Genomic DNA, 44,416 nt, shown 5'->3' on the forward strand with positions numbered 1-44,416 from the left:
CGGCACCGGCCGGGGCGCCCGCGCCGCGCGCCCGCCTCGCCGCGGGCGCCGCCCCGGTCGCCTCCTCGGCGAACGCGCGCCGCCCCGTCGTCACCCGGCAGGCCCCCGCGCCGCACCCGGTCAGCGCCGTGATCATCGGCTCGTCGACCGGCGGCCCGGAGGCGCTGTCGAAGGTCATCGGCGCCCTGTCCGCCCCGCCGTCGGTGCCGGTGCTCGTCGTGCAGCACATGCCGCCGGTGTTCACCCGGCAGCTCGCCGCCCGGCTCGACCGGCTCGGCCCGGCCACGGTCGTGGAGGCCGCCGACGGCGACCTGCTGCAGCCCGGCACCGTCTACATCGCCCCCGGCGACCACCACCTCGAGCTCAACCGGTCCGCGGGCCAGCTGCGCGTGAAGCTGACCGACGGCCCGCCGGTGAACTTCTGCCGCCCGGCCGTCGACGTGCTGTTCCGGTCCGCGGTCCGCGAGCTCGGCGGCCAGCTGCTCGCCCTCGTGCTCACCGGCATGGGCGCGGACGGCCGCACCGGGTGCGAGGACGTGGTCGGCGCCGGCGGCACCGTCGTGGTGCAGGACGAGCCCACCAGCGTCGTCTGGGGCATGCCGGGTGCGGTCGCGACCGCCGGGTTCGCCCACCGCGTGCTCCCCCTGGGCGAGGTCGCCCCCACCCTCGAGTCCGTGCTGGCCCGCGCCGGCTCCGGACGCCCCGCAGCAGCCCCGATCGGAGGTCGGCCGTGAGCCTGACCCAGGACACCTTCGCCTTCGTCGCCGACGTCGTGCGGCGGCGCAGCGCCATCCAGCTGGAGGCCGGCAAGGAGTACCTCGTGGAGAGCCGGCTGCTGCCGCTCGCCCGCGACGGGGGCCACGCCGGCGTCGACGCCTACGTCCGCGAGGTGCGCGCCGCGCGCCGCGAGTCCGACCTGGCCGACATCGTCGAGGCGCTCACCACCAACGAGACCTCGTGGTTCCGGGACAACACCCCGTTCTCCGCGCTCCGGACGCACATCGTGCCGGGCCTGCGCGCCGACCGCCCGGTGCTGGACGGCCTGCGGGTGTGGTCGGCGGCCTGCTCCACCGGGCAGGAGCCGTACTCCATCGCGATGACCCTGACCGACGTGCTCGGCCCGGGTGCGCGGTTCGACATCACGGCCACCGACCTGTCCGAGCAGGTGCTCGCGCAGGCCCGGTCCGGCCGGTACTCGCAGCTCGAGGTCAACCGCGGCCTGCCCGCGCCGATGATGGTCCGCTGGTTCCAGCGCAACGGCCACGACTGGCAGATCGCCGACGACCTGCGCCGCTCGATCACGTTCACCAAGCACAACCTGCTCGACCCGGCGCCCCCCGGCCCGTTCGACATCGTGTTCCTGCGCAACGTGCTCATCTACTTCGACCTCGAGACCAAGCGCTCGATCCTCGGCCGGGTGCACCGCGCGCTCCGCCCCGGCGGGTACCTGGTGCTCGGCGCCGCCGAGACCACCATCGGCGTCGACGGCGACTGGGAGCGGGTGCCCGTCGAGCGCGGGTCCGTGTACCGCCCGGTCCAGGCCGGCGCCGTGCCCGCCCCGCGGCCGGCCCCCGGCACCCTCACCGGCGCCACCCCCGCGGTCCCGGCGACGGCGCCCCGCGTGCCCGTCGCCGCGGCCCCCACGACCACCTGGCCGGTCCAGCCCCGACCTGCCACCACCCTGCCCACCGCGCCGAGGCGCCCTGCCGGACCGGCATTCGAACAAGGAGTGACGCGATGAGAGCACTGGTCATCGACGACTCGCGGACGATGCGACGCATCGTCGCGGGCGCCCTGGAGGACCTGGGGTTCAGCACCGTCCAGGCCGGGGACGGGCAGCAGGCGCTGGACCTGCTCGAGTCCGGGGAGGAGGTCGACCTCGCCTGCATCGACTGGAACATGCCGGTGATGGACGGCCTGACGTTCGTCACGAAGGTCCGGGCCAACCCGGCCTGGCGCAACATCACGCTGATGATGGTCACCACCGAGAGCGAGCACGGCCAGATCGTGCGTGCGCTCGCGGCGGGCGCCCACGAGTACCTGATCAAGCCGTTCACCACCGATGCCATCCGCGACAAGCTCGACCTGCTCGGGCTCGTCCCCGCCGAGGAGCCCGTATGACCGCCGCCGCCGTGGAGCAGGACCAGGTGTTCGCGATCGCGGAGGAGGTGTTCGCGGCGATGATCGACGGGGAGCCCGGCTACCTCCGCCCCTGGGAGGGCGAGGTGCCCGCCCCCGCGGAGCCCCTGGCCGCCTGGGTGGACGTGCACGGCGAGCTCGCCGGGCGCGCCGCCGTCACCACCGACGTCCCCACCGCGCACGAGCTGACCCGTGCCCTGCTGGGCATGGGCGCCGACGAGCCCGTCGGCCCCGAGGACCTGCAGGACGCGTTCGGCGAGGTCGCCAACGTCGTCGGCGGGAACATCAAGGCGCTGCTCCCGAGCCAGGGCACCCTCGGGCTGCCCCAGGTCGAGTCGGCGCTCCCCGCGGCCCCCGCCGGGTCGCTCACGCACGAGCTGCGCCTCGACTGGCGCGGCCGCCCGATCGTCGTCGTGGTCTCGCTGTTCCAGTGAGCCCCGGCGCCACCCAGACCCCCGCGACCACCGTCGCGGGACCCGCCACCGAAGGGAAGTGACGAGCATGATCCGCGTGCTCATCGCCGACGACAGCCGGGTGATGCGGCAGATCGTGATCCGCACGCTGCGCCAGGCCGGCTACGACTGGGACGTCCGCGAGGCGTCCGACGGCCAGGAGGCCCTCGAGGCCGTGCGGGCCGACGAGCCCGACGTCATCCTGTCCGACTGGAACATGCCGAACCTGACGGGCATCGACCTGCTGCGCGCGCTGCGCGCCGAGGGGTTCGGCACCCCGCTCGGGTTCGTGACCTCCGAGGGCTCCGAGGAGATGCGCACCACCGCCGAGGAGGCCGGCGCGCTGTTCCTCATCGCCAAGCCGTTCACCGCGGACACCTTCCGCGAGGCGATCGACCCGGTGCTGGCATGAGCGACGCCACGCCGCTGCCCGCGGCCATGGAGGTGCGCGAGCACTGGGAGGGCCTGGTCGGACGGGACATCACCGTCACGACCGGCGGCCCGATGGTCGACCCGGTGCTCAACGGCGGGGCGCTCGTCGGCGTCTACGTCGACAAGCTCATGAAGCTGTCCGCGCTCGTGCTGTTCGACCTGCCGCTCGCCGCCCACCTGGGCGCGTCGATCGCGCTGGTCCCCGCCCGCACCGCGCAGACCGCCGTCGAGGAGGAGCAGCTGCCCTCGGCCCTGGCCGAGAACGCCGGCGAGATCCTCAACGTCACCGCCGCGCTGTTCAACGTCGGCGACGCCCCGCACCTCAAGCTGGACAAGTGGTACGCCCCGCGCGAGCCGCTGCCGGCCGACGTGGCGCAGTGGGTCCTGGCGTACGTGCGCCGGCTCGACCTCGAGGTCGAGGTGTCCGGGTACGGCTCGGGCACGGCGTCGGTGCTGGTGATCTGAGGCGTCCCGCCGCGACGCGGCCCGGGTCCGTCGACGGGCCCGGGCCGCCGCGTGTTTCGGGCCGGTGAACGCTTCCCGGACACCCGCGACCGGGCCGTCACCCTTCTGCCACACTTCCCCCCATGTCCACCACCTCCCCGCGGGCGACCGCTCCGGCGTCCGCCGCGCCGAAGAACGCGGTCGACCGGTTCTTCAAGATCTCCGAGCGCGGGTCGACCATCGGCACCGAGATCCGCGGCGGTCTCGTCACCTTCTTCACGATGAGCTACATCATCGTGCTGAACCCGCTCATCCTCGGGACCGTCCAGGACGGCTCCGGGAACTTCCTGGGCGGCGGCTCCGAGCCGAACATCCCGATGATCGCCGCGACCACCGCCCTGGTCGCCGGCGTCATGTCGATCCTCATGGGCGTCGTGGCCAACTTCCCGCTGGCGCTCGCCGCGGGCCTCGGCCTCAACGCCGTCGTCGCGTACTCGATCGCCTCGCTGCCCGACATGACCTGGGCCGACGCGATGGGCATCGTGGTGCTCGAGGGCCTGATCATCCTCGTGCTGGTGCTCACCGGGTTCCGGGAGGCCGTGTTCCGCGCGGTCCCGATGGAGCTGAAGACCGCGATCAGCGTCGGCATCGGTCTGTTCATCGCGTTCATCGGCCTGTTCGACGCGGGCTTCGTGCGCATCCCGTTCAGCCAGGCCACGCCGGTCGAGCTCGGCATCGGCGGCTCGCTGGGCTCCTGGCCGCTGCTGGTGTTCGTCGTCGGCCTGTTCCTCGCGATCATCCTCATGGCCCGCAAGGTGCACGGCGCGATCCTCATCGCCATCGCCACCTCGACGGTGCTGGCGATCGTCGTGGAGGCGGTCGGCAACCTCGGCGAGCGCTCCGCCGACAACCCCGACGGCTGGTCGCTGGCCGTGCCGGCCGTGCCGGACTCCGTCGTCGCCGCGCCGGACTTCTCGCTGCTCGGCCAGTTCTCGCTGTTCGGCTCGATCGAGAAGATCGGGGTCGTCGCGGTGATCCTGCTGGTGTTCTCGGTGATGATCGCCGACTTCTTCGACACGATGGGCACGATGGTCGCCGTCGGCGGCGAGGCGGGCCTGCTCGACAAGGAGGGCAACCCGCCCCGCACCCGGTCGATCCTGGTCGTCGACTCGATCGCCGCGGCCGCCGGCGGTGCCGCCTCGGTGTCGTCGAACACCTCGTACGTGGAGTCCGCGGCGGGCGTCGGCGACGGCGCGCGCACCGGCCTCGCGTCCGTCACGACCGGCGTCGCCTTCCTGCTCGCGACCTTCCTCGCGCCGCTGGTCGGCATGGTGCCGTTCGAGGCGGCCACCCCGGCGCTGGTCGTCGTCGGCTTCCTCATGGTCATGCAGGTGTCCGGCATCGACTGGAAGAACTTCGAGGTCGCCGTCCCGGCGTTCCTGACGATCGTCCTGATGCCGTTCTCGTACTCGATCACGGTCGGCATCGGCGCGGGCGTCATCTCGTTCGTCGTGCTGAAGCTGGCGCTCGGCAAGGTCCGCAAGGTGCACCCCCTCATGTGGGTGGCCGCGGCGCTGTTCGTCGTGTACTTCCTCATCGGCCCGATCAAGTCCTGGCTGGGCGTCTGACCAGCCGCGTCGCAGCCTGACCGCGCCCGCCCGGACCCCGCGTCCGGGCGGGCGTCGTCGTCGGTGGGGGGTGGGGCGGTGCTCCGGCGGTAGGTGGCGGGCCGCGATAGGTTCGCAGACGTCCTCCGCGATCTGACAAAGGGTTCCCCATGCGTGTCTCCGTCATCGGCTGCGGCTACCTCGGCGCGGTGCACGCCGCGAGCATGGCCAAGCTCGGGCACACCGTGGTCGGGGTCGACGTGGACGCCGCCAAGGTCGAGCTGCTCGCCTCGGGCACCGCGCCGTTCTACGAGCCCGGCTTGCCGGAGCTGCTGGCCGAGGTCGGCGGCGACGGTCGGCTGACGTTCGGCACCGACATGGCGGACGCCGCAGGGGCGGCGGTGCACTTCCTGTGCGTCGGCACCCCGCAGAAGCACGGCGAGTTCCGGGCGGACCTCACCTACGTCGAGGACGCGTTCGCGGCGCTGCTGCCGCACCTGCACCCGGGAGACCTCGTGGTCGGGAAGTCGACCGTGCCCGTCGGGACCGCGGAGGCGCTCGCCGCGCGGCTCGAGGGCACGGGGGCGACGCTCGTGTGGAACCCGGAGTTCCTGCGCGAGGGCCTGGCCGTCCAGGACACGCTGCACCCGGACCGGCTCGTCTACGGCCTGCCCACCGACGACGACGGGGTGCCCACGGCGGAGGGCGACCGGGCCCGCGGGCTCCTCGACGAGGTGTACGCCGCGCCGCTCGCCGACGGCACCCCGCTCGTCGTCACCGACTACGCGACGGCCCAGCTGGTGAAGGTCGCGGCCAACAGCTTCCTCGCGACCAAGATCTCGTTCATCAACGCCATGGCCGAGCTGTGCGAGGCTACCGGCGCGGACGTCACCCGGCTCGCGGACGCCATCGGGTACGACGACCGGATCGGGCGGCGGTTCCTCAACGCGGGGCTCGGGTTCGGCGGCGGCTGCCTGCCCAAGGACATCCGGGCGTTCATGGCCCGCGCGGGCGAGCTCGGCGTCGACCAGGCGCTGTCCTTCCTCCGGGAGGTCGACGCGATCAACATGCGCCGCCGGGTGCGGATGGTGGACCTGGCCCGTGAGGTGTGCGGCGGGTCGATCGTCGGCCGGCGGATCGCGGTGCTGGGCGCGGCGTTCAAGCCGGACTCGGACGACATCCGGGACTCGCCCGCGCTGTCGGTCGCCGCGCAGATGCAGCTGCAGGGCGCGCAGGTCGTGGTGACGGACCCGCAGGCGGTGGAGAACGCGCGCCGGGCGTGGCCGGGCCTGACGTTCGCGGCGACCGCGGAGGAGGCGGTCGCGGACGCGGACGTGGTGCTGCTGGCGACCGAGTGGGCGGAGTACCGCGCGCTGGACCCGGCGCGCGTCGGGGAGCTGGTCGCCCGCCGGGCGGTCCTCGACGGCCGCAACGTCCTCGACCCGCGCGCGTGGCGCGCCGCGGGCTGGACGTACCGCGCCCTGGGCCGCCCGTAACCCGCGCGCCCTTCCGCGCGCACCTCTGCTTGCCGCCCCACGTCCGCCGAGATGGCAACTCTCGGCTCTGTGAGGACCCCCGGGTGCAGCCGAGAGTTGCCATCTCGGCGCGGGGTCATCGGCGGAGGGCGCGGCGGACCCACGTGACGGGTCGGTCGGGATGGCGGAGCACGTCGTCGGCGGTGCAGCTGATCACGCGCCAGCCGAGCGACTCCAGCGCGGCGCGGCGCGTCCCGTCGCGGAGCCACGTACGGCGGTCCGTCCGGTGGACGTCCCCGTCGTACTCGATCGCGACGCGCTCCTCCTCGTACGACAGGTCGGGCATCGCGACGACCTGTCCGTCGGCGTCCCGGACGAGGGCGTTGACGGAGGGGGCAGGAAGGCCGCCGTCCGTCAGGGTCCAGCGCAGCCGCGTCTCCATGCACGAGTCCGTGCCGGCGCGTGCGTGGACGAGCGCGTTCCGCAGTCGGCGGACGCCGCGGGCGCCAGCCGGCAGGGCCGAGACGGCGCGCTCCAGGTGCTCGGTTCGGCACAGCGGGGCCTGGCGGCGCATGAGGGCGTCCGCGGCGACCACGAGCTCGCGCGGAGGGACCGCGGTCGCGAGCTGAGTCCACGCGGCCTCGGGAAGCGTGACACGCACGCCGAGGGGCAACCGGATGAAGGGGACATCCGTCGACGAGCGACGATGGCCGACCAGACCCCGCCGACGCGGCAGCGATCGGCCTGGGCCCACCTCGACGTGGAGGTCGCCCGTCGCGTCGACGTCGAACGGGAGGTCGACGCCGAGGAGGGCGAACGCGGTGCTGTGGCAGAACACCGCGTCCGGAGGGAGCACCGGCGCGAACTCCTGGCACCGCGCCAGGACGTCGCTCGCAGCGGGTGCGGGACCAGCAGCACGCACGGAGGGAGTGGGGACGCGAAGGCCGGCGCGGCGCAGCGCGTCCTCGGGGGTGCCGACGGCGAGGCCGTCCGTGACGGTGAACGGCCCGCGGCGCAGGACGGCCGGGAGCGTGCGCGGGGGACGGGGCATGGCAGCCACGTTGCCCTCTCGCGGACTGCTGCGGCACCCCTCGCCTGGCCGCCTGTGGACAGACGCCCGCCCCGCGCGTCCGACCCTTCGCCGAGATGGCAACTCTCGGCTGTGTCTGCGACCAGTCGCGCAGCCGAGAGTTGCCATCTCGGCGGGGACGGCGCGGGCGAGGGGGAGGAAGGGTTTTGTTAGCGAAGGTAATGACGTAAGGTAACTGTTATGACCAGCGACAGTCCCGGGGAGCTCGCGGGGGAGCTGCGGGTCGCGCTCGCCAAGTCGACGCGGCGGATCCGCTCGCGGCGCGGCGGCGCCGACCTGCCCGACCCGCAGTTCAACGTGCTCGCGATCCTGCTGCGCGAGGGCCCGCTCAGCCCCGGCGCGCTCGCCGACGCCGAGCACGTGCAGCCGCCCTCCATGACCCGCACCGTGAACGCGCTGGTGGAGCTGGGCTTCGTGCGGAAGTCCGAGCACCCGACCGACGGGCGCCAGGTCGTCGTGAGCCTGACCGCGCCGGGGGAGGCCGAGGTCCGCGAGACCCGCCGCCGCCGCGACGCGTGGCTCGCCGCCCAGCTCGACACCCTGACCGACGACGAACGCCGGACCCTCGCGCAGGCCGCCGTGCTGCTGCGCCGGATCGCGGCAGGATGAGGCCGCCCGCATGAACTCGACGTTCGCGTCGCTCCGCTACTTCAACTACCGGCTGTGGTTCGCCGGCGCGCTCGTCGCGAACGTCGGCACCTGGATGCAGCGCGTCGCCCAGGACTGGCTCGTCCTCACCGACCTGTCCGACGACTCCGGCCTCGCGGTCGGGATCACGACGGCCCTGCAGTTCGCCCCGACCCTCCTGCTGTCCGCGTGGGCCGGCGTGCTCGCCGACCGGGTGAACCGCCGCAAGCTGCTGATGATCACGCAGGGCGCCCAGGGCGTGCTCGCGTTCGGGCTGGGTGCGCTGGTGCTGTCCGGGCACGCGCAGCTGTGGCACGTCTACCTGTTCGCGCTGGCGCTCGGCGCGGTCGCGGCGCTCGACCAGCCGGTGCGGCAGACGTTCGTGGCGGAGCTGGTGCCCGCGAACCGGCTGTCGAACGCCGTCGGCCTCAACAGCACGTCCTTCAACGCGGCCCGCCTGATCGGCCCGGGCGTCGCGGGCCTGGCGATCGCGGCGGTCGGCACCGGCTGGGTGTTCGTCATCAACGGGGTGTCGTTCGCGGCGACGATCCTGGCGCTGATGCTGATGCGGACCGGCGAGCTGCACACCATGCCGGTCGCCCCCCGCGCGAAGGGGCAGATCCGCGAGGGCGTGCGGTACGTCCGGGGGCGCAGCGACATCCTCGTGATCATGGCGGTCATCGGCGTCGTCTCGACGTTCGGCCTGAACTTCCAGATGACCAGCGCGCTCATGGCCCGGGCGGAGTTCGGCAAGGGCGCGGGGGAGTACGGGATCCTCGGCTCGGTGCTGGCGATCGGCTCGCTGGCCGGCGCGCTGCTGGCGGCCCGGCGCGAGCGACCCCGCGTGCGGCTGGTGATCGGTGCGGCGTTCGCGTTCGGGGTGGCGACGGGCGTCCAGGCGCTCATGCCGACCTACGTGTCCTACGCGGTGGCGTGCATCCCGGTCGGCCTGGCCTCGCTGACGATGATGACGGCCGCGAACACGACCATCCAGATGTCGACCGACCCGGTGGTGCGCGGCCGGGTGATGTCGCTCTACATGATCGTCATGCTCGGGGCGACGCCCATCGGGTCGCCGATCGTCGGCTGGATCGGGGAGCACTTCGGCCCGCGGTGGTCGATCGGCATCGGCTCCATCACGGCGCTGCTGGTGTCGGTCGCGGCGGCGCTGTGGGCGCGGAAGCGCTGGCAGGTGCAGGTGCGGTACCGGCTGCTCAGCCGCCCGCACCTCGAGGTGCTGCACCCGGAGGTCCCGGCCCCGCGGCGCGGGGTCGACCAGGTCGCGGCGCGCGAGGCGGCGGACGCGGCGCTGTAGCGGCCCGCCGCTCCACCCCGTCCCGAGCGGGTGAACCCGCGCCCGAACCCTTGCCCGATTTGTCCGATATGTGACGATCGACGGATGGCAGTCCGACGACGGGTGCTCCTCGCGGTGGCGACGCTGCTCGCGGGCGCGCTCCTGCTCGGCGGCTGGCTGGCGTTCCGGGTCTACCAGGCGGGCACGGCCCTGCGGGACCTGCAGGCCTCGGCGGACGGCGCCCGCGGGGAGGCCGACGCGCTCGACGTCCCGGCGCTCGAGGCCCGGCTGCCGGGGGCGCAGGACGCCGCCGCCCGCGCGGCCGACGCGGTGGACGACCCGGTGTGGCGGCTCGCCGAGCACCTCCCGCTCCTCGGCGACGACCTCCGGGCCGTGGCCGTCGTCGCGACCGCCGCCGACCGACTGGCCCACGACGCCGCGCCCGACCTGCTGACCGCCCTCGGCGCGGTGGTCGACGCGGGCGCGCAGCCCGCGGAGGCCGTGCCCGCGGGCTGGGTCGACCTGGCCCCGGTCGCCACCGCCGCCCCCGCCGCCGCGCGGGCCGCGACGGTGGTCGACACGCTGCGCGCGGAGCTCGCGACGCTCGACCCCGACCGGCTCGTCGGCCCCGTCGCGGGCCCGGTCACGCAGCTGCGGACCGCGCTCGACGGGGCGGCCGGGTCGTTGCAGGCCGTCGGCGAGGTCGCCGCCGTGCTGCCCGACCTGCTCGGCGCGGACGGCCCGCGCACCTACCTGCTGCTCTCGCTCAACCCGGCGGAGCTGCGGGCGCAGGGCGGCATCGTCGGCGCGGTGGCCGTGCTCCAGGTCGCGGACGGCGCGGTCGGGCTGGTGGGCCAGCGCAGCACCGTCGACCTGCCGGAGCTCGCCGCGCCCGCGCTGCCGCTGTCCGACGCCGAGGCCACGCTGTACGGCGACCGGCCGGGGCGCTGGGTGCAGGACTCCGTGCTCGTCCCCGACTTCCCGCGGGCCGCGGCGCTCGCGGCGGCGTTCTGGGAGCAGTCGACGGGCCAGGTGGTCGACGGCGTCATCGCGACCGACCCGGTGGTAGTGGCCGACCTGCTGTCCGCGACCGGGCGCACGGTGCAGGCCGACGGCGAGGAGCTGGGCGGGGACACCCTGCTGCAGGCCCTGCTGCGCGACGCGTACCTGGCGTACGGCGACCCGCGGTGGGGCGACGCGTTCTACGCGCAGGTGGCGACGGCGGCGTTCGCGGTGCTGCGCGACGCGACCGCCGACCCGGCGACCGCGCGCGTGGCCGGTCAGACCCTGCTCGACGCGGTGGACGAGCGCCGGGTGGCGCTGTGGACCGCCGACCCCGCGGACCAGGCCGTCCTCGCGCGCACTCCGCTCGGCGGCGCGTTCCTCACCGGCGACGCCGCGACCCCCACGGGGCGGGTCGGCGGGGCGCTCGGGCTCTTCCTCGACGACGCCACCGCCGGCAAGCTCGACTACGACCTCACGACGACGGTCACGGTGACGATGGCGGGCTGCGGCACCGCCGAGCCGACGGCCCGGGTGGACCTCGCGCTCGACTACCGGCCGCCGGCCGACGTGGCGGGCTACCCGGCGCAGGTGCTGGGTGACGGCCGCTCGGGCGTGCCCGCGGGCTGGCTGGCGACCAACGTGTCGTTCTGGTCGCCGCGCGACGGCCGGGTGGGGCCGGTGTCCCGCGACGGGGTGGTGGTCGGTGGGCAGCAGGCGTCCACCGCGCGGCGGGACGTGGCGGTGCTGACGTCGCGGCTCGCGCCCGGGTCCGCGGAGACGTACAGCGTGCGCGTCCCCGCGCCCGGCGGGGCGCTGACCGTGTGGACCACCCCGACGCTCACCGGGCCGGGCGTCGTGACGGGGGAGTGCCCGGCCGGCTGACGCGCTCGGGCACCCGAGGGGGCGCGCGTCGTGCCCCGGAACGGCCTGCCATCGGTCCGCGGTGCGCGCGGTGCCGCGCCGTGCCTGCGGCGTGACAGCGCCGTGCCCGCGCCGGGCCCGTCCCGCGCTGTCGCCCGACGGCGTGATTTCACCCGCCGCTCCGGCGCCGCCCCGGCGGCCCCCGCTGGACGGGCGCCCCGGCCCCCGCGCAGGTCAGGCCACCCGCCTTTGCGTCGAGCCACCTCTGACCCGGCGACATCCGCGTGATGACGCGGAACTTCCACCCCCGGCGGCCGCGCGCGTCTGCCGATCGCGTGCCTACCATGACCGAAATGTCCGATTTGTACGAATCGGACCCGAGTCCGGCAACGACGCCGGGCGCCCGGTCCTTGGGGGAGCACATGGCACACCGGCGACGCATCCTGATCGGCCTGGTCGCGGCGGCCGCCGCCGTCCTCGGCCCGGTCGCCCCGGCGCTCGCGGCGCCCACGGTCCCCGCCGTCGCGGCCCCGGTGACCCCGGCCCCCGCGGTGACGATCGGCGACTGCGAGAACCCGACCGACGTCCCCGCCGACGGCTACGCCCCGCCCACCCGGTGCGAGCTCGGCATCGCCCGCGCGGAGGCGGTGTGCCTCGCGTCGGCGCCCGCGCTGTCCTACGCGGTCGAGCCCGTCGGCACGTCCAGCTCGACCGTGACGATCACCTGGCACAACCCCGGCGGCGAGGACCTGGTGCAGTCCGGGCTGCCGCTCAGCGGGCAGGTCTACTGGCCGGGGACCGTCGTCGTGGACGGCGTGGTCGTCGACTGGCCGGGCTGGACGCAGCTGCCGGACGGGTCGTGGACCGAGCACGACGCGTACGACTACACCCGGCCGCAGATCGAGGTGACCTTCGAGGTCAACCCGAGCGCCTCGACGGTGGTCTCGTACCCGCCGGCCTCCGCGGTGTGCGCGAACCCGCCGCAGTCGCAGGTCGCGGGCGTGGTCGTCACGTCGGACGTGCTCGCCGCGCCCGAGGACGTGCAGGCGGCCTCGGCGGTGCTCGCGGTCACCGGCGCGAACGCGACGCCGTTGCTGCTCGCGGCTGGCCTGCTCCTGCTGGTCGGCGGGGTGCTGGTCGCGATCCCGGTGCGTCGCCGGCGCCACGAGGGCTGACGGGCGGCGGAGGACGCCGGGGCCGGCCCCGGCGGCCGCCCCCGCGCCCGGGGGCCGCGGGGCGGGGGGCCCCCGGGGGGGGGGGGGGGGGGGGCGGGCCGGGCGGGCCGCCCCCGCGCCCCCCCCCCGCGCCCGGGTCAGACGAGGCGGTCGACCACGTGGTCGAGGCAGGCCGTGAGCGCGAGCACGTCGTCCGGCTCCACCGCCGGGAACATCGCGACCCGGAGCTGGTTCCGCCCGAGCTTCCGGTACGGCTCGACGTCGACGATCCCGTGCGCGCGGAGGATCTTCGCGACGGTCGGCGCCTCGATCTCGGGGGCCAGGTCGATGGTGCCGACGACGGGCGAGCGCTGCTCCGGGTCGGCGACGAACGGCGACGCCCAGTCGCGGGCCTCGGCCCAGCCGTACAGGTGGCCGGCGGAGGTCGCGGTCCGCTCGGCGCACCACGCCAGGCCGCCGTTCGCGAGCATCCAGTCGACCTGCTCGGCCAGCAGCACGAGCGTCGCGATCGCCGGGGTGTTGAGCGTCTGGTCCGCGCGCGAGTTCTGCACGGCCGTCGTGAGCGACAGGAACTCCGGCACCCAGCGGCCCGACGACTCGACGCGGGCGGCGCGCTCGATCGCGGCGGGGGACAGCACCGCGAGCCACAGGCCGCCGTCGGACGCGAACGACTTCTGCGGCGCGAAGTAGTACGCGTCCGTCTGCGACACGTCCACGGCGAGCCCGCCGGCGCCCGAGGTCGCGTCGACGAGCACCAGGGCGCTCTGGTCGGCCGAGCCCGGCACCCGGCGGACCGGGGCCACGGCACCGGTGGACGTCTCGTTGTGCGGCCAGGCGTACGCGTCGACGCCGTCGGCGAGGGCCGGGACCGCCGACGTCCCGGGGGCGACCGACGTCAGCACCGGCTCGTCGAGGAACGGCGCCCGCGCCGCGGCGGCGGCGAACTTCGAGCCGAACTCCCCGAACACCGCGTGCGCCGACCGGCGCTCGACCAGGCAGAGCGTCGCGAGGTCCCAGAAGGCCGTCGACCCGCCGTTGCCGAGCGCGACCTCGTAGCCGTCGGGCAGCGAGAACAGCTCGCCGAGCCCGGCCCGCACCCGGCCCACGAGGTGCTTCACCGGCGGCTGGCGGTGCGACGTGCCGAGCAGGGTGCGCCCGGCGGCGGCCAGCGCGCGCACCTGCGCGTCGCGCACCTTGGCCGGGCCGGAGCCGAACCGCCCGTCGGCGGGCAGCAGGTGGTCCGGGATGGTCACGGCGGGCGGCGTGGTCGCGGTCACGAGCCGCACGATACCCAGGCGCGTCCGCGCGGGGCCGGAGCCGACTAGCCTGTGGACGGACGTCCGCGCACGACAGGAGGGCACCGGCGTGAGTGACCTGATCGACACGACCGAGATGTATTTGAAGACGATCTACGAGCTCACCGAGGAGGGCATCACCCCGCTGCGCGCCCGCATCGCCGAGCGCCTCGGGCACAGCGGCCCCACGGTGTCGCAGACCGTCGCCCGGATGGAGCGCGACGGGCTCCTGGTCGTGTCCGGCGACCGGCACCTCGAGCTGACCGAGACCGGCCAGAGCAAGGCCATGCGCGTGATGCGCAAGCACCGCCTGGCCGAGCGCCTGCTGACCGACGTCATCGGGCTCGACTGGGAGTACGTGCACGAGGAGGCGTGCCGCTGGGAGCACGTCATGAGCGAGCGCGTCGAGCGGCGCCTGGCCGGGCTGCTCGACCACCCGCACTTCGACCCGTACGGCAACCCGATCCCCGGCCTCGACGAGATCGGCGAGGAGCGCACCCCGGTCGGCTTCCTCGACGGCGTGACCCCGGTGGTCACCGTCGCGGTCGAGGCCGGCGGCGCGACCAAGGGCGTCGTGGCGCGGCTGGGCGAGCCGATCCAGACGGACGTCGAGCTGCTCGCGCGGCTGTCCCAGGCCGGCGTGCGGCCCGGGAACGAGATCGCGGTGGAGAAGAACGGCAACACCGTGACGGTCGGCGCCCCGGGCGCGGAGACCGTGCTGGACCTGCCGCAGGAGGTCGCGCGGCACGTCTTCCTCCGCACCTCCTGACCGACGTCCGGAGAGGGCCCCGCGGGCTGTGGCGCACGCCACCCGCGGGGCCCTCGCGCGTCGGTGACCTGCTGGGCGATGTGAGCGCTCTCTCGGGGCCGGGAAACAGTCCGTGACCGGAACGTGACAATCGGCTCGGGGGTCGGGTACCTTCGGTCCTGCTCGTCGGAACCCTCCTCCGCTCGAGCCCTTGGACGGTACGCCGAGCCCTGCCGCCGCCCGAGGTTCCGTACACACTTCGCCGGCAGGGGCGGGGGAACCACATGCGGGCACCGGAGACGGTGTCCTTGGGGTGAAGCCGCGTGACGCGACCGGGTGACCGGGAGCGGATCGCGGCCGGGTATCTCCGACCCGAACCCGACAGCTCACCTCGTAGGCGCCAGGAGAGGCTGTACGTGACCGCTAGTGCTGTGCGCGCTCGACACCGTTCCGCGCGTCGCCCCGTCACCCCCCTGACCGATCTCGCCACCGCCGCCACGGGCACCCTCGCCCTGGCCGGTCGCCGCACCGCCGTCGTCGCGGCCACCACGGGGCTCATGGTCTCCGCGGTCGCCGTCCCGGCCGCCAACGCCGCGACCGCCTCCGGCGACCAGGCCGCGCTGCCGTCGGTCGACACCGCCGCCCTGACGGCCTCGGCGAAGACGGTCCTCGAGACCGCGCCGGTCGTCACGGCCCCCGCGGACGCCGCGTGGTCGTTCGAGACCCCGGCCGTCACGGCCGTCGTCCCGGAGCCCGAGCCCGAGCCGGAGCCGGTGCGCACCACCACCACCTCCCGCTCTGCGCAGCGCGCCGCCACCGCCGAGACCGCCACCGCGACGGCCGAGGTCGCCGCCGCCGCGGTCCCGCAGTCGGTCGCCGGCAACGCCGTGCTCGAGGTCGCCGCCCGCTACGTGGGCGTCCCGTACGTCTCCGGCGGCACCACCCCGGCCGGCTTCGACTGCTCGGGCTTCGTGTCCTACGTCTACGCGCAGCTCGGCATCTCCCTGCCGCGCACGTCGTCCGCGATCAAGGCGGCCGGCACCGTGGTCTCCGCGTCCGAGGCCCAGCCCGGCGACCTGATCTGGAGCCCCGGCCACATCTCGATCTACGCCGGCGGCGACCAGCAGATCGACTCGCCCCGCCCGGGCAAGACGATCCAGTTCCGCAGCATCTGGCAGAGCAACCCGACGTTCATCCGCATCGGCTGACACGCTCCGCAGCATCTCCCGACCCGACCCCCACGGCCCGCGCGGCCGTGGGGGTCGCGTCGTCCCCGGGCCGCGCGTCCGCGCCGGGCGCCGGGCGGGCGACGTGACGTGCGGCACAAACGATGGGGTCACTCCGGCCAGGTGCGCGTACCCTGCTCTTGCTTGCCTCCCCCAGCGGGCCCGCCAGCCAGGCGGGTCCCCGAGGACCCAGGAGTGACGCCGTGCTGCTGCTGCCCGCCCCACCCAGGACGCTGCTCCTGAACGCCAGCCTCGAGCCCCTGTGCGTCGTCGGCCTGCCCCGCGCCGTGACGCTCGTGATGTCCGGCAAGGCCACCGTGCTCGAGTCCGACGGCCGCGTGCTGCACTCCGAGCACGTCGCGGTGCCCCTGCCGGTCGTCCTGTCGCTGACCCGGTACGTGCACGTGCCGATGCGCCGCCCGCTGCCGCCGACCCGCCGGACGGTGCTGCAGCGCGACGACCACCGGTGCGCGTACTGCGGCGCGCACGCCGACACGGTCGACCACGTGCACCCGCGCTCGCGCGGCGGGCGGCACGAGTGGGGCAACGTCGTCGCGGCCTGCCGCCGGTGCAACCACCGCAAGGCCGATCACCTGCTGCATGAGATCGGCTGGGAGCTCGCCTGGACGCCGTCCGCCCCCCGGGGCGCGACGGCGTTCCTGCACGGGGCGGCGGTCGACGAGCCGGCCTGGTCGCCCTACCTGGCCGCCTGACGCGGCGCGCCGCGCGCCCGTCGCCCCAAGCCTCCGTCAAGTCCACGCCACGCCGGACCCCACGGCGAGTGCGGAACGGGCATGATCGGGGGCACACTGGGACGTGCACCGGAGGAGGTCGTGGCGATGAAGCGGGACGCGGAGATCCTGGTCGGCGTGGACGGGTCGGCGGCGAGCATGCACGCCCTCGACTGGGCCGCGGCGGAGGCCCGGACGCGGGGCCGGACGCTGCACGTCGTGTGCTCGTACACGCTGCCGTCGTTCACGGCGGCGTCGCTGGACGGCGGGTACGCCGCCCTGGACGACACCGCCATCCAGCAGGGCGCGCGCGCCGTGCTGTCCGAGGCGCGGCAGCGCGCGGAGGCGCCGGGGCTCGAGGTCGTCACGACCGTCGCGACCGGCGACGCCGCGGCCGTGCTCGTCGAGATGTCCCGGGACGCCTCGCTCGCGGTCGTCGGCACCCGGGGCAAGGGCGGGTTCGCCGACCGGCTGCTCGGCACCGTGTCGTCCACGCTGCCCGCGCACGCCTACTGCCCGACCGTGGTGGTCCCGCTGCGGGACCAGCGCCGCGGCGGCGTCGTCCCGGCGGACGAGTCGACCCCGGTCGTGCGGCCGGTGCGCCGGATGATCGTGGGCGTCGACGGCAGCCCGCAGGCCGACCTCGCCCTGCGGCACGCGATCGACGAGGCGGAGGCGTGGGGCGCCGAGCTCACCGCGGTCGCCGGCGTGCCCGTCGGCAGCGGCTCCGGGGTCATGGCGTGGCTGCCGGCGACGATCGACCAGACCCAGGTGCTGGCCGACGTCACCGAGGGGCTGAACGTCGTCGTGGACCGCGCGCTCGCCGACCGGCCCGGGACGACTGTGAAGCGGGTCGTGCTCGACGGCACCGGCGCCGAGCTGCTCACCGAGTTCTCCACGGCCACCGACCTCATCGTCGTCGGGTCGCGCGGCCGCGGCGGGTTCGCCGGGCTGCTGCTCGGGTCCACCAGCCAGGCGGTGCTGCACCACGCGGCGTGCCCGGTGATGGTCGTGACCAACCGGTGCCAGGAGCGGATGGCCGCGGCGGGCGGCGGGTCGGCGGAGCAGGCCGCGGGCTGAGGCGCGGGACCGGCCGGGTGCGGGGTCGGCCGGACGCGGGGTCGGCCGGGGCGGGCGCCCGGGACCGGGTCCGGTCGGGGCCGGATCAGGCCGGGGGCGGGGGGACGTCCGGGCGGCGGACGAGCGCCGACAGGACGATCGTCGACCGCGTCCGCGCGACGAACGGCTCGGCCGCGAGGCGCTCGACGACCTGCTCCAGGTGCCGCATGTCCCGCGCGCGCACCTGGACCACGAGGTCGACGTCGCCGGTGACCGTGCTCGCCGCGACGACCTCGGGGTAGCGCTCGACGCCCGCCCGCATCGTGGCCGGGCTGGTCGAGCCGTGGCAGAACAGCTCGATGAACGCCTCCGTCTCCCAGCCGAGCGCGGCCGGGTCGAGCAGCACCGTGAACCCCCGCACGACGCCGCGCTCCCGCAGCCGGTCGACCCGGCGCTTCACCGCGGGCGCGGACAGGGCGACCACGTGCCCGATGTCGGCGTAGGACGCACGGGCGTCGACGGCCAGCTCGCGGAGGATCGCCTCGTCGATGGGGTCGAGGTCGCCGGGACGGGTGGGGGGCACGGGCCCATCCTCGCGCACGGGGCGCACCTCGGTGGGCACGCGCCGGCCCGGGTCGCAGGGCCACGTCGCAGGGCCGCGGCGCGGGGCCGGCGAGGGGCGCGGCATCGGAGCCACGGCCGGCGCGGACGGGTCCGGGCGCGGATGAGCCCTGCGGCAGCCGGGTGACCGCCACCCGGGTGGCCGGTTCACCCGTGCGGGGGACGTGGATCGGCTGACCTGCGGGTTCACGGCGAGGCGGGGGTGAACGCCCAGGTCGGGCGTTCAGCGCTTTCCGCGGGGGGTCGATGGGAGCGGGGACAGGGGGCCCAGCGACCGCACCGAGGAAGGACCAGTCATGCCGGTGACCGGCAGACGCCCGGACCCCACGACGCCGAGCACCACGACGACGCCGCCCGCCCGCCCCGCCACGGAGCCGCGCCCGCGCGACGAGGACCCGCGTCGTGAGGCCGCACCCGGGACGATCCCCACGCAGCGCACGCGCGCGGCGTCGACCACGGACGCGACCGCGCGCGCGGCGACCGCGGTGCTCGACGTGCCGGCGGCCGCGGCCGCCGTGCCCGACGCCCCGTCTGCGGCGGCTGCGACCGCCGTGCTCGACGCCCCGCCCGCTGCGGCGGTCCCCGTCCTCGACGCCCCGCCCGCTCCGGCGGTCCCCGTCCTCGACGCCCCGCCCGCCGAGGTCCCTGCCGCGCGTGCGCCGTTCGCGCTCGGCGCGCCCGGCCACGCCGCGACCCGGACGCCCCGCCGTGCCCGCCCCCGCACCGGCCGCGGCCGCGGGGTCGCCGTCACCGCGCTCTGCCTCGCCCTGGTCGGCGGGGTCGCCGCCGGCGTGGTCGTGCAGCTGCGCGCCGACGCCCGTGCCACGGCCTGGGCGCACGCCCGGGAGCGCGTGGCGGCCGAGTACGCGGCGCAGCTCGCGGACGAGGCGTTCTTCGCCGACGCCCGCGCCGCGCAGGCGACCGCCCGGTACGACGCGCTCGTGGCGGACGCGGTACGGGACGCGGGCGCCGTCGTGACCGCCGCGCGCACCGCGGCGGACGCGTCCCCGCACGCCGGCGACGCCGCCCTCGCCGCCCTGCGCACCGCGGCCGACGCCGCGCAGCGGGCCGCCGACGGCACCGGCGCCGGCGTGAGCCCGGCCGACCTCGCCGCGGCCACCGCCTCGGTCGCCGCGCCGCAGAAGGCCGCGGTCGACGCCGAGGCCGCCTGGCAGGCCGCGGAGGCCGCCCGGATCGCCGCCGAGCGCGCCGCCGCCGAGCAGGCGGCCGCGGAGGCCGCCCAGCGCGCCGCCGCCCAGCGGTCCGCGTCCCCGCGCTCCACCACCGCCCGGTCGAACCGTGCCGTCGGACCGGCGGCCTCCGGGGGCGGGTCGGCGGCACCCGCCGCGGCCGCCCCGGCCGCCTCCGCCTGGGCGCCGGGCGTCTCGTCGTACGGGGTCGGCGGGCTCGGTGCCGCGCTGAACGCCGCTCGCGCCGCGAACGGGCTGCCGGCGCTCTCGGTCTCGGGCTCGTCGTCGCTGGCGGACCACGCGGCCGCGATGGCCGCGGCCGGCAGCATCTGGCACTCCGGCAGCGACCACATCGTGGGCTGGGTGCAGCCCGCGAGCGACAGCCAGATGATCGCGGCGTACATGAACTCGCCGAGCCACCGCGCCTGGATCCTCAAGGCGGGCAAGTCCTCGGTGTCGATCGGCGCCGTAACGATCAACGGCCGGCTCTACACCGCGATGCGGTTCTCCTGACCGCGGGCGCGCGCTCCAGCAGCGGGGCGCGCGCCCGCCGCTCCGGTCCACTCCGCCGAGTCTCCGTTCCTCGCCTGCGCCCACCCCTGCGCACGCAGGCACGGAACGGAGACTCGGCGAGATGGCGGTGCGGCGCGCCCGGGTCAGCGCAGCGCCTGCGTCAGGCGGTCGAGCGCCAGGTCCAGGTCGTCGGCCTCGACCACGAGCGGCGGCGCCAGCCGGATCGTGGACCCGTGCGTGTCCTTGGCGAGCACGCCCAGGCCGAGCAGCCGCTCGCAGAGCTCCCGCCCGGTCATCCGGGCCGGGTCGACGTCGAGGCCGGCCCACAGGCCGACGCCCCGGCTGCCGACGAGCAGGCCCGTGTCGACCAGCGTCGCCAGCCGCTCGTGCAGGTGCGCACCGAGCGTGCGGGCGCGCTCCTGGAAGGTGCCGGGCCGCAGCAGGTCCACGACCGCGATCCCGACGGCGCAGGCGAGCGGGTTGCCCCCGAAGGTCGACCCGTGGGTGCCGGCCGTCAGCACGCCCAGCACGTCGGGCCGGCCGACGACCGCGGACACGGGGAGCACCCCGCCGCCGAGCGCCTTGCCCAGCGTCACCAGGTCCGCGCGCACGCCCCAGAGCTCGAGCGCGAACGTCGTGCCGGTGCGGCCGAGGCCCGACTGGATCTCGTCCGCGATCAGCAGCACGTCGGCGTCGTCGCAGATCGCCCGCACGGCGGGCCAGTAGTCCGCGGGCGGCACGACGACGCCCTGCTCGCCCTGGATCGGCTCGAGCAGCACGGCGACCGTCGTCTCGTCGACCGCGTCCCGCAGCGCCTCGGCGTCGCCGAACGGCACCACCCGGAAGCCGGGCGTGTGCGGGGCGAAGCCCTCCCGCGCCTCGGGGTCGGTGGAGAACGACACGATCGTCGTCGTGCGGCCGTGGAAGTTGCCGGCGGCCACGACGATCGTCGCGCGCTCGGGCGCCACGCCGCGGACGTCGTAGCCCCACTTCCGGGCGGCCTTGATCGCGGTCTCGACGGCCTCGGCGCCGGTGTTCATCGGCAGCACCATCGGCTGCGGGTCCGGCGCGCCGGCGACGCCCGCCACCACCGGCCGCGCCAGGTCGGACAGCGCCTCGGCGAAGGGGTGCAGCAGGTCGTGGTCGAACGCCCGGGACGACAGCGTCAGCCGGTCGAGCTGAGCCTTGGCGGCCCCGATCAGCGCGGGGTGCCGGTGCCCGAAGTTCAGCGCCGAGTACCCGGCGAGCAGGTCGAGGTACGTCCGGCCCTCGGTGTCCCGGACCCACGCGCCCTCGCCGGTCGTCAGCGTGACGGGCAGCGGGTGGTAGTTCGGCGCGAGCGGGCCGGCGGCGGCGCGCTCGGCGTCCCGGCTGGGGATCGTGGCGGTCATGGCGGTCACCTTCCGGCCGGGGCGGGGCCGGCCGGGGGACCCCGGCCGGCCGAGGGGGTCAGCGCGCGGGACGGATCTCCAGCGTGCAGCACTTGGCCCCGCCGCCGCCCTTGAGCAGCTCGCTGGTGTCGACGGGGATCGGGCGGAAGCCGCGGTCGGTCAGCTGGGCGGCCAGGGCGGTCGCGCCGGGGGCGACGACGACGTTCAGGCCGTCGCTCACCGCGTTGAGGCCGAGACACGCGGCGTCGGCCTCGGAGGCGATGACGGCGTCCGGGAAGCGGCGCTCCAGCTCGGCGCGCGAGGCGTCCGAGAAGGCCGGCGGGTAGTAGGCGACCTGCTCGCGGCCGGCCGTCGAGTCGAGCACGGCCAGCGCGGTGTCCAGGTGGTAGTAGTGCGCGTCGACGAGCTCCAGCGTCACGACCTCGCGGCCGGTGACCTTCGCGAGCTCGTCGTGCGAGGCGCGGTCCGTGCGGAAGCCGGTGCCGGCCAGCAGCACGTCGCCGACGCCGAGGATGTCGCCCTCGCCCTCGTTGACCTGCTCCGCCGTGTGCGTGACGTAGCCGTGGTCGGCGAACCACTTCTCGTACGCCGGGCCCTCGGGCTGCCGCTCGGGGTAGCGGAACTTCGCGGAGTACACGAGGCCGTCGACGATCGTCGCGCCGTTGGCCGCGTAGACCATGTCCGGCAGGCCCGGGATCGGGTCGATCGTCTCGACCGTGTGGCCGAGGGACTCGAAGGTGTCCTTGAGCACCGTCCACTGCTGCACCGCGAGGCCCGCGTCCGTGTACCGCGTCGAGTCCATCCACGGGTTGATCTCGTAGGAGACCGTGTAGAAGGTCGGCTCGCACATCAGGTAGTGGCGGCGGGTCTGCTGCGGGGTCGCGGGCATGGTGCTCCTCGAGGTGTCCGGGGACGGCGTGGTCGGACGTCGGGCCGCCTCGTCGGGGCGCGTCCGGGCAAGCCTACGGTCCGCCCGCGCGCCGCATCATGGCGCGACGTTGCGCAGCCACCACCGGTTCGTTGCGCGATGAGGCCCTTAGGCGGCGGTTCGTTGCGTGCCGCCCTCGGCCTCGCGCACCGCGCGGTCGAGGACGAGCCGCAGCATCGCGTCGAGGAGCAGCGCGCCGAGCCAGCGCGTCGTGCCCGGCGGCAGGCCGCGCAGGTGCACCGACTCGCTCCAGGTGACGCGGGCCGACGAGCCGACGGCCTCGACCTCGATCCGCGCGGTGCCGAGCAGCACCGGGCCGAGCTTCTGGAACACCGCCACGCCGGGCACGGCGCCGAGCGGGCGCTCGTAGCGCTCGATCCGCATCCGGTCGACCAGGCCGGGACCGCCGCGGCGCGCGGTCGGGCCGCTCACCGCGAGGATCTCGTCGCCGACCTCGGGCGCCGTGCGGCCGGGCCAGCGCTCCCAGCCGGGACCCGCGGCCTCGTCGCCCGGTCGCGTCAGGTCGACCCGGGTCAGCGGGACCCACCGGGTGTGGTGCCGGGCGTCGGCGACGAGGTCCCAGGCGCGCTCGGCGTCCAGGGGCAGCACGCGGGACGCGCGCGCCCACGGCGTGCGGTCCCGGTCTCGCGTGATCATCGTCGCCCTCGTCCCCCGTCGGTGCGTCGCGGACGGGGTGGGGCCACTCGCCCCGCGTCGGCCCCGGGCGCGTCCCGACATCGTCCCCTCTGGGATCGTCACCCGTCGCGGTGAACTGCGGTGCCGCGGGTCCGTGCTGGGTGCAGGCACCCAGGCGCGCCCGGGTGAAAGACCCGGGGTAGCCTCGGGGCCGTGCAGACGAGGACGCTGGGCAGGACAGGACGGGACGTCTCGGTCGTGGGGCTGGGCTGCTGGCAGCTCGGCGCCGACTGGGGCGAGGTGGCCGAGGACGACGCGCTGGCCGTGCTGGCCGCCGCGGCCGACGCGGGGGTGACGTTCTTCGACACCGCCGACGTCTACGGCGACGGCCGCAGCGAGACGCTCATCGGGCGGTTCCTGCGCCAGCGCCCCGCGGACGCGGCGCCGCCCACGGTCGCCACCAAGATGGGCCGCCGCGCCGACCCGCACGTGGCCGAGGCCTACACGCTCGACGCGTTCCGCGCGTGGACCGACCGCTCCCGGGCGAACCTCGGCGTCGACACCCTCGACCTCGTCCAGCTGCACTGCCCGCCGAGCGTCGTGCTGGACCGCGACGCGACGTACGACGCGCTGGACACCCTGGTCGACGAGGGCCGGGTCGCCGCGTACGGCGTGTCCGTCGAGACCGTCGACGAGGCGCTGGCCGCGATCGCCCGCCCGCACGTCGCGACGATCCAGATCATCCTCAACGCGTTCCGCCGCAAGCCGCTCGAGCGCGTGCTGCCCGCGGCCGCCGAGGCCGGCGTCGGGATCATCGCCCGCGTCCCGCTCGCGTCCGGGCTGCTGTCCGGCAAGTACGACGAGCACACCGAGTTCGCCGCGACCGACCACCGGTCGTTCAACCGGCACGGCGAGGCGTTCGACGTCGGCGAGACGTTCTCGGGCGTGCCGTTCGAGGTCGGCGTGGCCGCGGCCCGCGAGGTGGCGGCGCTGACCCCGGCGGGTGCGACGACGGCCCAGCTCGCGCTGCGGTGGATCGTGGACCAGCCGGGCGTCTCGACGGTCATCCCGGGCGCCCGCAACGCCGAGCAGGCTCGGGGCAACGCGGACGCGGCCCGGATCCCGTCTCTGGACGACTGGACCCTGGACCGCTTCCGGGAGATCTACGACGAGCGCATCCGCCCGCACGTCCACGACCGCTGGTGACCCGCAGGCGCTGACGCGCGACGCGCCCTCCCGTGCGCCGAGATGGCAACTCTCGGCTGTCGTGCGACGTGCTCGGGCAGCCGAGAGTTGCCATCTCGGCGAGTCCGACGCCCGGCGGCGGGGAACCCCCTCGGCGCGGGGGTCAGCGGTGCGGGAGCTCGCGGCGGGGGTGCTCGATCACGCGCGGGGCGCCCTCCGTGGCCTCGACCACCAGGACGCTGTCGCTCCAGCGGTCCGGCGGCGGGCCGAACGCCTTGCGCGCGCCCTGGATGACCGTGCGTCCCAGGGCCCGGCCGCCGGTGATGCCGATGACCGCGCCGACGCCGAACGGCACCATGCGGCCCAGCGCCAGGCCGCCCTGCCGCGCGAGCTGCTTGCGGAACAGCTGCCGGGTGAGCCGGGCGTTGACCCGCCGGATCGTGCCGGTCGGCATCCGGGTGAGCAGCGCCCGCGCGACGTTGAGCCCGCGCAGGCCGGTCAGCTCGCCGACGTCGGTGACCGCCTTGGCCCCGGACTCGCCGAGGATCGTGGCGAGCAGCAGCGCGCGGCGGCGCTCGGCGTCCTCGACGTCGATGCCGTGCACGCTCGCGACGGCCAGCGAGAACGCCGCGGACGCGCCGAAGAACGTCGCGACGTCGCCGATCGTCAGCGCCATGGCGACGCCGGTGCCGACCGCGGGCGCCGCCGCGGCCGCGCCGACCGCGCCGCCGGTGCCCTGGACGACCAGCAGGTACTCGCGCTCCAGGAGGCCGATGATCTCCGCGGGCGTGCCCTCGGGGTTGCGGCGCCGGACGGAGTCGACGTGGGCGTGGATCGTGGCGGACGGGATCGTCACGGCGCGGTCCAGGGCCGCGTCGACGATCGGGGTCCGGCGCAGCGCCATCACTCGCCCGTGATCTCGAGGTCGACGGTCGCCCCGGCCTTGAGCGTGTTGCCGACGGTGCAGTGCTGCTCGACGGCGCGGTGCACCACGCGCAGCAGCCGCTCCTTGGTGGCTTCGTCGAGGCCGGACAGGTCGACGACCATCCGCTCGTGCAGCTCGGGGTACCGGTCCTCGGGCTTGTAGTTGTCGCCGCTGACCTCGACGGTGACCTCGACGTCGTCGCCGAGCCGGTGGCTCAGCGCGGTGTCGGCGGACATGCCGGAGCAGCCGGCCAGCGCGATCTTCAGCAGCTCGCCCGGGGTGAAGACGGCGCCGGCCTCGGCCGGGCCCATCAGGACCTCGGCGCCGCGCTCGTTGCGCCCGGTGTAGGTGCGGGTGCCGGTGCGCTCGACCCAGAGCCGGGACGGCTGGACGGCGGCGGGGGAGGCAGGGGGGACGGGCACGTCGGTCTCCGGCGCGAGCCCGGTGTTCGGGGACTCCATGGGCCGATCCTGTCACGCGGCCCGTCGGTCGGCAGCGGGGATCAGCCGTGGGCGGACGGGGCGGCGGTCGCTCGCCCGGACGGGTGGTTCGCCGGACGACGTCGCCCGCCCGGCGGGCGCACCGCGGGCGGCGCTCACTAGGCTGGCCGACGTCGTGCCGGGTCCAGCGGCGGGTCCGGCCGGGGCGAGCGGGGGCCGCATGAGCGTGGACGAGGACCGGGACGTGGCGCCGACGGCGGGCGCGCCCGCCGACCCGGAGGTGCGGCAGATCCTCGACCGCGTGCGCGAGCACCTGGGCATGGACATCGCGTTCCTCTCCGGCCTGACGACGTCGGCCGAGGTCGTCCTCGCCACCAGCACCGAGACCGGGCCGATGCAGATGGCGGTCGGCGACGAGCGCGACCTGGACGACACCTACTGCGTGCGCGTGCTGTCCGGGCTGCTGCCGCCGGTGCTGCCGGACGCGCGCCGGCACCCCGTCGCCCGCGAGCTCGCGGCGACCGCGGAGCTGGGCATCGGCGCGTACCTCGGCGCCCCGCTCCGCGGCCCGGACGGCGAGCCGGTGGGGATGCTCTGCTGCCTGGCCCGGGGCGCGAACCCGCTGCTCGACGAGGACGCCCTGCGGGTGCTCGGCCTGGCGGCGGCGCTCGTCGAGGACCGGATGGGCGCGTTCGGGCTGCCGCACCGGCCCGCGGTGTCCGACCGGGTGCGCTGGATCCGGTCCGTGCTCGCGGAGCGCGCCGTCCGGACGGTGTTCCAGCCGGTCGTGCACCTGGGCACCGGCGAGGTGGTCGCCGTCGAGGCGCTGTCCCGGTTCGAACCCGAGCGGTTCCCGACCCCGGTGCACGCGTTCGCCGCCGCGGCGGCCGCCGGGGAGGCCGTCGAGCTGGAGCTGCTGGCCGCGAAGTGCGCGCTCGCCCGGCTCGGCGACCTGCCCCCGGGCGTGCGGATGTCGATCAACCTGTCGGCGGAGGCGCTCGCGGACCCGCGGACCACCGACCTGCTGCTCGCGCACGGTCCCGCGGTCGCGGTGGAGGTCACCGAGCACACGCCGGTGCACGACTACGAGGCGCTGACCTCGGTGACCAACCGGCTGCGCGCCGCGGGCCACCAGGTCGCGGTCGACGACGCCGGCGCCGGGTTCGCGAGCCTGCGGCACGTGCTGCAGCTCCGGCCGACCGCCATCAAGCTCGACCTCGCGCTCGTGCGCGGCTGCGACCTCGACCCGGTACGGCGCGCGCTCATCCGGGCCGTCGCGGAGTTCGCGCGCGGCATCGACTCCTGGCTGGTCGCCGAGGGCGTGGAGACCGAGCACGAGCGCGCGACGCTGCGCGAGCTCGGGGTCGACTACGGGCAGGGGTACCTGCTCGGGCGGCCGGCGCCGCTGGCGGACGCGCTGCGCGGGGTCCCGCGCGGCTGAGCGCCGGGGTCCGGCGGTGCCGGGCGGACTCCGCGGTACCGGGTGGGCCCGCCTCCGCCGTGGGGTGGAGACGGTACAGCCCGACGGCCGATCCGTCCGCCGCGGCCGCGACCCTACGCTCGACGACATGCCCGTCGACCCCGCGCCCGACCCCGCGCCCGGCCCCGCTCTGGCGCCTCCTCGTCTCGGACCCTGGTCCCGGACCTGGCGCTACCTGGTGGCCGTGGGTGCCGGCCTCGTGATCTGGGTGTTCGTCGCCTCCGACGTCACCGGGTCCCCGGTCGCCGACGAGGGCCTCGTCGGCGCGATGGTGCTGCTCGACCTCCTGCTCGGGGTGGTCGCCGTCGGGCTGCTCCCGCTGCGGCGCCGGCACCCGCTGCTGACCGCGGTCCTGATCGCGGCGCTCACCTCGCTGTCGTCGTTCGCGGTCGGGGCCGGCATGCTCGCGCTGGTCTCGCTCGCCACCCGCCGGCGGTGGCGCGAGGTCGCAGTCGCCGGGGCGGTCTGGGCGCTGGCCACCGTGGCGTACGAGCTCACCTACCAGGGCACCTCGGCGTCCGAAGACCTGGGGGTGCCGCTGCTGCTGCTCGCGATCGGCCTGAGCCTGCTGTTCCTCGGCCTGCTCGTCGCCACCGGGTTCTACATCGGCGCCCGCCGGGAGCTGCTGCAGACGCTGCGGCTGCGCGCCGAGGCCGCCGAGCGCGCCCAGGAGTCGCGGGCCGCCGAGGCGCGCCAGGCCGAGCGCACCCGGATCGCCCGGGAGATGCACGACGTCCTGGCGCACCGGATCTCGCTGGTCGCGATGCAGGCCGGCGGCCTCGCGTACCGGGAGGACCTGACCCGCGCGCAGATCACCGCCTCCGCCGAGACGATCCGCGACAGCGCGCACCGGGCGCTCGGCGAGCTCCGCGAGGTGCTCGGCGTGCTCCGCGCCGACGACGAGACCGTGGTCCCGACCGAGCACGAGGCACCGCAGCCGACGCTCGCCGAGCTCCCGGCGCTGCTCGCCGACGCCGACGAGGCCGGGACGCCCGCGCGCCTCGACGTGTCCGGGCTGCCCGCCGGCGACCGGTCGGCGCTCGCGGCCCTGCCCGAGACCGCGTCCCGCACCGCGTTCCGGGTGCTGCAGGAGGCGCTGACGAACGCCCGCAAGCACGCGCCGGGTCAGGAGGTCCGGGTGCGGCTGGCGGGGGCGCCGGGGGAGCGGCTGCTCGTCGAGGCGCGGAACGCCGTGCCCGTCGGCGTGGCGGCCGGGGCCGCGGCCCCCGGGGCGGGGCTGGGGCTCATCGGCGCCGCCGAGCGCGCCGAGCTGCTCGGCGGGTCGCTGGAGCACGGGATCGAGCAGGACGGGCGGTTCGCCGTGAGAGTGTGGCTGCCGTGGCCGAGCTGACCCCGACCCCCGCCGACGTCGTGCGCGTGGTGGTCGTCGACGACGACGCCCTGGTCCGCGCCAGCCTGCGGATGATCCTCGGCGGCGACCCGCGCCTCGAGGTGGTCGCCGAGTGCGGCGACGGCGCCGAGGCCGTCACCGTCGTGCAGCGGCTGCGCCCCGACGTCGTGCTGATGGACGTCCGCATGCCGCGGGTGGACGGGCTGACCGCCCTGCGCTCGCTGGCCGCGGCCGGGTCGACCGCCCGGGTCATCGTGCTGACGACCTTCGACGCCGACGAGCTCGTCCTGCGCGCCCTGCGCGAGGGCGCCGCCGGGTTCCTGCTGAAGGACACCCCGCCGGCGCAGCTCGTCGACGGGATCCACCGGGTCGCGGCGGGGGAGCCCATTCTGTCGCCGACCGTCACCGCCCAGCTCATCGCGTCGGTCGCGAAACCCGAGGACGCCGAGCGGCGCGCGGACGCGCTGCGGGCGCTGGAGGTGCTGACCCCGCGCGAGCGGGACGTGGCGGTCGCGGTGGCCGAGGGGCTGTCGAACCAGGAGATCGCCGAGCGCCTGTTCCTCGGCCTCGCGACGGTCAAGACGCACGTGGCGCACCTGTTCGCGAAGCTCGGCGTGGCGAACCGGGTGCAGATCGCGCGCCTGGTCCACGACGCCGGCCTGGGCTGACCGCGCGGGCGCGCGTCGCCCGCGCCCGCACCGTGTCCGCGCCTACGCGCCCTGGCCGCGCCTGCGCCGCGCCCGGGCCAGCCGCGCCCAGCCCGTCGAGTGCACATCAGACACGTCGAGTGCCTATCCCCTGGATAGGCACTCGACGTGTCGCGTAGGCACTCGCGGGTCGACCGGCCGGAGCGAGGCCGGACGAGGGCGGGCCGGGTGGCGCGTCAGACGCCGATGCCGGCGCGGAGGGCCAGCGCGCGGTCGACCGCGGCCTCGCGGTCGGCGAGCGCCCGCGCCGTCGAGCGCGCACGGGCCGCGGCGCGCGGGTCGGCGGCTGCCGGGGCGGCCACCGCGCGGGCGATCGCGGCGGCGGCCCGGCGGCGGCGCACCGAGAGGTACGGCAGGCGGAGCGGCACCGCGCGGGTGCCGTAGCTGACGTCGAAGGTCACCGTGGTCATGGCTCAGTCCTCCTGCTGCGGTGCGGTCGGGGTGGCCTCGGCGTGGGGCTCGACGGCCATGTCGGGGTTGATCGCGGTGAACAGCCGCATCAGGCGGGCGCCACCGGGTCGGATCGCGGGGTCGACGGTCCGCCCGTCGAACCGCTTCATCAGCGCGTACATGCCCTCGATCAGCTCCGCCGTCTCCTCCGGGGTGGCCCAGAACGCGGACGTGGTCAGCTGGGTCAGCGGGATGAGCCCGGGGTCGACGGCGCCGTCGTGGTCGACGTGCCGCAGGTGGTCGATGTAGCGCTCGGCCTCGCGGCGGACCGAGATCTCGCCGAGCTCCAGCACCGCGCGCCGCGAGGCCGGGTCCAGCGGGTCGGGCGTGATGTTGCGCTCGCGGGCGACGACTCGCCAGGGGCGCTCGCGGCCGCGGGGCTCGGCGGGCTCGATGTACCCGGCCTTCGCGAGGGTCCGCAGGTGGAACGAGCAGTTGGCGACGGTCTGGCCGAGGTGCGCGGCGCACTCCGTCGCGGTGGCCTCGCCGACGTCGTCGAGGAACGACAGCAGGTCCATCCGCACCGGGTGGGCGAGGGCCCGGACCCGGGTCGGGTCGGTGACCCGCAGGGTGGCGGGCCGCTCGGCCGTGTCCGGGGCGGTGCCGGCCTCGGCGGCGTCGTGCTCGGCGGTGCTCATGGCAGCAACCGTAGACGCACAACAGGTCTTGCGCAAGAGATGTTGCGCAAGACCTGTTGTGCGTGAGTGGTCCACCCAGGCTCGCCCTCGGTGGCATGAGTGCCCGCGCCCACCGTGCAGCGTGGAACGACGCCGCGGCAGGCCGCGCCAAGTCGCTCTTGACATCGATGGCGGGACGGTTCGATGCTACTAAAACGCTTTAGTCCCCTGACCGTGATGCAACGACGCACACCGAAAGAGGTTCCTGATGAGGCGCACGATCGGCCTGGCCCTGGCGGCCGGGTTCCTGCTCTCCTCCTGCGCGCTGTCCGGCACGACGACCGAGACGCGCGACCCCGTCGACGCCGAGGGCGAGGTCACCGGCGAGGTCTCGCTGCAGACCTGGGCGCTCAAGCCCCGGTTCACCGAGTACGTCGAGGGGGTGATCGCCGCCTTCGAGGAGGAGTACCCCGGCACGTCGGTGACCTGGCTCGACCAGCCCGGCGAGGGCTACTCCGAGAAGGTGCTGTCCCAGGCGACGGCCGGCGAGCTCCCCGACGTCACCAACCTCCCGCCGGACATGGCGCTGCCGCTGGCGCGCGAGGGGGTGCTGCTCGACCTCGGCCAGGTGGAGGACGACCTGGCGGCGACGTACGTCGAGGGCGGCCTCGGCGCGTACGCGTTCGCGGGGCTCGACGGCACGTACGGCTACCCCTGGTACCTGACGACCGACCTGAACTACTGGAACGCCGACATGATGGCGGCCGGCGGGCTCGACGCCGCCGACCCGCCGACCAGCTTCGACGAGCTGGTCGAGCAGGCCCGGACGCTCAAGGACGCCACCGGCGCGTACCTGATGAGCCGCAAGCCCGGCATGAACGACCTGGTGTCGAACGGCATCCCGGTGCTGTCCGACGACGGCGAGGAGTTCGTGTTCAACAGCCCCGAGGCGGTCGCCCTGGTGGAGCGGTACGCCGAGGCCTACGCCGACGGGCTCATGCCCCAGGACGTGCTGACCGACGCCTACCTCGGCACCAGCGAGCTGTTCACCAAGGGCGAGGCCGCGTGGTCGACGGGCGGCGGGAACTTCATCGCCGGCGTCCTCGAGAACAACCCGTCGCTGGAGGGGACGATCGTGCCGTCGCCGTACATGGGGATCACCCCGATGTACGTGCAGGGCGTCTCGGTGCCCGCCGCGTCGAAGAACCTGCCCGCCGCGCTGGCGCTCGCGCGCTTCCTCACGAACGCCGAGAACCAGGAGGCGTTCGCCGAGCTGGTGTCGGGCATCTTCCCGTCCACGGTCGCGTCGCAGGACAACCCGTCGTTCTCCGAGAGCGACGGCACGGCCGAGGGCGACGCCAAGGTGATCGCGTTCACCGGCCTGCCGGACGCCGAGGTGCTCCAGCCGGTCGAGGTCACCGAGGCCATGTCCACGTACTTCGACCAGCAGGTCGCGGCGGCGATCGCCGGGCAGATCACGGCGCAGCAGGCCCTCGACGCCGCGGTCGCCAAGTGCAACCAGCTGCTGGCCGACTGACCGGTCCGCCATGACCACCGCACCCGAGGCGACCGCCGCCTCGGTCCCCGCGCCCGCCGGCCCTCGCGGCCGGCGGGTCCGGGCGACCGGGGCGACCCGCACCCACGCGTGGTTCGCGCCGTGGCTGCTCTGCCTGCCCGCCGTCGTGTTCCTGCTGGCGTTCAACCTCTGGCCGTCGATCAACGGCGTCATGCTCGCGTTCACCAACGTGAAGCCGCTCAGCGGCGGCGAGTTCGTCGGGTTCGCCAACTTCAGCCGGATGATCGGCGACGACCAGCTGACGACGGCGCTGCTCAACTCGATCGTCTACATGCTCGTCTGCGTGCCGTTCCTGCTGCTGGTGCCGCTGGCGTTGGCGCTGCTGGTCGAGAAGAAGATCCCCGGCATCTCGTTCTTCCGGACCGCCTTCTACACCCCGGTGGTGGCCTCGGCGGTCGTGGTCGCCCTCATGTGGGGCTGGATGCTCGACGACCGCGGCGTGATCAACGGGATGGCCAAGCAGCTCGGCATCATCACCGAGTCGATCCCGTTCCTCACGGACCGCTGGCTGATCCTGTTCAGCGCCATCAGCCTCACCATCTGGAAGGGGCTGGGCTACTACATGATCATCTACCTGTCCGCCCTGGGCGGGGTCGGCCGCGAGCTGCACGAGGCCGCCGCGGTGGACGGCGCGTCCGCCTGGCGCCGGTTCTGGAGCGTGACGGTCCCGGGCGTCCGGAACACCATGCTGCTGGTCTCCGTGCTCATCACGGTCTCGGCCCTGCGGGTGTTCTCCGAGCTGTTCATCCTCACCAACGGGACCGGCGGCATCGGCGGGGCGAACGTCTCCGTCGTCATGCTCATCCAGATGTACGCCCGCGGGTTCAACGGGAACCTCGGCTACGCCTCGGCGCTGTCGATCCTGCTGTTCCTCATCACCCTCGGGCCGCTGCTGCTCATCGCCCGCATCAACCGGAAGGCCGGGTGAGGGCGATGGCCGCACCGACCGTCAGCGCGCCCGCGCCGCGGGTCGCCACGCGCACGCCCGCGCCCCGCCGGCGCCGCGGCCGCGGGTTCTCCAGCATCGGCCGGCGCGAGCTGGTCGTCCGCTACCTGCTGCTCCTGCTCGTCCTCGTCATCACGGTGGGGCCGTTCCTGTGGCAGCTCTCGACGTCGCTCAAGGGCCCGGGCGAGGACATCTACACCGCCACCCCGGTGCTGATCCCGCAGGAGCCGACGCTCGGCAACTACGTCAAGGCGGCGCAGACCGTCCCGATCCTCGGCTTCATGCGGAACTCGCTCGTGGTCGCGGGAATCGTCGTCCTGGGCAACGCGATCGGCACCACGATGGCCGGCTACGCCCTGGCCCGGCTGCAGTTCCGCGGCCGCAAGCTGCTGCTCGGCGCGATGCTCGCGACGATGCTGCTGCCCGGCGAGGCGACGATCGTGGCGCAGTACCTGACGATCCGGCAGATCGGCCTGGCCGACTCCCTGCTGGGGGTGGCCCTGCCGGGCGCCGTCGGGATGCTCAACGTGCTGCTGATGCGGACCGCGTTCCTCGCGATCCCGAAGGAGCTGGACGAGGCCGCCATCGTCGACGGCGCGAACGTCTGGCAGCGGTTCTGGCGGATCGGCCTGCCGAACGCCAAGGGCATGCTCGCCGTCGTCACGATCTTCGCGTTCATCGGCGCCTGGGACGACTTCCTGTGGCCGCTGATCGTCCTCACCACGCCGGACAAGTTCACGCTCACCGTGGGCCTGCAGTACCTGTCCGGCACGTTCTCCGCCAACCCCCGCGTGATCGCCGCCGGGACCATGATCGCGTTCATCCCGATCGTGATCTTCTTCGCGGTCCTGCAGCGGTACTTCTTCCGTGGGGTCGACCAGGGCGCCATCAAGGGCTGACGCGCGCCGCCCCCACCCACCTCCGCGATCCCGCACGCCCGCTCCACCCCGGAAGGACCACCCCAGTGCACGACGACCGCACCCTCGTCGAGGGGCGCCTCGAGCGCGTCCTCGCCCACCGCCTCCGCCCCGCCGTCTTCCGCACGGTCGGCACCCTCGACGTCGAGGCCTGGCACGTCGCCGGCGGGCAGGGGGAGCCGGTCGACCCGGCGCACGCCCTTCCGGGCCCGCGGCGCGGGGCCGACGTCGACTACCGCCCGTTCCGCGTCGGCGACCCGTGGGGGCCGGCGTGGGGCACCACCTGGTTCCACCTGACCGGCACCGTGCCCGCGGAGGCGGCCGGTCGGCGGGTCGAGCTCGTGGTCGACCTCGGGTGGGAGGACCACTCGCCGGGCTTCCAGGCCGAGGGCCTGGTCTACCGCCCGGACGGGTCGGTGGTGAAGGGGCTCAACCCCCGCAACGTCTGGGTGCCGGTCGACGGGGACGCGGTCGACCTCTACGTCGAGGCCGCGGCGAACCCGCTGATCCTCGGGTACGACCCGTTCCGGCCGACGACGCTGGGGGAGAAGGCGACCGCCGGCGACGCCCCGCTCTACCGGCTGGCGCGGGCCGACGTGTGCGTGGTCGAGCAGGACGTCTGGGAGCTGGTGCAGGACCTGGAGGTTCTGGACCAGCTGGCGCGGGAGCTCGCGGTCGGCGACCCGCGGCGGCACGAGGTGCTGCGCGCGCTGGAGCGGTCGCTCGACGCGCTGGACCTCGCGGACGTCGCGGGCACCGCCGCCGCGGCGCGCGCGGAGCTGGTGGAGGTGGCGTGCCGCCCGGCCGCCGCGTCCGCGCACCGGATCTCGGCCGTCGGGCACGCGCACATCGACTCCGCCTGGCTCTGGCCGGTGCGGGAGACGGTCCGCAAGGTGGCGCGCACCGCGTCGAACGTCGTCAACCTGCTGGACGAGGACCCGGACCTGGTGTTCGCGATGTCCTCGGCGCAGCAGTTCGCGTGGATCGAGGAGCACCGGCCCGAGGTGTTCGCGCGGGTCCGGGAGCACGTCGAGGGCGGCCGGTTCGTCCCGGTGGGCGGCATGTGGGTCGAGTCCGACACGAACATGCCGGGCTCCGAGGCGCTGGCGCGGCAGCTCGTGCACGGCAAGCGGTACTTCCTGGACACCTTCGGCATCGAGACCCGCGAGGTGTGGCTGCCGGACTCGTTCGGCTACTCGCCCGCGCTGCCCCAGCTCATCCACCTGTCGGGGTCCCGGTGGTTCCTCACCCAGAAGATCTCCTGGAACCAGGTCAACCCGTTCCCGCACCACACGTTCCGCTGGGAGGGGATCGACGGCAGCCGGGTGTTCACGCACTTCCCGCCGATCGACACCTACGCCGCCGAGCTGTCCGGCAGCCAGCTCGCGCACGCGTCGCGGAACTTCCGGGACAAGGGCCGGGCCACCCGGTCGCTCGCCCCGTTCGGCTGGGGCGACGGCGGCGGCGGTCCCACGCGCGAGATGCTGGCCCGCGCCCGGCGCACCGCCGACCTCGAGGGGTCGCCCCGGGTCGCCGTCGAGACGCCGACCGCGTTCTTCGAGGCCGCCGAGGCGGAGTACCCGGACGCCCCCGTCTGGGTCGGCGAGCTGTACCTGGAGCTGCACCGCGGCACGTTCACGTCGCAGGTCGCGACCAAGCAGGGCAACCGCCGGGGCGAGCGCCTGCTGTTCGAGGCCGAGCTGTGGTCCGCCACCGCCGCGGCCCGCGGGCTGGTCGACTACCCGTACGACGAGCTGGACGCGATCTGGAAGCAGCACCTGCTGCTGCAGTTCCACGACATCCTGCCGGGCACCTCGATCGGGTGGGTGCACCGCGAGGCGGCCGAGCAGTACGCGGCGATGCGGGACCGGCTGACGGTGCTGGTGGACCGGGCGACCGGCGCGCTCGCGGCCGCGGCGGGGGTGGGCGGCGCGCTCGCGTTCAACGCCGCGCCGCACGACCGCGCCGGCGTGCCGGCCCTCGGGGCGGGGCGTGCTGCCGAGGAGGGCTCCGTCGCGGTGGCGACCGCGCCCGGCGGCGGCACCGTGCTCGACAACGGGCTGCTGCGGGTCGAGGTCGACGCCGACGGCCTGGTCGCGGGCCTGCGGGACCTGGTCGCGGACCGCGAGGTGCTGCCGCCCGGCGCCCGGGCCAACCTGCTCCAGGTGCACCCGGACTTCCCGGTGATGTGGGACGCGTGGGACGTCGACCGGTACTACCGGAACGTCGTCGAGGACCTGACGTCGGCCGACGCGGTGGAGGTGCTCGACGGGCCGGACGCGGCGACGGTGCGGGTGCACCGGTCGTTCGGCACCTCGACCGTCGTGCAGGACGTCACCCTGCGGCCGGGCGCGCGGCGGCTCGACCTGCGCACCGAGGTCGACTGGCAGGAGCGGGAGCGGCTGCTGAAGGTCGCCGTGCCGCTGGACGTGCACGCGCTCGACGCGGCGTTCGAGACCCAGTTCGGCCACCACCGCCGCGCGGTGCACGAGAACACGTCGTGGGACGCGATGCGGTTCGAGGTGGTCGCGCACCGGTTCGTGCACGTCGCGGAGCCGGGGTACGGCGTCGCGGTCGTCAACCGCGACAGCTACGGCCACGACGTGCGGCGCGACGCCCGGGACGGGGGTGGCACGACCACGACGGTCCGGCTGTCGCTCGTGCGCGGGCCGCAGTTTCCGCAGCCGGACACCGACCGGGGCCGGCACGAGTTCGCGTACGCGATCGCGCCGGGCGCCGAGGTCCGGGACGCGGTGCGCGAGGGGTGGGGGCTGAGCGTGCCGCTGCGCCCGGTGCCGGGCGCGGCCTCCGACGAGGCGGGGGTCGAGCGTGTGGTCGCGCCGCTGGCGCGCGTCGCGGAGGGGACCGCCGTCCTGTCCGCGGTGAAGCTGGCCGACGACCGCTCCGGCGACGTCGTCGTCCGGCTCTACGAGGCCGAGGGACGCCGCGGGGTCGCCCGGCTGGCGCTCCCCGCCGGCGTGGTCCGGGAGTGCGACCTGCTGGAGCGGCCGCTCGACTTGCCGGCGGCGCTTCAGGGACGGGACGGGACGGAGGGGCCGGTCGCCCTCGCGCTCCGGCCGTTCCAGGTCGTCACGCTGCGGGTGGCGGCCGAGTGACCGCGGCCGGCACCGGCGGCGCGGGCCTGCGGTTCGGCGCGAACTACACGCCGAGCCGCGGCTGGTTCCACTCCTGGCACGACCTCGACCTGGACGACGTGCGGCGGGACCTGGACTCGATCGCCGCGCTGGGCCTGGACCACGTCCGGGTGCTCCCGCTGTGGGAGGTCCTCCAGCCGAACCGGACGATGATCCGGGAGCGGGCGGTCGCCGACGTGGTCGCGGTCGTCGACGCGGCCGCCGCCGCGGGCCTCGACGCGAGCGTGGACGTGCTGCAGGGCCACCTGTCGTCGTACGACTTCCTGCCGGCCTGGCTGCTCTCCTGGCACCGGCGCGGCCTGTTCACCGACCCGGACGTGGTCGACGCGCAGGAGCGGCTGGTCCGGGCGCTCGGCGGCGCGCTGGCCGGGCACCCGGCGTTCCTCGGGCTGACCGTCGGGAACGAGACGAACCAGTTCGCCAAGCGCCGGCACCCCGATCCGCAGCCGCTCGACCCGGCGACCGCCGAGGCGTGGCTCGGCCGGCTGCTCGCCGCCGCCGCGGGCTCCGCGCCCGGCCGGATGCACGCGCACTCGTTCGACGACGACGTGTGGTTCGTCGACGACAGCGCGGTCACGCCCGCGCACGCCGTCGGGATCGGCGACGTCACCACCGTGCACTCCTGGGTGTTCACGGGCGTCGCCGCGCACTTCCCGCCGGAGCACCCGGCGCACGACTGGTTCGCCCGGTACCTCCTGGAGCTCGCCGCCGCCTGGGGCCCGCCCGGCCGACCGACCTGGCTCCAGGAGGTCGGCGCGCCCGAGCCGCACCTGGGGCCGGACCGGGTCGCCGGGTTCGCCGAGGAGACGCTGCGCCGCGCCGCGGAGCACGACATGCTGTGGGGCGTGACGTGGTGGTGCTCGCACGACGTGGACCGGTCGCTCGCCGACTTCCCCGAGCTGGAGTACACCCTGGGCCTGCTCGACGCCGAGCGCCGGGTGAAGCCGCTCGGGCGGGCGGTCGCCGAGACCGTCGCGGGGCTGCGGGAGTCCGGGGTGTCGGCCGCCGCCCGGGCCCCCGGGGCGCGCGAGGTGCTGACGGTGCTGAGCGCGGACGGCCTCGTGCGCCGCTCGGACACCGCGCCGGGGTCGCCGTTCTTCGCGGCGTGGCTGGAGCGCGCGGTCGCCGGGGCGCCGCCGCGGATCGCGGTGCCCGAGGGGGCCGTCGCGGTGGTCGAGGGCGGGCCGGCGTGACGGCGCGGGCCGGGCGGGTGCCAGACCGTGCCCCGGCGCCAGACCGGTCGCACGACGCCGCGCCGCCGTGCGGCGAGTCCGGGCACGGGTACGCGCTGGCGCGGGTAGACGCGGGGACGGGCTTCGCCGCCGGGGACCCGCTGCCGCCCAAGGACGCGGCCAGCGGCGCCGGGCCGGACGGCGGCCTGCACGTCGAGGTCGGCGCGGGCCCGGCGCACGTCCCCGCGGGCAGGCCCGGCGTCGGCCTCACGGGGACCCGGGCGCTCCGGATCACCGTCGACGACGGCGGGACCGCCGGGGCGCCGCGCCGCCGGGTGCTGCTCGACGGGCTCGACGTGGAGGTCGAGGCCGGCACCGAGCTGCGCTGGGCGGTCTGCCCCGTGCTCGACGCCGACCTCTCCTACCGGTCGACCGCGGTCGCCGTCGCCGCGCAGCTGGACGACGGGACCTGGTCCGACGCGCACCCGCTCACGGACCAGCACGGCGCTCCCGTGTCGGCGGACGGTCAGGCGAGCGCCCGGATCCTGCTGCCCGACCACTGGAACCTGGTTCGCGTCGCGCTTGGCGCCCTCGCGGGGCGGCGGGTCCGGGCGCTCGCGGTGACCGTGGCCGGTGCTGGCCCGGTCGAGGCCTGGCTCGACCACGTCGCGCTGGGTGTCCGGGACGAGCCGGTGCGGCGTGGCCTCGTCGGCGAGGTGGACACCCGGCGCGGCTCGCACGCCAGCGGCGCCTTCTCGCGGGGCAACACCTTCCCGGCGACCTCGGTCCCGAACGGCTTCGTGTCCTGGACCCCGCTGACCGACGGCGCCACCGACCGGTGGCTGTACTCCTGGGCCGGGCACAACGGCCCCGACAACCGGCCGCGCCTGCACGGCGTCGCGGTGTCGCACCAGCCGAGCCCCTGGATGGGCGACCGGAACCAGGTCGCGTTCCACCCGGTGGCCGGCGACCGGGAGCCGGATGCGTCGCTCGCCGCCCGGGCGGCGGCCTTCGACCACGACGACGAGCTGGCCCGCCCGCACCACTACGGCGTCGCCCTGGACGGCGGGTTGCGGGCGGACGTGACGCCGACCGACCACGGCGGCGTCCTGCGGTTCGCCTTCCCGCCCGGGTCGACCACGGGGCACGTGGTGGTCGACGCGGTGAGCACGGAGGGCGCCGGACCGGACGGGCCGCTCGACCTGGCGGTCGACCCGGACGGCGTCCTCACCGGCTGGGTCGAGACCGGCAGCGGGCTGTCCGTGGGCCGCAGCCGGATGTACGTCGTCGGCCGGTTCGCGCGCGCCCCGCGGGCCGTGCGTCCCGCCGCGGGCGACCGGCCGCACGCGCGCGCGGCGACGTTCGACCTCGGCGACGACCCCGTGGTGGAGCTCCGCGTCACCACGTCGTTCATCGGCCTCGACCAGGCCTGGCACACGTTCGGGCTCGAGCTGGCCGACCGGACGTTCGCCGAGGTCGAGGAGGAGGCGCGGGCGGCGTGGGAGCAGCGGCTCGCCGTGCTGGAGGTCGAGGGCGCGACGGAGGCGCAGCGCGCGACGCTGTACGGCGGCCTGTACCGGCTGAACCTGTACCCGTCGTCGCAGTGGGAGGACGCGGGCCGACCCGGCGCGCCTGAGCCGTGGCACGCGTCGCCGGTCGCCGCGCCTGCCGGGCCGTCGACCGCCGAGCGCACCGGCGCCGCCGTCCTGCCCGGCCGGGTGTACGTCGACCACGGCTTCTGGGACACGTACCGCACCTGCTGGCCGGCGTACGCGCTGCTGCACCCGGAGATCGCCGCCGAGCTGGCCGACGGGTTCGTGCAGCAGCACCGCGAGGGCGGCTGGGTCGCCCGCTGGTCGTCCCCGGGGTACGCGGACCTGATGACCGGCACCTCCTCGGACGTCGCGTTCGCCGACCTGCACGCGCGCGGCGTCGGCCTGCGCGACCCGCTCGGCACCTACGACGCCGGGCTGCGGAACGCCACCGCGCTGCCCGCCGGCCCCGGGGTCGGCCGCAAGGGCCAGGCGCACGCGCTGGTGCACGGGTACGTGCCGGCCGACGTCGAGGAGAGCGTCTCCTGGCACCTGGAGGGCTGCGTGAACGACGCGGCGCTCGCGGGCATGGCGCGCCGCCTCGCCGAGGACCCGGGCACGCCACCCGCGCGTCGCCGGGCGCTCGCCGACGAGGCGGCGTACCTCGCGCAGCGCGGCGGCGGCTACGTCCACCTGCTCGACCCGGCGACCGGGTTCTTCCGGGCGCGGGACCGGTCCGGGGCCTTCGCCGACCCGGCCGGCTTCGACCCGCGGGACTGGGGCGGCGACTACACCGAGTCCGACGCGTGGAACTTCGCCTTCCACGCCCCGCACGACCCGGCCGGCCTCGCGGCGGCGCACGGCGGCCCCGACGGGCTCGCCACGGTGCTCGACCGGTTCTTCGCGACCCCCGAGCGTGCCGACCGCCCCGGGGGCTACGGGCAGGTGATCCACGAGATGGTGGAGGCGCGCGACGTCCGGCTGGGGCAGCTCGGGCAGAGCAACCAGGTCTCGCACCACATCCCGTACGTGTGGCTCGCCGCGGGTCGGCCCGACCGGACCCAGGAGGTGGTGCGGGAGGTCCTCGACCGGCTGTGGACCGGCAGCGAGATCGGGCAGGGCTACCACGGCGACGAGGACAACGGGGAGATGTCCGCCTGGTACCTGCTGTCCGCGCTCGGGCTGTACCCGCTGCAGGCCGGCACCGACCGGTGGGCGATCGGGACGCCCCTGTTCCGCCGGGCCGTCGTGCACCACCCGTCGGGCGACCTCGTGGTCGAGGCGCCGGACGCCGGGCGGGAGGCGCCGTACGTGCACGGCCTGACGGTCGGGGGCCGTCCGGTGACGGAGCCGTGGGTCGCGCACGGCGACCTGCTCGGCGGGACGACCCTGCGGTTCACGACCGGCCCGGAGCCGTCGCGCTGGGGCGCGGGGTGGCCCGGCGTCACCCGGGTGCCCACACCGTGGCGCGACGCGACGGCGCCGGCCGACGGCGGCGGACCGTGGCGCGGTGCGGGTGGGGCGGTGCCCGGGCTGAGCGACGACGACCTCGGGTCGGCGGTCGACCTCGCCGCGGTGCTGGACGGGAAGGGCGCGCTGACCTGGTCGCCGGGGACGGTGCCCCCGAGTCCCGCGGCCGAGGCGTCCGGGTTCCGCGCCGCCGAGAGCGGCGCGCCACTGGTCGCCTACACCCTGACGTCGGCACCGGACGGCGCGACCGCGCCGACGGCGTGGCGGCTCGAGGCCCGCGAGGCGGCGTCCGGCACGTGGCGCGTGCTCGACGAGCGCACCGGGGAGGAGTTCCCGTGGCCGGGCCAGCTCCGCCCGTTCGTGCTGGACACCCCGGCTCCGCTCGGCGAGGTCCGCCTCGTCCTCGTCGGGCCACCGGGCCACCTCGCCCAGCTGGAGCTCCTGGTGGCCCCGCACCCCTGACCCGACCGGGCCTGGCGGCCGCGGCGGGTCCGCCGCCGCAGACGCGGGCGCCGAGATCGGTGCCTTCGCTCGAGATCGGTGCGTGCATCCACCGATCTCGGCGAGAACCACCGATCTCGGCGAGGTCCGGCGAGATCCGCGGGGTCCGGCGGTCAGGCGGTTTCGGGGCGGCGGGCGCGGCGCAGGAGCGTCGTCCCCGCGGCGACCAGCGCGGCGGCGACGGCGAGCCACGCACCCGCCGGGATGCCCGTGCGTGCGAGTCGACCGGCGGGGTCGGCGCCCGAGGCGGCGGGGCCGGCGCCGGGCGCGACGCGGGCACCCGGCGCCTCGCCGCCCGGGTCGAGCACGCCGTCACCGGGGCCCGGAGCGCCGTCGCCCGGGTCGGGGTCCGGCGCCGGGGCGGCAGACACGGTGTACGCGGCCCGCGCCGTGCCCCCCGCTCCGGTCGCGGTCACCGTGTACGCGCCCGGCACGGCGTCGGCCGGGACCACGAACCCGAGCCGGAACGCCCCCTCCGGGTCGGCGGTCGCCGTCGCGAGGTCCGTCGCCGTGCCGTCCGCCGCCGCGCCGTCGGCCGCCGCACCGCCCACCGCCGCGCCGCCCACCGCCGGCCCGGCCACGGTGAGCGCGACCTCCTCGCCGGGCACGAACCCCCGCCCCAGCACGGTCTGCGCCCCACCGGGCGCGACGGTCCCGTGCTCGACGGCGATCGCCCCGGGCTCGACCGTCGCCGGCGCGCGGAGCACGTCGCGCACGTGCGAGAACCACGTCTCGCGTCCGCCGCCGTCGCGCCCGAGGGAGTTGAAGTACTCCCAGCCGAACACCCCGCCCAGCGTCGGGTGCTCCGTGACCAGCTCGGTGAGCACCGCGTCGAGCACCTCGGGCTCGACCCAGCCGCCGCAGTTGCCGGGGTTCGTCACCGTCCCGGCGACCACGCGGTCCGCGGTGAAGCCGTTGGCGAGGATCGCCTCGAACGCGGCGGTCGTCCGCAGGTCGCCCCAGCCGCAGTAGAACTGCGTGTTGTACCAGTCGATCTCGTGCCCGACCGCGGCCTCGAGCTCCGCGTAGGAGAACCCGCCGGAGAAGCTGGTCCGGCCGGCGAGGTCGGCCGCGACGGGCGTGAGCGTGATCGCGAAGTCGGGGCCGAAGTCGCCGCGCAGTGTCTCGACGAGGTGGATGGTGTCCGCCAGCGGGAAGGGCTCCTCGATGTCGAGGTCCACGCCGTCGAGGTCGTGCTCGACGAGGAAGTCCCGGAGCAGCGGGTAGAACCGGTCGAAGTCCTCGGCGAGGTTCCGGTAGGTGCCCGGGGCGGCGCCGCCGACGAACGCGTGCACCGCGACCCCCGCGTCCTGCATCGCGGCCAGGTCGGCCCACATGGGCGCGAGCTCGGGGTGGTCCGCGGTGATGTCGTTGACGTGCAGGGAGCCGTCGTCGTTGAGGTGGATCGCGCCGAGGTTGACGTCCGTGACGGCGCCGGTCAGCGGGGTGGGGTCGACGTAGCGCCGGCCGTCCGCCTCGGTCTCGTAGATGGTCTGGTAGTAGGCGATCACGCGGGGGGTGCGCGGCTCGCCCGGCGGTGCGGCGGCGGCGGGGCCGGCCGGCAGCAGGGCGGCGGACGCGACGAGCGCGAGGGCAGCGGGGGCTCGGCGGAGCAGGGCTCGGATCGGGCGCACGTCGACTCCTTCGTCGGTGGTCCTGGGGGAGCAGCGCCCAGGGCGGATGCCCTAAAGCGCTTTAGCGACGCTAGCGAGGGCCGTCCCGCAGCACAAGAGTCCGATGGGTCGCGCTCAGCGGGGTGCCGCGGTGCTCGCCCGCGGCGTGAGCACCGGGCCGGGCGCGACCACCACCGGCGGGACCTCCCGGCCGGCGACGACGTCCAGCAGCGTGTCGGCGACCAGCATCCCGAGCGCGTGGGTGTCCCGGGTCAGCGCCGTGAGCGCCGGGTGCACGAGGCGGGCCAGCTCGGAGTCGTCGAACGACACGACCGACAGGTCGTCCGGCACCCGCACCCCGAGTGTCGACGCGACGCCGAGGCCGGCCAGCGCGGCGACGTCGGAGTCGTACACGATCGCCGTCGGCGGCTCGGGGCGGTCCAGCAGCAGCCGGGTCGCCGCCGCGCTGGCGCGCTCCGAGTAGTCGGTGTCCTCGTGGTCGACCATGATGCCGAGCCGACGCGAGGCGTCGTGCAGGGCGGCGACCCGCCGGACCGAGTGCTCGTACGCCGGGATCCCGCCGACGTGCCCGATCCGCCGGTGGCCGAGGCCGGCCAGGTGCTCGGCGATCTGCGCCATCGCCGCGTAGTCGTCGACCCACACCGCGGGGAGCGGCCCGGGCTCGCCGGTGCCGCCGAGCACGACGGCCGGGACCCCGAGGCCGCGGACCGCCTCGGGCCGGGGGTCGCCCCGCTCCAGGTCCACCAGCACCAGGCCGTCGACCCGCTGCTCCGCGGCCCACCGGTGGTACACCTCGAGCTCCGCCGCGACGTCCTCGACCACGAGCTGGTGCAGCGCGACCACGTGCGTCGACAGCCGGGCCTGCAGGCCCGAGGTGAGCTGGGCGAAGAACGGCTCGATGCCGAGCGTGCGCGCGGGCCGGGCGACGACGAGGCCGACGGTGTCGGACCGCATCCCGGTCAGCGCGCGGGCCGCGATGCTCGGGCGCCAGTTCAGCTCGGCGACGGCGTCGAGGATGCGCTGCCGGGTCTCGTCGCTGAGGCCGGGGCGGTCGTTCAGGGCGAACGACACCGCGGTGGGGGAGACCCCGGCGTGCCGGGCGATGTCGGCGATCGTCGTCCGGGCGGGCCGGGTGCTCGGGCGCCGCGTCCTGGCCATCGGTGGTCCTCCCGCCGCAGTGGTGCTGTCTGCGGACTCTAGGGGGCGGCCGGCAGGACCGTCACGCCCGTCCGCGGCGCGACCGGGCGAGGCCGCGGGCGCCGACCGCGGCGGCACCGGTGAGCAGCAGGCCCGCGGCGACGGCGAGCGCCGGGCCGGCCTCGGACCCGGTGCGCGGGAGGGTCCGGGCCGGGCTCGCGACCGACGGGGCCGTGACGGCCGCACCCGCGGGCGGGACGGCGGCGGGCACGCCGGGCACGA

Annotated in this window: 40 protein-coding genes and 1 riboswitch; of the genes, 27 read left to right on the plus strand and 13 right to left on the minus strand. The window is 75.7% G+C overall.

Translation table 11 applies throughout. From position 1 onward, the window contains the following. The 8 genes from J5O08_RS13485 to J5O08_RS13520 all read left to right on the plus strand — a co-directional run. Window positions 1–734, plus strand: a 734-nt coding sequence (locus J5O08_RS13485; protein WP_218707404.1) for a CheB methylesterase domain-containing protein, incomplete at its 5' end; no start/stop codon positions are given. Then, window positions 731–1,741: a protein-glutamate O-methyltransferase CheR gene (locus tag J5O08_RS13490; RefSeq protein WP_218707405.1), complete on the plus strand. Its 1,011-nt coding sequence runs from the start codon at window positions 731–733 to the stop codon at window positions 1,739–1,741. The genes J5O08_RS13485 and J5O08_RS13490, both read left to right, overlap by 4 nt. After that, window positions 1,738–2,121 carry a response regulator gene (locus J5O08_RS13495; RefSeq protein ID WP_147795564.1) on the plus strand — a complete coding sequence of 128 codons (384 nt, stop codon included), beginning with the start codon at window positions 1,738–1,740 and terminating at the stop codon, window positions 2,119–2,121. Before J5O08_RS13490 ends, J5O08_RS13495 begins: the two co-directional genes overlap by 4 nt. Beyond that, window positions 2,118–2,573, plus strand: coding sequence for a chemotaxis protein CheX (locus J5O08_RS13500; protein WP_217616628.1), 456 nt, complete (start codon window positions 2,118–2,120; stop codon window positions 2,571–2,573). The genes J5O08_RS13495 and J5O08_RS13500 overlap by 4 nt, the downstream gene beginning before the upstream one ends. Before the next feature lie 67 nt (window positions 2,574–2,640). Next, on the plus strand, window positions 2,641–3,003 hold the full coding sequence (locus J5O08_RS13505) for a response regulator (RefSeq protein WP_147797104.1): 363 nt from the start codon (window positions 2,641–2,643) through the stop codon (window positions 3,001–3,003). After that, the gene (locus J5O08_RS13510) at window positions 3,000–3,488 is read left to right on the plus strand and encodes a hypothetical protein (protein WP_217616627.1); all 489 of its coding nucleotides are present in this window, start codon (window positions 3,000–3,002) and stop codon (window positions 3,486–3,488) included. The genes J5O08_RS13505 and J5O08_RS13510 overlap by 4 nt, the downstream gene beginning before the upstream one ends. 122 nt (window positions 3,489–3,610) lie before the next feature. Next, the gene (locus J5O08_RS13515; protein WP_218707406.1) at window positions 3,611–5,095 is read left to right on the plus strand and encodes an NCS2 family permease; all 1,485 of its coding nucleotides are present in this window, start codon (window positions 3,611–3,613) and stop codon (window positions 5,093–5,095) included. Between the two features lie 149 nt (window positions 5,096–5,244). Next, entirely contained in the window at window positions 5,245–6,570 is a 1,326-nt protein-coding gene (locus J5O08_RS13520) for a UDP-glucose/GDP-mannose dehydrogenase family protein (protein WP_218707407.1), read from the plus strand. 115 nt (window positions 6,571–6,685) lie between these two features. Here the strand turns inward: J5O08_RS13520 and J5O08_RS13525 are convergent, their stop codons facing one another. Further along, on the minus strand, window positions 6,686–7,600 hold the full coding sequence (locus J5O08_RS13525; protein ID WP_218707409.1) for an endonuclease domain-containing protein: 915 nt from the start codon (window positions 7,598–7,600) through the stop codon (window positions 6,686–6,688). 219 nt (window positions 7,601–7,819) lie between these two features. On the opposite strand from J5O08_RS13525, the gene J5O08_RS13530 reads away from it, so the two are divergent. The 4 genes from J5O08_RS13530 to J5O08_RS13545 all read left to right on the plus strand — a co-directional run bounded on the left by J5O08_RS13530 (window position 7,820) and on the right by J5O08_RS13545 (window position 12,601). Continuing rightward, entirely contained in the window at window positions 7,820–8,248 is a 429-nt protein-coding gene (locus tag J5O08_RS13530) for a MarR family winged helix-turn-helix transcriptional regulator (protein WP_218707410.1), read from the plus strand. Between the two features lie 10 nt (window positions 8,249–8,258). After that, window positions 8,259–9,581, plus strand: coding sequence for an MFS transporter (locus tag J5O08_RS13535; protein WP_218707411.1), 1,323 nt, complete (start codon window positions 8,259–8,261; stop codon window positions 9,579–9,581). Window positions 9,582–9,665: 84 nt separating this feature from the next. Beyond that, complete coding sequence (locus J5O08_RS13540; protein WP_218707412.1) at window positions 9,666–11,447, plus strand: DUF4012 domain-containing protein; 1,782 nt, start codon at window positions 9,666–9,668, stop codon at window positions 11,445–11,447. Window positions 11,448–11,848: 401 nt separating this feature from the next. Beyond that, window positions 11,849–12,601 (plus strand): LPXTG cell wall anchor domain-containing protein, encoded by a 753-nt coding sequence (locus tag J5O08_RS13545; protein WP_218707413.1) that lies wholly within the window; start codon window positions 11,849–11,851, stop codon window positions 12,599–12,601. Window positions 12,602–12,738: 137 nt separating this feature from the next. Here J5O08_RS13545 and serC read toward each other — a convergent pair whose 3' ends face one another. Then, window positions 12,739–13,878: a phosphoserine transaminase gene (gene serC / locus J5O08_RS13550; protein WP_308281611.1), complete on the minus strand. Its 1,140-nt coding sequence runs from the start codon at window positions 13,876–13,878 to the stop codon at window positions 12,739–12,741. Window positions 13,879–13,966: 88 nt separating this feature from the next. Between serC and J5O08_RS13555 the strand changes: the two genes are divergently transcribed. The 4 genes from J5O08_RS13555 (at window position 13,967) to J5O08_RS13570 (ending at window position 17,681) form a co-directional block, all read left to right on the plus strand. Next, window positions 13,967–14,665: a metal-dependent transcriptional regulator gene (locus tag J5O08_RS13555; protein ID WP_217616619.1), complete on the plus strand. Its 699-nt coding sequence runs from the start codon at window positions 13,967–13,969 to the stop codon at window positions 14,663–14,665. 224 nt (window positions 14,666–14,889) lie between these two features. Continuing rightward, window positions 14,890–15,058, plus strand: a riboswitch (cyclic di-AMP (ydaO/yuaA leader). A 2-nt stretch (window positions 15,059–15,060) separates the two neighbouring features. Beyond that, window positions 15,061–15,852: a C40 family peptidase gene (locus tag J5O08_RS13560; protein WP_218707414.1), complete on the plus strand. Its 792-nt coding sequence runs from the start codon at window positions 15,061–15,063 to the stop codon at window positions 15,850–15,852. A gap of 221 nt (window positions 15,853–16,073) precedes the next feature. Beyond that, window positions 16,074–16,583, plus strand: a complete 510-nt coding sequence (locus tag J5O08_RS13565; RefSeq protein ID WP_246854968.1) for an HNH endonuclease — start codon at window positions 16,074–16,076, stop codon at window positions 16,581–16,583. A gap of 126 nt (window positions 16,584–16,709) precedes the next feature. After that, window positions 16,710–17,681 (plus strand): universal stress protein, encoded by a 972-nt coding sequence (locus J5O08_RS13570; RefSeq protein WP_147797106.1) that lies wholly within the window; start codon window positions 16,710–16,712, stop codon window positions 17,679–17,681. Window positions 17,682–17,766: 85 nt separating this feature from the next. Here J5O08_RS13570 and J5O08_RS13575 read toward each other — a convergent pair whose 3' ends face one another. Beyond that, a complete protein-coding gene (locus tag J5O08_RS13575; protein WP_147795577.1) occupies window positions 17,767–18,243 on the minus strand; it encodes an Lrp/AsnC family transcriptional regulator in 477 nt (158 codons plus the stop codon). A 340-nt stretch (window positions 18,244–18,583) separates the two neighbouring features. Between J5O08_RS13575 and J5O08_RS13580 the strand changes: the two genes are divergently transcribed. After that, complete coding sequence (locus J5O08_RS13580) at window positions 18,584–19,984, plus strand: hypothetical protein (protein ID WP_218707416.1); 1,401 nt, start codon at window positions 18,584–18,586, stop codon at window positions 19,982–19,984. A gap of 143 nt (window positions 19,985–20,127) precedes the next feature. Here J5O08_RS13580 and rocD read toward each other — a convergent pair whose 3' ends face one another. From rocD to J5O08_RS13595, 3 genes are all read right to left on the minus strand, one after another. Then, a complete protein-coding gene (rocD, locus tag J5O08_RS13585; RefSeq protein ID WP_218707417.1) occupies window positions 20,128–21,375 on the minus strand; it encodes an ornithine--oxo-acid transaminase in 1,248 nt (415 codons plus the stop codon). A gap of 58 nt (window positions 21,376–21,433) precedes the next feature. Beyond that, window positions 21,434–22,264, minus strand: coding sequence for a dimethylargininase (gene ddaH / locus J5O08_RS13590; RefSeq protein WP_218707418.1), 831 nt, complete (start codon window positions 22,262–22,264; stop codon window positions 21,434–21,436). Between the two features lie 147 nt (window positions 22,265–22,411). Further along, window positions 22,412–22,960 carry a hypothetical protein gene (locus J5O08_RS13595; protein ID WP_218707419.1) on the minus strand — a complete coding sequence of 183 codons (549 nt, stop codon included), beginning with the start codon at window positions 22,958–22,960 and terminating at the stop codon, window positions 22,412–22,414. 192 nt (window positions 22,961–23,152) lie between these two features. Between J5O08_RS13595 and J5O08_RS13600 the strand changes: the two genes are divergently transcribed. Next, on the plus strand, window positions 23,153–24,145 hold the full coding sequence (locus J5O08_RS13600) for an aldo/keto reductase (protein ID WP_218707420.1): 993 nt from the start codon (window positions 23,153–23,155) through the stop codon (window positions 24,143–24,145). A gap of 142 nt (window positions 24,146–24,287) precedes the next feature. On the opposite strand, the gene J5O08_RS13605 is transcribed toward J5O08_RS13600, so the two are convergent. Together J5O08_RS13605 and J5O08_RS13610 are read right to left on the minus strand one after the other, a co-directional pair. Beyond that, a complete protein-coding gene (locus J5O08_RS13605; RefSeq protein WP_218707422.1) occupies window positions 24,288–25,028 on the minus strand; it encodes a hypothetical protein in 741 nt (246 codons plus the stop codon). After that, window positions 25,028–25,510 (minus strand): OsmC family protein, encoded by a 483-nt coding sequence (locus tag J5O08_RS13610; protein ID WP_218707424.1) that lies wholly within the window; start codon window positions 25,508–25,510, stop codon window positions 25,028–25,030. Before J5O08_RS13610 ends, J5O08_RS13605 begins: the two co-directional genes overlap by 1 nt. A 199-nt stretch (window positions 25,511–25,709) precedes the next feature. Here J5O08_RS13610 and J5O08_RS13615 point away from each other — a divergent pair, with 199 nt between their 5' ends. From J5O08_RS13615 to J5O08_RS13625, 3 genes are all read left to right on the plus strand, one after another. Further along, window positions 25,710–26,930: an EAL domain-containing protein gene (locus J5O08_RS13615; RefSeq protein WP_218707426.1), complete on the plus strand. Its 1,221-nt coding sequence runs from the start codon at window positions 25,710–25,712 to the stop codon at window positions 26,928–26,930. A 127-nt stretch (window positions 26,931–27,057) separates the two neighbouring features. Next, window positions 27,058–28,320 (plus strand): sensor histidine kinase, encoded by a 1,263-nt coding sequence (locus J5O08_RS13620; protein ID WP_218707427.1) that lies wholly within the window; start codon window positions 27,058–27,060, stop codon window positions 28,318–28,320. Continuing rightward, a complete protein-coding gene (locus J5O08_RS13625; protein ID WP_308281612.1) occupies window positions 28,308–28,988 on the plus strand; it encodes a response regulator transcription factor in 681 nt (226 codons plus the stop codon). Before J5O08_RS13620 ends, J5O08_RS13625 begins: the two co-directional genes overlap by 13 nt. Window positions 28,989–29,203: 215 nt before the next feature. Here J5O08_RS13625 and J5O08_RS13630 read toward each other — a convergent pair whose 3' ends face one another. Both J5O08_RS13630 and J5O08_RS13635 read right to left on the minus strand, forming a co-directional pair. Beyond that, window positions 29,204–29,437: a hypothetical protein gene (locus tag J5O08_RS13630; RefSeq protein ID WP_218707428.1), complete on the minus strand. Its 234-nt coding sequence runs from the start codon at window positions 29,435–29,437 to the stop codon at window positions 29,204–29,206. A gap of 3 nt (window positions 29,438–29,440) precedes the next feature. After that, on the minus strand, window positions 29,441–30,115 hold the full coding sequence (locus J5O08_RS13635; protein ID WP_218707429.1) for a helix-turn-helix transcriptional regulator: 675 nt from the start codon (window positions 30,113–30,115) through the stop codon (window positions 29,441–29,443). Window positions 30,116–30,362: 247 nt separating this feature from the next. Here J5O08_RS13635 and J5O08_RS13640 point away from each other — a divergent pair, with 247 nt between their 5' ends. The 6 genes from J5O08_RS13640 to J5O08_RS13665 all read left to right on the plus strand — a co-directional run bounded on the left by J5O08_RS13640 (window position 30,363) and on the right by J5O08_RS13665 (window position 41,324). Beyond that, window positions 30,363–31,631: an ABC transporter substrate-binding protein gene (locus J5O08_RS13640; RefSeq protein WP_218707430.1), complete on the plus strand. Its 1,269-nt coding sequence runs from the start codon at window positions 30,363–30,365 to the stop codon at window positions 31,629–31,631. A 10-nt stretch (window positions 31,632–31,641) separates the two neighbouring features. Next, window positions 31,642–32,598: a carbohydrate ABC transporter permease gene (locus tag J5O08_RS13645; protein ID WP_147795591.1), complete on the plus strand. Its 957-nt coding sequence runs from the start codon at window positions 31,642–31,644 to the stop codon at window positions 32,596–32,598. A 5-nt stretch (window positions 32,599–32,603) separates the two neighbouring features. Beyond that, window positions 32,604–33,515: a carbohydrate ABC transporter permease gene (locus J5O08_RS13650; RefSeq protein ID WP_218707431.1), complete on the plus strand. Its 912-nt coding sequence runs from the start codon at window positions 32,604–32,606 to the stop codon at window positions 33,513–33,515. 65 nt (window positions 33,516–33,580) lie between these two features. Next, entirely contained in the window at window positions 33,581–36,649 is a 3,069-nt protein-coding gene (locus J5O08_RS13655; protein WP_218707432.1) for a glycoside hydrolase family 38 C-terminal domain-containing protein, read from the plus strand. Next, window positions 36,646–37,881, plus strand: a complete 1,236-nt coding sequence (locus J5O08_RS13660) for a glycosyl hydrolase (RefSeq protein ID WP_218707433.1) — start codon at window positions 36,646–36,648, stop codon at window positions 37,879–37,881. Before J5O08_RS13655 ends, J5O08_RS13660 begins: the two co-directional genes overlap by 4 nt. Continuing rightward, on the plus strand, window positions 37,878–41,324 hold the full coding sequence (locus J5O08_RS13665) for a GH92 family glycosyl hydrolase (RefSeq protein WP_308281613.1): 3,447 nt from the start codon (window positions 37,878–37,880) through the stop codon (window positions 41,322–41,324). Before J5O08_RS13660 ends, J5O08_RS13665 begins: the two co-directional genes overlap by 4 nt. A 152-nt stretch (window positions 41,325–41,476) precedes the next feature. On the opposite strand, the gene J5O08_RS13670 is transcribed toward J5O08_RS13665, so the two are convergent. The 3 genes from J5O08_RS13670 to J5O08_RS13680 form a co-directional block, all read right to left on the minus strand. Beyond that, complete coding sequence (locus J5O08_RS13670) at window positions 41,477–42,997, minus strand: glycosyl hydrolase family 18 protein (RefSeq protein WP_218707434.1); 1,521 nt, start codon at window positions 42,995–42,997, stop codon at window positions 41,477–41,479. Window positions 42,998–43,111: 114 nt separating this feature from the next. Beyond that, the gene (locus J5O08_RS13675; RefSeq protein WP_218707435.1) at window positions 43,112–44,155 is read right to left on the minus strand and encodes a LacI family DNA-binding transcriptional regulator; all 1,044 of its coding nucleotides are present in this window, start codon (window positions 44,153–44,155) and stop codon (window positions 43,112–43,114) included. A 61-nt stretch (window positions 44,156–44,216) separates the two neighbouring features. Further along, window positions 44,217–44,416: LPXTG cell wall anchor domain-containing protein (locus tag J5O08_RS13680; protein ID WP_218707436.1), on the minus strand; the 200-nt coding region annotated here is incomplete at its 5' end.

This window comes from Cellulomonas sp. PS-H5, assembly GCF_019265565.1.
Classification (GTDB): domain Bacteria; phylum Actinomycetota; class Actinomycetes; order Actinomycetales; family Cellulomonadaceae; genus Cellulomonas.

Excerpts from the sequence above, each read along its gene's own strand:
- J5O08_RS13495 (WP_147795564.1), top strand. The coding sequence starts at position 1,738 with ATGAGAGCACTGGTCATCGACGACTCGCGGACGATGCGACGCATCGTC.
- J5O08_RS13500 (WP_217616628.1), top strand. The coding sequence starts at position 2,118 with ATGACCGCCGCCGCCGTGGAGCAGGACCAGGTGTTCGCGATCGCGGAG.
- J5O08_RS13505 (WP_147797104.1), top strand. The coding sequence starts at position 2,641 with ATGATCCGCGTGCTCATCGCCGACGACAGCCGGGTGATGCGGCAGATC.
- J5O08_RS13510 (WP_217616627.1), top strand. The coding sequence starts at position 3,000 with ATGAGCGACGCCACGCCGCTGCCCGCGGCCATGGAGGTGCGCGAGCAC.
- J5O08_RS13515 (WP_218707406.1), top strand. The coding sequence starts at position 3,611 with ATGTCCACCACCTCCCCGCGGGCGACCGCTCCGGCGTCCGCCGCGCCG.
- J5O08_RS13520 (WP_218707407.1), top strand. The coding sequence starts at position 5,245 with ATGCGTGTCTCCGTCATCGGCTGCGGCTACCTCGGCGCGGTGCACGCC.
- J5O08_RS13525 (WP_218707409.1), bottom strand. The coding sequence starts at position 7,600 with ATGCCCCGTCCCCCGCGCACGCTCCCGGCCGTCCTGCGCCGCGGGCCG.
- J5O08_RS13530 (WP_218707410.1), top strand. The coding sequence starts at position 7,820 with ATGACCAGCGACAGTCCCGGGGAGCTCGCGGGGGAGCTGCGGGTCGCG.
- J5O08_RS13535 (WP_218707411.1), top strand. The coding sequence starts at position 8,259 with ATGAACTCGACGTTCGCGTCGCTCCGCTACTTCAACTACCGGCTGTGG.
- J5O08_RS13540 (WP_218707412.1), top strand. The coding sequence starts at position 9,666 with ATGGCAGTCCGACGACGGGTGCTCCTCGCGGTGGCGACGCTGCTCGCG.
- J5O08_RS13545 (WP_218707413.1), top strand. The coding sequence starts at position 11,849 with ATGGCACACCGGCGACGCATCCTGATCGGCCTGGTCGCGGCGGCCGCC.
- J5O08_RS13570 (WP_147797106.1), top strand. The coding sequence starts at position 16,710 with ATGAAGCGGGACGCGGAGATCCTGGTCGGCGTGGACGGGTCGGCGGCG.
- rocD (WP_218707417.1), bottom strand. The coding sequence starts at position 21,375 with ATGACCGCCACGATCCCCAGCCGGGACGCCGAGCGCGCCGCCGCCGGC.
- ddaH (WP_218707418.1), bottom strand. The coding sequence starts at position 22,264 with ATGCCCGCGACCCCGCAGCAGACCCGCCGCCACTACCTGATGTGCGAG.
- J5O08_RS13595 (WP_218707419.1), bottom strand. The coding sequence starts at position 22,960 with ATGATCACGCGAGACCGGGACCGCACGCCGTGGGCGCGCGCGTCCCGC.
- J5O08_RS13605 (WP_218707422.1), bottom strand. The coding sequence starts at position 25,028 with ATGGCGCTGCGCCGGACCCCGATCGTCGACGCGGCCCTGGACCGCGCC.
- J5O08_RS13610 (WP_218707424.1), bottom strand. The coding sequence starts at position 25,510 with ATGGAGTCCCCGAACACCGGGCTCGCGCCGGAGACCGACGTGCCCGTC.
- J5O08_RS13615 (WP_218707426.1), top strand. The coding sequence starts at position 25,710 with ATGAGCGTGGACGAGGACCGGGACGTGGCGCCGACGGCGGGCGCGCCC.
- J5O08_RS13620 (WP_218707427.1), top strand. The coding sequence starts at position 27,058 with ATGCCCGTCGACCCCGCGCCCGACCCCGCGCCCGGCCCCGCTCTGGCG.
- J5O08_RS13630 (WP_218707428.1), bottom strand. The coding sequence starts at position 29,437 with ATGACCACGGTGACCTTCGACGTCAGCTACGGCACCCGCGCGGTGCCG.
- J5O08_RS13635 (WP_218707429.1), bottom strand. The coding sequence starts at position 30,115 with ATGAGCACCGCCGAGCACGACGCCGCCGAGGCCGGCACCGCCCCGGAC.
- J5O08_RS13640 (WP_218707430.1), top strand. The coding sequence starts at position 30,363 with ATGAGGCGCACGATCGGCCTGGCCCTGGCGGCCGGGTTCCTGCTCTCC.
- J5O08_RS13645 (WP_147795591.1), top strand. The coding sequence starts at position 31,642 with ATGACCACCGCACCCGAGGCGACCGCCGCCTCGGTCCCCGCGCCCGCC.
- J5O08_RS13650 (WP_218707431.1), top strand. The coding sequence starts at position 32,604 with ATGGCCGCACCGACCGTCAGCGCGCCCGCGCCGCGGGTCGCCACGCGC.
- J5O08_RS13675 (WP_218707435.1), bottom strand. The coding sequence starts at position 44,155 with ATGGCCAGGACGCGGCGCCCGAGCACCCGGCCCGCCCGGACGACGATC.